The organism is Streptomyces sp. NPDC091289, from assembly GCF_044757365.1.
GTDB lineage: Bacteria > Actinomycetota > Actinomycetes > Streptomycetales > Streptomycetaceae > Streptomyces.
The window spans coordinates 55,977-113,276 of record NZ_JBIVUT010000026.1; the positions used below are offsets into that span (position 1 = coordinate 55,977).

Annotated in this window: 50 protein-coding genes (2 of these 50 running past the window's edge); 21 read left to right on the top strand and 29 right to left on the bottom strand. The window is 72.8% G+C overall.

The features are described 5' to 3' along the window. Positions 1–401: the beginning of an SDR family oxidoreductase gene (locus ACIQPT_RS30145; protein WP_401160413.1), read on the bottom strand. It extends 751 nt beyond the left edge of the window; 401 of the gene's 1,152 nt are visible here — the first part of the coding sequence; its start codon is at positions 399–401; its stop codon lies beyond the left edge, outside the window. A gap of 190 nt (positions 402–591) precedes the next feature. Here ACIQPT_RS30145 and ACIQPT_RS30150 point away from each other — a divergent pair, with 190 nt between their 5' ends. Together ACIQPT_RS30150 and ACIQPT_RS30155 are read left to right on the top strand one after the other, a co-directional pair. Beyond that, positions 592–2,058: a zinc-dependent metalloprotease gene (locus ACIQPT_RS30150; RefSeq protein ID WP_401160415.1), complete on the top strand. Its 1,467-nt coding sequence runs from the start codon at positions 592–594 to the stop codon at positions 2,056–2,058. Continuing rightward, positions 2,055–2,603, top strand: a complete 549-nt coding sequence (locus ACIQPT_RS30155; RefSeq protein ID WP_401160417.1) for an NUDIX hydrolase — start codon at positions 2,055–2,057, stop codon at positions 2,601–2,603. Before ACIQPT_RS30150 ends, ACIQPT_RS30155 begins: the two co-directional genes overlap by 4 nt. A gap of 97 nt (positions 2,604–2,700) precedes the next feature. Here the strand turns inward: ACIQPT_RS30155 and ACIQPT_RS30160 are convergent, their stop codons facing one another. The 4 genes from ACIQPT_RS30160 to ACIQPT_RS30175 form a co-directional block, all read right to left on the bottom strand. Next, entirely contained in the window at positions 2,701–3,456 is a 756-nt protein-coding gene (locus tag ACIQPT_RS30160; protein ID WP_401160419.1) for an AIM24 family protein, read from the bottom strand. Between the two features lie 19 nt (positions 3,457–3,475). Continuing rightward, complete coding sequence (locus ACIQPT_RS30165; protein WP_401160421.1) at positions 3,476–4,156, bottom strand: AIM24 family protein; 681 nt, start codon at positions 4,154–4,156, stop codon at positions 3,476–3,478. An 11-nt stretch (positions 4,157–4,167) separates the two neighbouring features. Further along, on the bottom strand, positions 4,168–5,805 hold the full coding sequence (locus ACIQPT_RS30170) for a TerD family protein (protein WP_401160423.1): 1,638 nt from the start codon (positions 5,803–5,805) through the stop codon (positions 4,168–4,170). A 120-nt stretch (positions 5,806–5,925) separates the two neighbouring features. Continuing rightward, the gene (locus tag ACIQPT_RS30175; protein WP_401160425.1) at positions 5,926–6,549 is read right to left on the bottom strand and encodes a M48 family metallopeptidase; all 624 of its coding nucleotides are present in this window, start codon (positions 6,547–6,549) and stop codon (positions 5,926–5,928) included. A gap of 218 nt (positions 6,550–6,767) precedes the next feature. On the opposite strand from ACIQPT_RS30175, the gene ACIQPT_RS30180 reads away from it, so the two are divergent. Then, positions 6,768–7,967, top strand: a complete 1,200-nt coding sequence (locus ACIQPT_RS30180; RefSeq protein WP_401160427.1) for a ThiF family adenylyltransferase — start codon at positions 6,768–6,770, stop codon at positions 7,965–7,967. 64 nt (positions 7,968–8,031) lie between these two features. Next, on the top strand, positions 8,032–9,411 hold the full coding sequence (locus tag ACIQPT_RS30185) for an ABC1 kinase family protein (RefSeq protein WP_401160429.1): 1,380 nt from the start codon (positions 8,032–8,034) through the stop codon (positions 9,409–9,411). 26 nt (positions 9,412–9,437) lie between these two features. Here the strand turns inward: ACIQPT_RS30185 and ACIQPT_RS30190 are convergent, their stop codons facing one another. From ACIQPT_RS30190 to ACIQPT_RS30210, 5 genes are all read right to left on the bottom strand, one after another. Then, complete coding sequence (locus ACIQPT_RS30190; protein WP_401160430.1) at positions 9,438–9,641, bottom strand: hypothetical protein; 204 nt, start codon at positions 9,639–9,641, stop codon at positions 9,438–9,440. A 98-nt stretch (positions 9,642–9,739) separates the two neighbouring features. Then, on the bottom strand, positions 9,740–10,099 hold the full coding sequence (locus ACIQPT_RS30195) for a hypothetical protein (protein WP_030580483.1): 360 nt from the start codon (positions 10,097–10,099) through the stop codon (positions 9,740–9,742). After that, positions 10,096–10,464 (bottom strand): WhiB family transcriptional regulator, encoded by a 369-nt coding sequence (locus ACIQPT_RS30200; RefSeq protein WP_103530816.1) that lies wholly within the window; start codon positions 10,462–10,464, stop codon positions 10,096–10,098. The genes ACIQPT_RS30195 and ACIQPT_RS30200 overlap by 4 nt, the downstream gene beginning before the upstream one ends. 176 nt (positions 10,465–10,640) lie before the next feature. After that, positions 10,641–10,976: a hypothetical protein gene (locus ACIQPT_RS30205; RefSeq protein ID WP_401160432.1), complete on the bottom strand. Its 336-nt coding sequence runs from the start codon at positions 10,974–10,976 to the stop codon at positions 10,641–10,643. 167 nt (positions 10,977–11,143) lie between these two features. Beyond that, positions 11,144–13,360: an ATP-dependent DNA helicase UvrD2 gene (locus tag ACIQPT_RS30210; protein ID WP_401160434.1), complete on the bottom strand. Its 2,217-nt coding sequence runs from the start codon at positions 13,358–13,360 to the stop codon at positions 11,144–11,146. 251 nt (positions 13,361–13,611) lie between these two features. Between ACIQPT_RS30210 and ACIQPT_RS30215 the strand changes: the two genes are divergently transcribed. Beyond that, positions 13,612–13,866 carry a glutaredoxin domain-containing protein gene (locus ACIQPT_RS30215; RefSeq protein WP_006127421.1) on the top strand — a complete coding sequence of 85 codons (255 nt, stop codon included), beginning with the start codon at positions 13,612–13,614 and terminating at the stop codon, positions 13,864–13,866. Between the two features lie 84 nt (positions 13,867–13,950). Here ACIQPT_RS30215 and nudC read toward each other — a convergent pair whose 3' ends face one another. The 5 genes from nudC to ACIQPT_RS30240 all read right to left on the bottom strand — a co-directional run bounded on the left by nudC (position 13,951) and on the right by ACIQPT_RS30240 (position 23,995). Continuing rightward, positions 13,951–14,907 carry an NAD(+) diphosphatase gene (gene nudC / locus ACIQPT_RS30220; protein ID WP_401160436.1) on the bottom strand — a complete coding sequence of 319 codons (957 nt, stop codon included), beginning with the start codon at positions 14,905–14,907 and terminating at the stop codon, positions 13,951–13,953. A 62-nt stretch (positions 14,908–14,969) separates the two neighbouring features. Next, a complete protein-coding gene (locus ACIQPT_RS30225; protein WP_401160438.1) occupies positions 14,970–16,367 on the bottom strand; it encodes a dipeptidase in 1,398 nt (465 codons plus the stop codon). Positions 16,368–16,377: 10 nt separating this feature from the next. After that, positions 16,378–19,902, bottom strand: coding sequence for a UvrD-helicase domain-containing protein (locus tag ACIQPT_RS30230; RefSeq protein ID WP_401160440.1), 3,525 nt, complete (start codon positions 19,900–19,902; stop codon positions 16,378–16,380). A 54-nt stretch (positions 19,903–19,956) separates the two neighbouring features. Beyond that, positions 19,957–23,310 carry an ATP-dependent helicase gene (locus tag ACIQPT_RS30235; RefSeq protein WP_401160442.1) on the bottom strand — a complete coding sequence of 1,118 codons (3,354 nt, stop codon included), beginning with the start codon at positions 23,308–23,310 and terminating at the stop codon, positions 19,957–19,959. Between the two features lie 211 nt (positions 23,311–23,521). Next, positions 23,522–23,995 (bottom strand): MGMT family protein, encoded by a 474-nt coding sequence (locus ACIQPT_RS30240; RefSeq protein ID WP_401160444.1) that lies wholly within the window; start codon positions 23,993–23,995, stop codon positions 23,522–23,524. A 221-nt stretch (positions 23,996–24,216) separates the two neighbouring features. Here ACIQPT_RS30240 and ACIQPT_RS30245 point away from each other — a divergent pair, with 221 nt between their 5' ends. The 3 genes from ACIQPT_RS30245 to ACIQPT_RS30255 all read left to right on the top strand — a co-directional run bounded on the left by ACIQPT_RS30245 (position 24,217) and on the right by ACIQPT_RS30255 (position 30,465). Next, a complete protein-coding gene (locus ACIQPT_RS30245; protein ID WP_401160446.1) occupies positions 24,217–27,009 on the top strand; it encodes a YbhN family protein in 2,793 nt (930 codons plus the stop codon). 152 nt (positions 27,010–27,161) lie between these two features. Continuing rightward, positions 27,162–28,754 carry an alpha/beta hydrolase gene (locus ACIQPT_RS30250; RefSeq protein WP_401160448.1) on the top strand — a complete coding sequence of 531 codons (1,593 nt, stop codon included), beginning with the start codon at positions 27,162–27,164 and terminating at the stop codon, positions 28,752–28,754. Positions 28,755–28,863: 109 nt separating this feature from the next. Continuing rightward, complete coding sequence (locus ACIQPT_RS30255; RefSeq protein WP_401160449.1) at positions 28,864–30,465, top strand: alpha/beta hydrolase; 1,602 nt, start codon at positions 28,864–28,866, stop codon at positions 30,463–30,465. Positions 30,466–30,535: 70 nt separating this feature from the next. Here ACIQPT_RS30255 and moeZ read toward each other — a convergent pair whose 3' ends face one another. From moeZ to ACIQPT_RS30290, 7 genes are all read right to left on the bottom strand, one after another. Beyond that, the gene (gene moeZ / locus ACIQPT_RS30260; protein WP_383267521.1) at positions 30,536–31,714 is read right to left on the bottom strand and encodes an adenylyltransferase/sulfurtransferase MoeZ; all 1,179 of its coding nucleotides are present in this window, start codon (positions 31,712–31,714) and stop codon (positions 30,536–30,538) included. 99 nt (positions 31,715–31,813) lie between these two features. Continuing rightward, positions 31,814–32,629: a spherulation-specific family 4 protein gene (locus tag ACIQPT_RS30265; protein WP_401160451.1), complete on the bottom strand. Its 816-nt coding sequence runs from the start codon at positions 32,627–32,629 to the stop codon at positions 31,814–31,816. After that, positions 32,617–33,582: an NAD(P)-dependent oxidoreductase gene (locus tag ACIQPT_RS30270; RefSeq protein ID WP_030580443.1), complete on the bottom strand. Its 966-nt coding sequence runs from the start codon at positions 33,580–33,582 to the stop codon at positions 32,617–32,619. The genes ACIQPT_RS30265 and ACIQPT_RS30270 overlap by 13 nt, the downstream gene beginning before the upstream one ends. 183 nt (positions 33,583–33,765) lie before the next feature. Then, complete coding sequence (locus tag ACIQPT_RS30275; protein ID WP_401160453.1) at positions 33,766–34,956, bottom strand: hypothetical protein; 1,191 nt, start codon at positions 34,954–34,956, stop codon at positions 33,766–33,768. Positions 34,957–35,038: 82 nt separating this feature from the next. Then, entirely contained in the window at positions 35,039–36,940 is a 1,902-nt protein-coding gene (locus tag ACIQPT_RS30280) for a DUF3492 domain-containing protein (protein ID WP_401160455.1), read from the bottom strand. 487 nt (positions 36,941–37,427) lie between these two features. Next, a complete protein-coding gene (locus ACIQPT_RS30285) occupies positions 37,428–38,873 on the bottom strand; it encodes a DUF3152 domain-containing protein (protein WP_401160457.1) in 1,446 nt (481 codons plus the stop codon). An 8-nt stretch (positions 38,874–38,881) separates the two neighbouring features. Next, positions 38,882–39,847: an alpha/beta fold hydrolase gene (locus ACIQPT_RS30290; RefSeq protein WP_401160459.1), complete on the bottom strand. Its 966-nt coding sequence runs from the start codon at positions 39,845–39,847 to the stop codon at positions 38,882–38,884. A gap of 113 nt (positions 39,848–39,960) precedes the next feature. On the opposite strand from ACIQPT_RS30290, the gene ACIQPT_RS30295 reads away from it, so the two are divergent. From ACIQPT_RS30295 to ACIQPT_RS30310, 4 genes are all read left to right on the top strand, one after another. Continuing rightward, complete coding sequence (locus tag ACIQPT_RS30295; protein ID WP_401160460.1) at positions 39,961–40,176, top strand: hypothetical protein; 216 nt, start codon at positions 39,961–39,963, stop codon at positions 40,174–40,176. 167 nt (positions 40,177–40,343) lie between these two features. Further along, a complete protein-coding gene (locus ACIQPT_RS30300) occupies positions 40,344–40,985 on the top strand; it encodes a TetR/AcrR family transcriptional regulator (RefSeq protein ID WP_010061601.1) in 642 nt (213 codons plus the stop codon). 140 nt (positions 40,986–41,125) lie between these two features. Next, positions 41,126–41,353, top strand: coding sequence for a DUF3107 domain-containing protein (locus tag ACIQPT_RS30305; protein ID WP_030580428.1), 228 nt, complete (start codon positions 41,126–41,128; stop codon positions 41,351–41,353). 244 nt (positions 41,354–41,597) lie between these two features. Further along, positions 41,598–41,873, top strand: a complete 276-nt coding sequence (locus tag ACIQPT_RS30310; RefSeq protein WP_401160462.1) for a hypothetical protein — start codon at positions 41,598–41,600, stop codon at positions 41,871–41,873. A gap of 25 nt (positions 41,874–41,898) precedes the next feature. Here the strand turns inward: ACIQPT_RS30310 and ACIQPT_RS30315 are convergent, their stop codons facing one another. Beyond that, positions 41,899–42,645 (bottom strand): ferritin-like fold-containing protein, encoded by a 747-nt coding sequence (locus ACIQPT_RS30315; protein WP_401160464.1) that lies wholly within the window; start codon positions 42,643–42,645, stop codon positions 41,899–41,901. Positions 42,646–43,096: 451 nt separating this feature from the next. Here ACIQPT_RS30315 and ACIQPT_RS30320 point away from each other — a divergent pair, with 451 nt between their 5' ends. Both ACIQPT_RS30320 and ACIQPT_RS30325 read left to right on the top strand, forming a co-directional pair. Next, positions 43,097–45,322 (top strand): DEAD/DEAH box helicase, encoded by a 2,226-nt coding sequence (locus ACIQPT_RS30320; RefSeq protein WP_401160465.1) that lies wholly within the window; start codon positions 43,097–43,099, stop codon positions 45,320–45,322. Between the two features lie 137 nt (positions 45,323–45,459). Next, positions 45,460–46,320, top strand: a complete 861-nt coding sequence (locus ACIQPT_RS30325) for an alpha/beta fold hydrolase (RefSeq protein ID WP_401160467.1) — start codon at positions 45,460–45,462, stop codon at positions 46,318–46,320. Positions 46,321–46,342: 22 nt separating this feature from the next. On the opposite strand, the gene ACIQPT_RS30330 is transcribed toward ACIQPT_RS30325, so the two are convergent. Further along, positions 46,343–47,254 (bottom strand): NYN domain-containing protein, encoded by a 912-nt coding sequence (locus ACIQPT_RS30330; protein WP_401160469.1) that lies wholly within the window; start codon positions 47,252–47,254, stop codon positions 46,343–46,345. Between the two features lie 208 nt (positions 47,255–47,462). Between ACIQPT_RS30330 and ACIQPT_RS30335 the strand changes: the two genes are divergently transcribed. After that, the gene (locus ACIQPT_RS30335; RefSeq protein ID WP_007446805.1) at positions 47,463–47,615 is read left to right on the top strand and encodes a hypothetical protein; all 153 of its coding nucleotides are present in this window, start codon (positions 47,463–47,465) and stop codon (positions 47,613–47,615) included. Between the two features lie 92 nt (positions 47,616–47,707). Here ACIQPT_RS30335 and ACIQPT_RS30340 read toward each other — a convergent pair whose 3' ends face one another. From ACIQPT_RS30340 to ACIQPT_RS30350, 3 genes are all read right to left on the bottom strand, one after another. Next, complete coding sequence (locus ACIQPT_RS30340; RefSeq protein ID WP_010061609.1) at positions 47,708–48,313, bottom strand: MarC family protein; 606 nt, start codon at positions 48,311–48,313, stop codon at positions 47,708–47,710. A gap of 143 nt (positions 48,314–48,456) precedes the next feature. Continuing rightward, a complete protein-coding gene (locus tag ACIQPT_RS30345) occupies positions 48,457–49,323 on the bottom strand; it encodes a PHP domain-containing protein (protein ID WP_401160472.1) in 867 nt (288 codons plus the stop codon). Positions 49,324–49,422: 99 nt separating this feature from the next. Continuing rightward, complete coding sequence (locus ACIQPT_RS30350; RefSeq protein ID WP_401160473.1) at positions 49,423–50,100, bottom strand: DUF6758 family protein; 678 nt, start codon at positions 50,098–50,100, stop codon at positions 49,423–49,425. 172 nt (positions 50,101–50,272) lie between these two features. Here ACIQPT_RS30350 and ACIQPT_RS30355 point away from each other — a divergent pair, with 172 nt between their 5' ends. Further along, entirely contained in the window at positions 50,273–51,511 is a 1,239-nt protein-coding gene (locus tag ACIQPT_RS30355) for an MFS transporter (RefSeq protein ID WP_401160475.1), read from the top strand. Between the two features lie 24 nt (positions 51,512–51,535). On the opposite strand, the gene ACIQPT_RS30360 is transcribed toward ACIQPT_RS30355, so the two are convergent. Further along, complete coding sequence (locus ACIQPT_RS30360) at positions 51,536–52,120, bottom strand: suppressor of fused domain protein (RefSeq protein WP_401160477.1); 585 nt, start codon at positions 52,118–52,120, stop codon at positions 51,536–51,538. Between the two features lie 445 nt (positions 52,121–52,565). Here ACIQPT_RS30360 and ACIQPT_RS30365 point away from each other — a divergent pair, with 445 nt between their 5' ends. Then, positions 52,566–53,693, top strand: a complete 1,128-nt coding sequence (locus ACIQPT_RS30365; RefSeq protein ID WP_401160478.1) for a magnesium and cobalt transport protein CorA — start codon at positions 52,566–52,568, stop codon at positions 53,691–53,693. A gap of 29 nt (positions 53,694–53,722) precedes the next feature. Further along, a complete protein-coding gene (locus ACIQPT_RS30370; RefSeq protein ID WP_401160480.1) occupies positions 53,723–54,259 on the top strand; it encodes a hypothetical protein in 537 nt (178 codons plus the stop codon). A 25-nt stretch (positions 54,260–54,284) separates the two neighbouring features. Here ACIQPT_RS30370 and ACIQPT_RS30375 read toward each other — a convergent pair whose 3' ends face one another. Next, positions 54,285–55,052 carry a hypothetical protein gene (locus ACIQPT_RS30375; protein WP_401160481.1) on the bottom strand — a complete coding sequence of 256 codons (768 nt, stop codon included), beginning with the start codon at positions 55,050–55,052 and terminating at the stop codon, positions 54,285–54,287. A gap of 213 nt (positions 55,053–55,265) precedes the next feature. Between ACIQPT_RS30375 and ACIQPT_RS30380 the strand changes: the two genes are divergently transcribed. The 3 genes in view from ACIQPT_RS30380 to ACIQPT_RS30390 are tightly spaced (at most 43 nt apart) and all read left to right on the top strand, a layout consistent with a single transcriptional unit that may run on beyond the window. Next, positions 55,266–56,540 carry a magnesium transporter MgtE N-terminal domain-containing protein gene (locus tag ACIQPT_RS30380; protein ID WP_401160483.1) on the top strand — a complete coding sequence of 425 codons (1,275 nt, stop codon included), beginning with the start codon at positions 55,266–55,268 and terminating at the stop codon, positions 56,538–56,540. Continuing rightward, positions 56,530–57,096: a DUF1003 domain-containing protein gene (locus tag ACIQPT_RS30385; RefSeq protein ID WP_401160485.1), complete on the top strand. Its 567-nt coding sequence runs from the start codon at positions 56,530–56,532 to the stop codon at positions 57,094–57,096. Before ACIQPT_RS30380 ends, ACIQPT_RS30385 begins: the two co-directional genes overlap by 11 nt. Positions 57,097–57,139: 43 nt before the next feature. Beyond that, positions 57,140–57,300 carry the 5' portion of an Mrp/NBP35 family ATP-binding protein gene (locus ACIQPT_RS30390; protein ID WP_030580385.1) on the top strand. It continues 973 nt past the right edge of the window, so 161 of the gene's 1,134 nt are visible here — the first part of the coding sequence; the start codon lies at positions 57,140–57,142; its stop codon lies off the right edge, out of view.

Consider the following 57,300-nt stretch of genomic DNA (forward strand, 5'->3'; position numbering starts at 1 on the left):
CCGACGGCGGCCGCGGCGGTGAGCACGGTCTGGGTGCCGCGTACGTTGTACGCGGTGCGGGCGGCGGGGTCGGTCTCCAGGTCGAGATCGAGGGCCAGGTGCACGACGACGTCCGCGCCGCGCAGCTTCTCGGCGATGGCCGGATCCCGTACGTCCAGGATGTGCCAGGTCGCCTCGGAGACCTCTCCACGGCGCTCGTCGATCGCGATGACCTGCTTGATCGCGTCGGAAGCGGCGAGATGGGCGGTCAGCAGTTCGCCGATGCCGGTGGCGGCGCCGGTGACCGCGACGACGGGGCCCCGATTTCTGGGGCTCCTGGGGCGTTTCTTTTCGGGCGTGCTCTCGGGCGACGGGTCGGTCAGGTTTCGCGCTGCGCGAACCTGCGGATCTGGGGAACTCACCGGGCGTCTCCAGCGGTTGTCTTCAGTACGTACCCGAATGACGCGTACGTACCAGGTGGCGTCCATCCTGCCGCAGGCCGGGAGTCGGCGGAGCACTGAGGCCCGAAGCGGGCGTGGTGTCTACGCTGGATGGTGATGTCGGGCAGTCGCCGTCGGTTCGAGCCGGCGGCCCTACGAGCCGAGGAAACCCGTGAGTGACACCCCATTCGGATTCGGCCTTCCGCCGGAGGAGCCGGAGAACGGCGACGAGGGCAAGAAGAAGGACCCCACCGAAGGTGGGCAGAGCGCGGGCGGGCCCGGAGGCCCGTTCGGATTCGGGCCGGGGGCGGGCGGGGACAACCCGTTCGCCGCAATGTTCGGCTCGATGAATCCGAACGATCTCGGCGCGGCCTTCCAGCAGCTCGGCCAGATGCTGAGCTACGAGGGCGGTCCCGTGAACTGGGACATGGCCAAGCAGATCGCCCGCCAGACGGTCTCGCAGGGCACTCCGGACGGCACCAAGGACGCCAGCGTCGGCCCGTCCGAGCGCACCTCGGTCGACGAGGCGCTGCGGCTCGCGGACCTCTGGCTGGACGGTGTCACGTCGATGCCCTCCGGTTCGGTCTCCACCGTGGCGTGGAGCCGCGCGGAGTGGGTCGAGGCCTCGCTGCCGGCCTGGCAGCAGCTGGTCGACCCGGTGGCCGAGCGGGTGGGCCTGGCGATGGGCGATGTGCTGCCCGAGGAGATGCAGGCCATGGCGGGCCCGCTGATCGGCATGATGCGCTCCATGGGCGGCGCCATGTTCGGCCAGCAGATCGGGCAGGCCGTGGGCACGCTGGCCGGTGAGGTGGTGGGTTCCACCGACATCGGGCTGCCGCTGGGGCCGGCGGGCAAGGCCGCGCTGCTCCCGCTGAACGTGGAGAAGTTCGGCAAGGACCTCAGCGTCCCGCAGGACGAGGTCCGGCTGTATCTGGCCCTGCGCGAGGCCGCCCACCAGCGGCTCTTCGCCCATGTGCCGTGGCTGCGGTCGCATCTGTTCGGCGCCGTCGAGGCGTACGCCCGCGGCATCAAGGTCGACACCAGCAAGCTGGAGGACGTCGTCGGCCAGTTCGACCCCTCCCAGCCGGAGCAGCTGCAGGACGCCCTTCAGCAGGGCATGTTCCAGCCGGAGGACACGCCCGAGCAGAAGGCGTCCCTGGCCCGTCTGGAGACGGCTCTCGCCCTGGTGGAGGGCTGGGTGGACGCGGTGGTCCACGAGGCCGCGAAGTCCCGGCTGACCTCGGCCGACGCGCTGCGCGAGACGATGCGTCGGCGCCGTGCCTCCGGCGGACCGGCCGAGCAGACGTTCGCCACGCTCATCGGGCTCCAGCTGCGCCCGCGCCGGCTGCGGGACGCCTCGCGCCTGTGGGCCTCGCTCACGGACGCCCGGGGTCTTGAAGGCCGGGACGCGCTCTGGTCCCACCCGGACATGCTGCCGACGGCCCACGACCTGGATGACCCGGACGGCTTCGTCCATCACGAGCAGGCCGACTTCTCCGAGCTGGACAAGATGCTCGGCGAGGCGGCGGAGGGGCGCTCCGGCAGGCCGAAGGCCCCCGAGGCCGACGCCGACACCGACGATCAGGGCGAGGGCAAGGGCAAGGGCGACGAGGACGGCAAGGACGGCCGCGACCAGTGACGCTGCACGACGACGCCACCCTCGTACTGAAGGGTTACGGCCCCGACGGCCCCGAGGACACGCACGGCGACCAGGCGGAGCTGCGCCGGATCTATCTGGATCACCTGGCCCGGCACGACGACGGCATGTGGAAGGCGTGCGGCGCCGGGCATGTGACGGCCAGCGCCCTGGTGATCGATCCGGAGCGGGGGAAGGTGCTGCTGACCCTGCACCGGAAGCTCCGGATGTGGCTCCAGATGGGCGGCCACTGCGAGCCGCAGGACGCCGGTCTGGAAGCGGCGGCGCTCCGTGAGGCGACGGAGGAGTCCGGCATCACGGGGCTCACCCTGCTGCGCGGCGGACCGGTCCGGCTGGACCGGCACGCGATTCCGGCCCCCTGCAACTGGCACCTCGATGTGCAGTACGCCGCCCTGGCTCCGGCCGGTGCGGTGGAGCGGATCAGCGAGGAGTCCCTGGAGCTGCGCTGGTTCGACTACGCGGACGTGCCCGGGGTGGCCGACACCTCCGTCGAGCGCCTGCTGGAAGCGACGCGGTCCCGGCTGTAGCGGCGGGCTGAACGGACATGCGTAAGGGGCGGCCTCCATGGAGGCCGCCCCTTACCGCTGCTTACCGCTGCTTACCGCTGTGCTCCGCGGGTGCCGGTCAGTTCCAGGCGTTGTTCTGGTTCTGGCCGTGCGCGCCCTGCTGGCCCATGCCGAACTGGGCGGCGACGCCCTGGCCGATCTGGGCGCTCTGCGGAGGCATGACCTCGCTCGGCTGGACCAGGGCGAAGCCCTGGCCGAGGAAGCTCAGCTCCCAGCCCTCGCCGGTGTTGCCGCGCCGCCGGAAGACACCGGAGGAGTGCGTCTGGGCCTGCATCTGCACGCGCAGGGAGCTGGACCAGGCGACGATCGCGTCGGCGTCGGCGTTGACGTACTTGTCGGGCGTGACCTGCATCATCAGCGGCTGGCCGGAGGTCATGAGGGCGACCTTGCCGGTGCCGGTGATGTTGAGCTGGTACTTGCCGCTGCCGGAGATCCCGTACTGGCTGTCCACCGCGATGACCTCGGTGTGCAGCGAGGAGTCGAGCGCGAGGACGTAGGAGCTGTCCACGGTCATCCCCTCGCGGTCGACGTCCACGACGTGGATGTACTGCGCGAGGTTGGCGAGGTAGACGGTGCCCTGGCCGGACACGCGCATCAGGTCGAGGCCCTCGCCGGTGTGCGCGCGGGCGCGCCGCTGGCCCTGGGACTGGTATTCCCCGTCGAAGTCCATCAGACCCTGGTAGGCGACCATCGCGCCCTTGCGGGCGAGGACGTCGTCCTGGCCGGTCAGCGAGACCCGCAGGAGCTGCGGGTTCTGGATCGCGTACCGGTCCTGGGTCTGCTGCTCGGTGTGGCTGAAAAGCGGACTCTGCATGATGTGTTCTCCCTCCCCGTCAGTTCCGGATCCGCAGGCGGTCCGTACTGTCCTCGCTCGGCTGGACGACGACGATGCCCTGGCCGGAGAAGGCCATCTGGTACGCCTCGCCGCTGCCGCGGCCGATGAGCGCGCCGGCCTTGAAGCTGCGCTTGCCCTTCACCTTGAGGTTCGGGGACCAGGCGACGAGCGCGTCCGGGTCGACGTACGTCTCGTCCTCGCCGCGTCCGCAGTCGACGACGATCGGGGTGCCCCGGGAGGTGATGGCGACCCATCCGGTGCCCTGGACGACGACGTTCCACAGGCCCTGTCCGGCGAACTTGGCCATCCCCTTGACCTTCTCGACGCCCCAGGTGAGGTGCGCGTCGAAGGCGAGGAGGTTGGTGCCGTTGACGGAGAGGGAGTCGTTGTTGAGGTTGATGACGACCACGTCGGCGCCGTAGTCGGCGAGATAGAGCAGTCCGTCGCCGGAGCACTTCATGACGGGTGCGCCCTCGCCGGTGATCCACTGGGAGGCGATCTGCCGGACGGCGGGCGGGTTGGGCTCGTACTGGATGAAGCCCTCGTACGCCACCATCGAGCCGGTGCGCGCGAAGAGGTCCTGCCCGGAGGCCATGGCGACCTTGAGCATGGTCTTGCCGTGGTTCTCCATACGGGCCGTGACAGGGGTCGGGGCGAAGCCCGCGAGTTGCTGGTTCATGACGGGCTCCCTCAGACCTCGTAGGGCTGGACGACGATGAAGTTGCCGGGGGCGCCCCGGAACTGGAGGTTCACGGTCTCCCCGCTGTGTCCGGGGTAGGCGTTGCGGCGCAGCCGAACCTGGCTGGAGACGATCACCTGGGAGGCGGCCGACCAGGCGACGACGGCGTTGCAGTCGGCGAACGTGGTGGGCGTGACCGGCAGGACGACCGGGGTGCCGTGGGTCTTCACGATCACGGTTCCGGTGCCCTGGAACAGCATGGTGAACAGGGCGCCGCCGGGGATGCCGTGGCCCTCGACCCTGCGGACCTCGTACTGGAGGGACTCGTCGAAGGCGAGGACGCTCTCGGCGGAGACGCAGATGCCGTCGCCCTGCAGTTCGATCGGGTGCAGGTGCGAGCCCTCCTCGGCGAGGAAGACCTGGCCGCGGCCGGTACAGCGCATCAGCTGCATTTCCTGGCCGGTGGCGTTGCCCACGGCACGGCCGACGAAGCCGGCGCTCTTGTAGCCGAAGTCCACCTTGCCCTGATACATCACCATGCTGCCCTGGCGGGCCAGGACCCCGGATCCGCCCATGGTCAGGTCGACCCGCATGAGCTGCTGGTTCTGCGGGGTCCACCGCTGCCCGGTCGCGGTCTCCTTGTACGGCTGCAGGGCCGCCTGAAGACCCGCGCCCGCGGCCGGCACGCCCTGGGGCACGCCCGGAGGCATTCCGCCGGGGGGCTGCTGACCGTACGGGGCCGGCGCGGGCTGACCGTAGGGCGCGGGGGCCTGCTGGCCGAAGGGCGCGGCGGGCGGGGCGCCCTGACCCGGGATCTGGCCGAACTGCGGCTGTTGGGGCTGTTGGGGCTGGCCGTACGGGGACGGGGCCTGGGGCGCCTGCGGAGCCGCGGGAGGAGCGTACGGCGCCTGGGGCGCCAGCGGGGCCGCGATCGTCGGCGCCGCGTGCATCGGCTGCTGCGGCGCGGGCGGCGGCGTGGGCGCGGACGGGGCGCCGAACGACGGTGCGGGCTGCGGTGCCTGGGGTGCGGGCGGGGCACCGAAGGCCGGGGGCGCGGCTGCCTGGGCCGGCGGGGCGAAGCCCGGGGCGGCGGCCGGTGCCGCGGCGGGCGGCGGCTCTTCCTCGGCGACCTCGCCGCCGAAGTTCTTCAGGAGCGCGTCGAGACCGCCGTCGAAGCCCTGGCCGACGGCGGCGAAGCGCCAGACGTCCTTCAGGTAGAAGTCGCCGAGCATCACCGCGCGCTCGGTGGTGAACTCCGAACCGGTGAAGGCGTACCTCACCACTTCCTCGCCGCCCGCGACGATCCGGATGTACCCCGGACCGATCTGGGACATCTGCCCGGAACCGTCGAGCGTCGCGGTGAAGGAGAGCTTCTGGATGGCTGCCGGAATGCGGTCGAGCGTGACGCGGAAGGACTCGGTGTCACCGGACTGCGCGCCGAGGAGCTGAATGGACTCCTCGGGCGATTTCGGCTGGTTGAAGAAGATGAAGTACCGGTCGTCGGAGAGCTGCTCGTTGGCGTCGAGGCCGAAGCAGCTGATGTCGAAAGTCAGCCCCGGAGCTGCGATCTGCACGCCTACGTACAGATCCGTCCCTGCCGTGAGATCACTGATCTTGGCCTTGTGGCCGCGTTGGAATTCCCTGGCCATGCGTAACGACCGTCCCCCATCCCGAAGGTAAATGCGTCGCGTCAGGCTAACCGCAATCAAGGACATCGGACCAAGCCGGTACACACCCGGTACAGAATCGGCGAACGCGGCGGAGCCCGGTCACTCCTCGCGGGCGGCGGGCAGGTGGGGCAGGTGATCGGCCGCCACCACGCCCTCCAGATACCCGCGGGCGCGCTCGGTGCGCGGGTACGCCTCCAGCAGCCGCCAGAACCCCGGACCGTGTCCGGGAACGAGCAGATGCGCCAGCTCGTGGAGGAGCACGTAGTCGACGACGTACTCCGGCATGCCGTTCAGCCGGTGCGACAGCCTGATGCTGCCCTCGGCCGGGGTGCACGAGCCCCAGCGGGTGTTCTGGTTGGTCACCCAGCGCACCGAGACGGGCCGGGCCCGACCGTCGAAGTACTGGGCGGACAGCCGCACGGCCCGCTCCGCGAGCTCGGTGTCGCCGAGGACGCGCTTGTTCTCCTGGGCGGCGAGCTTGTCGAGCATCACGCCGACCCAGCGCCGCTCCTCCGCCTCCGACATCCGGGCGGGGATGAGCACGATCGTGCGGTCGCCCTCCCGGTACGCGGAGACCGACTTCCTGCGCCGGGTGCTCCTGCGGACCTCGACCGCGCTCGTCGCCGAAGCGCGGGGCGGGTGGGCTGCCGCGCTGCGCTGATGGGTTCCGGCGCTGCGCGCGGGGGTCTCCCCGGCGAAGCCGGACGACGGGTCGGCGGGCACGCCACGACGTTACCCGCTGTCCGCGGGAGAAGTCCCGTCCCGGGAACGGTTCCGCGGCGATCCACCGATTACATGATGAACAGCCCGCGCCTGTGGACAACTCCGCGCACGGTTCGACGCGGCCCCGCATTCTGGCGGAGGTGCCGCGGAAAGAGCTCCGCGAATCACCTGGTCCGCGAGCGCGCCCGTGCCCGCGACACCGCTCGGGGGGAGAAGTCATGTATCCGATGTTGAAGCCCGCACTGCGTCGTGCCTGGCGCGGACGGAACACCGTGCAATTCGGTGTGACACCCGCGCATGCCGTGACGCTCGGACCGGTGGACCTCGCCACGGGGAGCTTTCTGGAACTGCTCGACGGCACACGTGGGCTGCCGCTCCTGCACGAGGAGGCACGCGCGTTGGACCTGTCGGAACGCCATGTGGACGTCCTGCTGGCGCGGTTGGCGGAGGCGGGACTCCTGGACGACCCGAGGTCGGCCGGTCCGGGAGCCGATGCGCTGCGCAGGCGCGTCGACGTGATGGACCGCCAACGCCCCGACGTGTCCTCGTTGTCGGTCGTCCGTCCCGAACCGGGCGGCGGCCTGCGCCGGATGGCGGCCCGGCGGGCGATGCGGGTCCAGGTGCGGGGAGCGGGGAGGGTCGGGGCGTCCATCGCCTCGGTGCTGTCCGGGGCGGGGGTGGGGCAGGTGGAAGTGCTCGACGGGGGCCGGGCCGAGCCCTGGGACGTGGCGCCCGGGGGCCTCCCGCCGGCGTCCGTGGGGGAACGGCGCGACGTGGCGGCCCGCCGGCTCGTCCGCCGGTCCGCCCCGGGGCCCGCTCCCCGGCATGCGAGAACGGACGAGACGGGTGCCGGCCCGTCGGGGCTCGCTCCTGTGGGAGCCGCGGGAGCCGCCGCGGCGGGGAGTGCCGGACAGCCCGGTCTGTCCCTGATCGTCGTCGCCCCCCGGGACGGCCTCGCGGTGTACGCGCCGGTCGTGGACACGGCCGGTCCCTGGATCGCGTCGGGCACTCCGCATCTCTACGCGGGGGTGATCGAGGCCACGGGAGTGGTCGGCCCTCTGGTCCTGCCCGGCGGCACCGGCTGTGCGGGCTGCCTGGAGCTGCACCGTGCGGACCGGGATCCGCAGTGGCCCCGGATGCTGGCGCAGTGGCGTTCCGGGCGGCGGGGAGCGGTGCCCGCCTGCGATCTGGCGCTCGCGACGGCGGTCGCCGGTCTCGCCGCGGCACACGCCCTCGCGTTCCTGGACGGGGACCTCCCGGCCAGTACCGGAACGCGGTGGGAGGCCGCGCTGCCCCTGCTGGACTGGCGTTCCGAGCCGATCGGCCCGCATGCGGACTGTTCCTGCGGGGCGACCGGGGGCGCTACGACGGAACGGGCCTCCGGTGGTGTTCCGGCACAGGACACAATGGCGGGGTGACCGCCGTCGCCGGAGTGACACCGGAGGCCCGAGCGGCACGGCAGTCTGGGAACTGGAGGGGCACATGTCTGATCTTCCCCGGAAGGCGGTTACGCGTACGGCCAAGCTGGCCGCGCTTCCGCTCGGCTTCGCCGGCCGTGCCACCTGGGGGCTGGGCAAGCGGATCGGCGGCAAGTCGGCCGAGCTGGTCGCCCGTGAGGTGCAGCAGCGCACGGCGGACCAGCTGTTCAAGACCCTGGGCGAGCTGAAGGGCGGGGCCATGAAGCTGGGCCAGGCCCTTTCCGTCTTCGAGTCGGCTCTGCCCGAGGAGGTCGCCGGCCCCTACCGGGCCGCGCTGACCAAGCTCCAGGAGGCCGCGCCGCCACTGCCCGCGCGCACGGTCCACGGGGTACTGGCCGAGCGAATCGGGGAGGACTGGCGGGAGTATTTCCTGGAGTTCGAGGACACACCGGCGGCCGCCGCCTCGATCGGGCAGGTGCACCGGGCGGTGTGGCACGACGGCCGCGAGGTCGCCGTGAAGGTGCAGTATCCCGGCGCGGGCGAGGCGTTGCTCTCCGACCTCGCCCAGCTCAGCCGTTTCGCCCGGCTCCTCGGCCCGCTGGTCCCGGGGGTGGACGTCAAGCCGCTGATCAAGGAGCTGCGCGACCGGGTGTCGGAGGAGCTGGACTACGCGCTGGAGGCGCAGGCGCAGCGGGAGCACGCGGCGGAGTTCGCGGACGACCCTGACGTGATGATCCCTCAGGTGGTGCACCAGTCCGACCAGGTGCTGGTGACGGAGTGGATCGACGGAATCCCGCTGTCCGAGATCATCGCGGAGGGTACGACGGAACAGCGGGACCGTGCGGGGCAGCTACTGGCCCGCTTCCTCTTCTCCGGTCCGGCACGCACCGGGCTGCTGCACGCCGACCCGCATCCGGGCAACTTCCGGCTGCTGCCGGCGGAGGAAGAGGAGGAGGGCGGCCCGGTCGGCTCGTGGCGGCTGGGGGTGCTGGACTTCGGCACGGTCGACCGGCTTCCGGGCGGCCTGCCGCGGAACATCGGCGATTCCCTGCGGCTGACGCTGGAGGGCGACGCGGCGGGGGTGTACGGGCTGCTGCGCGCGGAGGGCTTCGTGAAGGAGTCGATCGACCTGGATCCGGACGAGGTGCTCGACTATCTGCTCCCGATCATCGAGCCCACCCAGGTGGAGGAGTTCACCTTCGGCCGGGGCTGGATCCGTGAGCAGGCGGCCCGGATAGCCGATCCGCGCTCCCCCGCCCATCAGCTCGGCAGGCAGCTGAACCTCCCCCCGTCCTATGTCCTGATACACCGGGTGACGCTCAGCACGATCGGGGTGCTGTGCCAGCTCGGCGCGACGGTCCGGCTGCGCGAGGAGCTCGAAGCGTGGCTGCCGGGGTTCCTCGCGGAGGACCCGGAGCCGGAGGGCGAGACCGTCCAGGTGTAGGGCCGGGGCCTGGGCGGGGTGGGCGGTTACCACCAGAGTGAGTCGAGGCGGCTCTCGATCGCGCGGATGTGGAGGCGCGCGCAGCTCTCGCAGAAGTGGAGCCGGCGTCCGTCCTCCACGGCGCAGAGCCAGGTGGCGGGGGGCGTGTCGCCTTCGGCGGCGGTGCCGCAGCGGGCGCACACCACGCTTCCCGCGGCGGGTTGTTCGGGGGGATGCGTCTCCTCGTCCACCTCCTGAAGATATCCCCGTGACCGAACGGGCGGCGGCACAACGCACCGCGGGGCCGCCCGGATACGGACGGCCCCGCGGTGGGGTGATGGCTGCACGGTCAGTGCATGACCGCCATGGCCAGCGCGCGGCGGGCGCGCAGCGAGGCGCGCTCCGCCCGGCGCTGCATCCGGCGGGCGGCGATCAGGCGGACCGACTGGCGGTCCCCCTGGGCCTCCCGCAGGCGGTCGTGCATATGCGCACGAGCCAGGGCTTCTGGGATGAGTTGCATTTCGCGGGTCCTGTTCTGACGCGAGTCGTTCGCGCCGATGATGGTGACGTCGGGGGTGGCGGAGCCGACGGGCTCCTTCGTGGGGGTGATCATTGGTGCCTGATTCCGGGGGTCATGGGTGTAGGGGCGGTCAATCGTTCCGAGGCGCAGCCGGCGTGTGGGGGCGGGGACCCCACAGGTCGCGGTCACGCTGCGACCGGGTTCTTGCGCGGACGGCCACGCGGACGCTTGCGGGCCACGACGACGCCCTGGACGAAGAGCTCGCCGCCCCAGACGCCCCACGGCTCGCGGCGGTCCTTCGCCCCGGCGAGGCAGGCCTCGACCAGCGGGCAGGTACGGCAGAGGGACTTGGCGTACTCGACGTCGGCCGGCGACTCGGCGAAGAAGACCTCCGGGTCGTAGGAGCGGCACGGGACGGGCACGCCGAGGTTCTCGATGGCGTCGTCGAGCGCGGTGAGCGTGGTGAGCGGGGTCAAGGTGGAGTCCTCCGTGGAGCCGGGCGGCGAGATCGAGTCGGAAAGCGGTACTGACGGGGCGTGCGTTTCGATGTGCACGGTGGGTGGTGTCCTCGTCTGGTCGTGCCGGCCTGTTGGCCGGTTGGCGGCTGCTGGTACCAGGTCCTGCTTGTCCCGAGGCTCCTTCGTTCCGTCTCGTCCGTTCGGACAAAACAAAAGGGCCGCGGATCCCGAGTGGGGTTCCGCGGCCCTGAAGGCGCCGGCCTGATGCTGGATCAGGCTGGATCGCTCCAGGGTTCAGGCCCACGGAAGGCCCACATCGTGTGGTGCTGCTGCGTCTGCTTCTTGGCTCCGGCACCGGCTGCCGCAAAGGCATAGGCCTGAGCCTGTGCTGCCTTCGCTACTGCTGCCGCCGGTGCCTCGATCGGTCGCTCATTGCGCTCCCGCATCACGGGGAGGCTCGCCAGGGACAGCGGACGGGCGGCAGAGATGCCGGACAGACCGGTGGCGTGAAGCGAAGCAACCGAGGAGCGGGTGAGGCCGAGGCCGAGCGAGCAGGCGGAGACGACCGAGAGATCGGTCATTTTCTGGGTTTCGATGATGCTGATCACTTCAATCGCCTCCTCTCGGCGTCTCGGGGGGACCGGCCGGGACCGGTCCTGCGTATTCGGATAAGTACAGCACGGATTCAGGGCTTCAGAGAAGTCGCTGTTCCCGTGGTTAAGAACCTATGGTGACGACTGGGGCGGGCGCAAACTATTTTCTGGACGAGTTTTCCTCAGGTCTCGTCGACGCCCTCCTCGGGCTCGCCATCAACCGTCTCACCTGCGCAGATGGCAAGAACGTCGGCGCCGAAGCGGCTCAACTTCCGGTTGCCGACGCCGGGGATGACGACCAGCTCGCCCTCGGTGGACGGCACGGCCTCGGCGATCGCCATGAGGGTCTTCTCGGTGAACACGCAGAAGTCCGGCTGACTCAGCAGGGCCGCCTGGGCGGCGCGCCAGTCGTACAGCCGCCCGTACAGCGCCTCGTCCATGTCCGACGGGCACTCCTCGCAGCGCATCAGCTTCATCTCGCCCGCGTCGGTGAGCGTCCGTCCGCAGACCCGGCAGCGCACCGGGCTCCTGGGCTTGCGCTCGACGGCCGGGGTCCGCTCGACGGCGGCCCGGCCGGTGCCCCGGTCGATCCCTCCGCCGCCGCCGGCCCCGCTCCGCGCGCCCGAGGCCGTCGAGCCCGGACGGAGCCCGTTCAGGAAGCGGGTCGGCCGTCGGCTCGCCCGGCCGCCCGGTGACCGGGACAGGGCCCAGGAGAGCGAGAGGTGGGCGCGGGCGCGGGTGATCCCGACGTACATCAGGCGCCGCTCCTCCTCGACCTGCTCGTCGGTCTTGGCGTAGGCGATCGGCATCATGCCCTCGGTCAGGCCGACCAGGAACACGGCGTCCCATTCCAGGCCCTTCGCCGAGTGCAGCGACGCCAGGGTCACCCCCTGGACCGTCGGGGCGTGCTGGGCGGCCGCCCGCTCGTCCAGCTCACGGACCAGGTCGGTCAGGGTCGCCCCGGGTTTCGCCGTCTCGAAGTCCTCCGCGAGGCGCACCAGCGCGGCCAGCGACTCCCAGCGGTCCCGCACGGCCCCCGACCCGGCGGGCGGGCGGCTGGTCCAGCCCTTGGTGGAGAGCACCGCCCGCACCTGGGACGGCAGCCCCTCCGCCCCGTCGAGCAGGGAGTCGTTGCCCCCGGCGCGCGCCGCGCCGCGCAGGGCGGTGCCCGCCTCGCGGACCTCGGCCCGCTCGAAGAACCGCTCGGCGCCGCGCAGCTGGTAGGGCACCCCGGCGTCCGCGAGGGCCTGCTCATAGACCTCGGACTGGGAGTTGACGCGGTAGAGCACGGCGATCTCGCCGGCCGGCACGCCCGCGGCGATGAGGTCGCGGATGCGCCGGGCGGTGGACTCGGCCTCGTTGGGTTCGTCGGGATACTCCGCGTAGACCGGCTCGGGGCCCTTGTCGCGCTGGGAGACCAGCTCCAGGCGGTGGTCGGCGGCCTTGCCGTGGGCCTGGCTCAGCAGGCCGTTGGCGAGGTGCACGACCTGGGGGGTGGAGCGGTAGTCCCGCACCAGCTTGACCACGGTCGCCCCGGGGTGGCGGGTGCGGAAGTTCAGCAGGTGGTCGGGGGTGGCCCCGGTGAAGGAGTAGATCGTCTGGCTGGCGTCGCCGACGACGCAGAGATCGTCCCGGTCGCCGACCCAGAGGTCGAGCAGCCGCTGCTGGAGCGGGCTCACGTCCTGGTACTCGTCGACGACGAAGTGCTGGTACTGGCCGCGCACATGCTCGGCGATGTCGCCGCGGTCCTGGAGGATGCCGACGGTGAGCAGCAGCACGTCCTCGAAGTCGATCACCGAGCGGTCGCGCTTGAGCTGCTCGTACATGGAGTAGATCTGGGAGAGGACCGCCGGGTCGCGGGGTGCGTCCCGCTGGGTCTTGGCGACGGCGGCCGGATAGTCGGCGGGGACGGTCTGGGTGACCTTGGCCCACTCGATCTCGCTGGTGACGTCCCGCAGCTCGTTGCGGTCGAGCCGGAGCTCGCAGCGGGCGGCCGCCTCGGCGACCAGCTGCACCTTCCGCTCCAGCAGCCTGGGCAGCTCGCCACCGACTGCTTTCGGCCAGAAATACTGGAGCTGTCGGAGGGCGGCGGAGTGGAAGGTCCGCGCCTGGACGCCGGTCGCGCCGAGCTGCCTGAGACGGCCGCGCATCTCTCCGGCGGCCCGGTTGGTGAAGGTGACGGCGAGCACGGTGGCCGGCTGGATGATGCCCGCGCGCACCCCGTACGCGATGCGGTGGGTGATCGCGCGGGTCTTGCCCGTACCGGCTCCGGCCAGCACGCACACCGGTCCGTGCAGGGCGAGAGCCACCTCGCGCTGTTCGGGGTCGAGCCCGTCCAGCACGGCGTCCGGGGTCTCGGGAACCTGGGGGAAGAGAGTGGAGTGCGTTGCTGCTGTCACCCCGCCATGCTGCCAGGTCCCAGGGGGCGGATGCGGCGCCTGTCCACAGGGGTGAGGTATTCGTCGTACCGGGACATGCAGTGCGGGCCCGGGTGCGGAACCCGGGTGCGGGGCCCGTACCGGCGTGGTGGGAATGGTGGCGGCGTCCCGTACGTTCCTTATCGATGCGGGGCGGCCACGGACAGTGGCCGGACCGCGAGTGACGCTGCCGGCCGCGCAGCGGACGGACGAGACGAAGGAGCGCCAGCGACATGGCGGGCACTGTGACGATGTACAGCACCACCTGGTGCGGCTACTGCCGTCGGCTGAAGAGCCAGATGGACCGCGAGGGCATCGCGTACAACGAGGTCAACATCGAGCACGACCCGGAGTCGGCCGCGTTCGTCGAGAAGGCGAATGGCGGAAACCAGACGGTCCCGACGCTGCTGATCGTGGCCCCCTCGGGCACCGAGTCGGTCATGACGAACCCGTCGCTCGCCCAGGTGAAGCAGGCGCTCGCCGCCTGATCCGGCCGATGGAACGACCGCCCGTCGCGGACACAGGAATGCCCCCGGCATCGCCGGGGGCATTCCTGTGTCCGGGGGTGGCGCTCAGCCGGTCCGCTTCGCGCCGCCGGGCCTCGGGAGCGGCTTGCCGTACCAGAGCTCGATCAGCCGGGCCGCGATCGAGATGCCGAACGGGGGCATGACCTCGCCGGACTCGAAGGCGGCGGTGAGGTCCTCGCGGGAGAACCAGCGGGCCTCCTCGATCTCCTCGCCGTCGACGTTGATGTCGAAGGTGGTCGCCCGCGCCATGAAGCCGAGCATCAGGCTGGAGGGGAAGGGCCATGGCTGGCTGGCGATGTACTCGACCTCGCCGACGGTGATGCCGGCCTCCTCGTACACCTCGCGCGCCACGGACTGCTCGATCGACTCCCCCGGCTCGACGAACCCGGCGAGCGTGGAGAAGCGGCCCTCCGGCCAGTGCACCTGGCGGCCCAGCAGGGCCCGGTCCTGGTCGTCGGTGACCAGCATGATGACCGCCGGGTCGGTGCGCGGGTAGTGCTCGGCCCCGCAGGCCTGGCAGCGGCGGATGTGGCCGGCCGCCGCGATGACGGTGCGCTCGCCGCAGCGGGAGCAGAAGCGGTGCAGGCGCTGCCAGTTCTCCAGGGCGACGGCGTGCACCATCAGGCCCGCGTCGCGGGGGCCGAGGAGGAGACCCGCTTCGCGCAGTCCGGCCGGGCGGGCCGACTGGTCCATGCGGCCGGGCAGCGAGTCCTTCTGGAGCGCGAAGTAGCTGACGCCGTTCTCGTCGGTGCCGAGGAAGTACCGGTGGGTCTCGGTGACCGGGGCCTCGAAGGCCTGGGTCATGACGATCTCGGTGCCCCCGTCGGGGGTGTCGTCGATCAGCACCTGCCCGCCGGAGACGACGAAGACGCGGGTCGTCGGGTGGCTCCACGCCACGGCCAGCCACGCCTCGTCGAGGCGGTGGTGTGCCGCGCGGTCGATGCCGCTCGGCGCGGTGAGGCCGATCGGGCGGTCTGCGGTGGCGTTGTCGAAGGTGCTCACAGGTGCTTCCTACTCCCCCTGGGTGGATCGGGTGTGCGGAGGTACGTGGAGGTGCGGCGGGTTCATCGGCCCAGCGCCGAGGCCAGTTCGCCCCACAGGTGGGCGGTCGTCTCCACGCCCTTGAGGAGGAGGTCCAGTTCGACCTTCTCGTCGGGGGCGTGCCAGCCGTCGGAGGGTACGGAGATGCCGAGGAAGAGGACGGGGGCGCCGAGCACGTCCCTGAGGTCGGCGGCGGGGCCCGAGCCCCCTTCGCGGGTGAAGAGGATCTTCTTCCCGAAGGCCCGGCCCATCGCGCGGGCCACGGCCTGGAGGGCGGGGTGGTCCAGCGGGGTCAGGCAGGGGCGGGTGGCGGGCTGGAAGGCGATCCGGTGGCGGACGCCCGCCGGGATGCGGGCCTCGGCCCAGGCGTGGACCGCCCGCTGTACGTGGTCGGGGTCCTGGCCGTCGACCAGCCGGAAGCTGATCTTCACCAGGGCCGAGGAGGGGATGATCGTCTTGCTGCCGGCGCCCTGGTAGCCGCCGCCGATGCCGTTGACCTCGGCGGTGGGGCGGGCCCAGACGCGCTCCAGCGTGGAGTACCCGGCCTCGCCGGACGCGGCGCCCGACTTGGCGGTGCGCAGCCAGGTGGCCTCGTCGAAGGGCAGCTCGGCGAAGAGGGCCCGCTCGGTGTCGGTGAGGTCGGTGACCCCGTCGTAGAAGCCGGGGATCGCGACCTTGCCGTCCGTGTCGTGGAGGGCGGCGACCAGGCGGGCGATCTCGGTGGCGGGGTTGGGGACGGCTCCGCCGAACGATCCGGAGTGGATGTCCTGGGCCGGACCGAACAGCTCGATCTCGCACTCCGCGAGGCCGCGCATGCCGGTGCAGACGGTCGGGGTGTCCTCGTCCCACATGCCGGTGTCGGAGACGATCACCGCGTCGGCGGCGAGCCGGTCGGCGTGCTGCTCGGCCAGGGCGCGGAAGTTCGGCGAGCCGGACTCCTCCTCGCCCTCGATCAGCAGCTTGAGGTTGACGGCGGGGGTGGTGCGGCCGGTCGCGGCGAGGTGGGCGCGGACCCCGAGGGTGTGGAAGAACACCTGGCCCTTGTCGTCGGCCGCACCGCGTCCGTACATCCGGCCGTCCCGGATCACCGGCTCGAACGGGTCGGTCGCCCAACCGTCCTCACGGGCGGCGGGCTGCACGTCGTGGTGGCCGTAGACCAGGACCGTCGGGGCGGCCGGGTCCTCGCTGGGCCACTCGGCGAAGACCGCCGGGGCGCCGGGGGTCTCCCAGATCTCGGCGACCGGGAATCCGGTCTCCTTGAGCTTCGCGCTCAGCCATTCGGCGCTGCGCCGTACGTCCCCCGCGTGCTCCGGCTGCGCGGATACGGACGGGATGCGCAGCCACTCGGCGAGGTCGTCGAGGAAGGCTGCGCGGTGCTGTTCGGTGTACGTACGGACGGCGCTGTCCGGGGTCTCGCTCATGCTCTTGAGCCTATCCGCCCTCGGGGGCGGGCTCGTCCAGCAGGATCCGCTCCAGCTCGGCCCGGCCGGGCAGCCCCTGCGGATGGACGGTCTCCCCGCTGCGTACGTAGAGGAAGGTGGCGGTGACGGCGTCGAGCGGCAGATCGTGCAGTTCGGCCCAGGCGAGGCGGTAGACGGCGAGCTGGAGCGGGTCGGCGGTGCGGTGGCGGCTGGTCTTCCAGTCGACGATCTCGTAGGTGTCACCCGTGCGGTAGACGGCGTCGATCCGGCCCCGGATCACCCGGCCCGCCAGCGTGATCTGGAACGGGGTCTCCACCCGGTACGGCGTGCGCCGGGCGTACGCGGTGCGCTCGAACGCCTCCTTGAGCTCGGCGAGGTCCCGCTCGTCCGCGATGTCCGCGTCGTTCTCGTCGCCCCCGGGCAGCTCGTCGGGGCCGAGCATGGGCAGCGGCAGCTCCTCGTACCGCGACTCCACCCAGGCGTGGAAGCGGGTGCCCCGGCGGGCGGCGGCACCGGGCGGGCGGGGCATGGGGCGGGCCAGCTCCTGGGCGAAGGCGTCGGGGTCCTCGGCCAGCCGCAGCAGTTGGGTGGCGGAGAGCGACGCGGGGATGTGGACCTCGCGCACGGTGGCGCGGGCGCGACGCAGCTCCCCGGCCAGGGAGTCCAGATCGCGGTCCCAGGAGGCGAGGGTGCGGGCCTCCTCGGGGGTGAGCCGCCCGGCCGGGTCCCCGGCCGGGTCCTCCTGCGGGTGACGTGCGGCGGGGATGTGCGGGGCGGGCTCGCGTACGGGCTGCGGTGCGGGCTGCGGTCCCGCCTCCCGTACCGACTCCGGGGCGGGCTCGCGGGCCGTGTCCGGTTCGGCCTCCGACGTGTCCACGGGGCGTTCGGTGGGGAGCGCGTCCCAGTCCCACTCCTCGTCGGCCGGTGGCTCCTCGTCCCAGGGTTCGTACGCCGGTACGCGGTCGGGTTCGGGTTCGGGTTCGGGTTCGGGGGCGTACGACGGTGGCTGCTCGTCCCCCTGGACGGCCAGGCGTTCCAGGTGGGCCAGCACCGTGTCCCGGGCGGCGCGGCGGCGGGCGAGGGCGTCGGCGTCGAGCGGGAGCGGCCAGGCCAGGTCGGTGTCGGGCGCCGCGAGGGCCGGGTTCTCCTCGTCCTCGGCGGGCTCGTCCGCCCAGGCCTCGATCTCACCGTGGCCCGCCGCGCAGTGCTCGTACAGCGCGTCGAGGAAGGCGGACGGGCCGCGCGTCCGCTTCTGGGACGGGCCCCACCAGTGGCCGGAGCCGAGGAGCAGCGAGCGGGGGCGGGTGAAGGTGACGTAGCCGAGGCGCAGCTCCTCCGTGTGCTGGTGCTCCTTCATCTCCTCCTTGAACGCCTTCAGCCCCTTGGCGTCGAAGCTGTCGACGGCCGGGAGCGTCGCCGCGTCGCCGCGCAGGGCGTGCGGGAGCACCTTGGCCTGGGCGGTCCACGCGTCCCGGGACCGGTCGCTGGGGAACTGGCCGGTGACCAGTCCCGGCACGGCGACGACGTCCCACTCCAGGCCCTTGGACTTGTGGGCGGTGAGGACCTTCACGGTGTTCTCGCCGCCGGGCAGCGCGTTGTCGAGGCCCTTCTCGTACTGCGCGGCGGTGCGCAGGAAGCCGAGGAAGGCGAGCAGCGACGCCTCCCCGTCGAGGGAGGCGAACCGGGCCGCCGTGTCGAGGAAGTTGGCGAGGGTCTCGCGGCGGCGGGCGGCCAGTGCCTGCGGGGACGCCGACAGCTCGACCTCCAGGCCGGTGGTGGCCAGGACCCGGTGCAGGACGTCCATCAGGGGGTCCGCGAGCGAGCGGCGCAGGTCGCGCAGCTCCCGCGCGAGGCGGGCGAAGCGGACGCGGGCCTCGGCGGAGAACGGCAGTCCGTCGTCGGCCGCGTCCCCCGCGAGAAGGAAGGTGTCCAGCGCGTCCGCGAGCGATATCACCTCGGCCGGGTCCGTGCCCTCGACCGCGTCCGCGAGCCGCTGGTCCGCGTCGGCGTCGTCCGCGTGGCCCGCCCGGTGCACCAGGAGACGGGCGCGGCGGCCCAGCAGCGCCAGGTCACGGGGGCCGATGCGCCAGCGTGGTCCGGTGAGGAGGCGGACCAGCGATGCGTTGGCCCCCGGGTCCTGGAGGACTTCGCAGACGGCGACCAGGTCGGCCACCTCGGGCAGATGCAGCAGTCCGGCGAGGCCGACGACCTCGACCGGGATGTCGCGGGCGACCAGGGCCGCCTGGATCTGCCCGAAGTCCCCGGCGGTGCGGCACAGGACGGCGATCTCGCCGGGCGGAGTGCCGGTGCGCACGAGGTGGGCGAGGGAGTCGGCGAGCCAGTCGATCTCCTCGGTGTGCGTGTTCAGCAGGGCGCAGCGGACCATGCCGTCCCGCTCGGCGCCCGGGGCGGGCCGCAGCGCCTCGACGCCCTCGTGCATCGCGCGCAGCGGTTCGGCGAGGCCGTTGGCGAGCTGGAGGAGGCGGCCGCCGCTGCGGCGGTTCTCGCTGAGGCTGTAGCGGGTGGCGGGGGTGCCGTCGGCGTGCGGGAAGTGCTCGGGGAAGTCGTCGAGGTTGGCGACGGATGCGCCGCGCCAGCCGTAGATCGCCTGGCAGGGGTCGCCAACGGCGGTCACCGCGTGGCCGACCGCTCGCTCTTCCGTACCGCTGCCGAACAGCGCGGACAGCAGGAGCCGCTGGGCCACCGACGTGTCCTGGTACTCGTCCAGGAGCACCACCCGGAACTCGTCGCGCAGGATCTCCCCCACCTCCGGCCGGGTCAGGGCCAGCTCGGCGGAGAGGGCGATCTGGTCGCCGAAGTCCAGCAGGTCCCGGCTCCGCTTGGCGGCGCGGTAGCGCTCGGTGAGGCCGAGGAGGGAGCGGCGGGCCTCGGCGGTCTCGGGGATCTTGCGCAGATCGGCGTTGCTGAGCTTGGCGGTGGCCAGTTCGTGCAGCAGGTCGGTGTCGTACGTGTCCAGCCGCCCGGGCCGTACGAGGTGTTCGGACAGCTCTCCGTCGAGCGCCAGGAGATCGCTGACCAGGGTGGGGAAGGACCGGGTGAGCGCGGGATACGGGCCCGGGGCCTCGCGCAGCACCTTGGCCGCGAGCTGGTAGCGGGTGGCGTCGGCGAGGAGGCGGGTGGTGGGCTCCAGGCCGATGCGCAGGCCGTGCTCGGTGAGGAGGCGGCCGGCGAAGGCGTGGTAGGTGGAGATGGTGGGTTCGCCCGGGGGGTTGTCCGGGTCGATGACGTCGGGGTCGGTGACCCCGGCGGCGATCAGCGCCTTGCGGACCCGCTCGGCCAGCTCGCCCGCCGCCTTGTTGGTGAAGGTGAGGCCGAGGACCTGCTCGGGCGCGACCTGTCCGGTGCCCACCAGCCAGACCACGCGGGCGGCCATCACCGTGGTCTTGCCCGACCCGGCTCCGGCCACGATCACCTGCGGGGCGGGCGGCGCGGTGATGCAGGCCGTCTGCTCCGGGGTGAACGGGATCCCGAGGAGCTCCTTGAGCTGCTCGGGATCGGTGATGCGTGAGGACACCCGGTCAACGGTAACCGGCACCACCGACAACCCCGTACGAACGGGATACGGCGGCTACTCCACCACCTGCCGCCCCTCCGGCTGCGCGCTGCACGCCGCGCGGAACGTGCAGTGGGTGCAGTGGGTGCCGGTGGTGGGCGTGAAGCGTTCGTCCAGGACCTTCCCGGCGGCCGTCGCGAGCAGGTCGGAGACCCACTCCCCGGCCAGCGGTTCCTGGGCCTGGACCTTGGGGAAGGCGTCGCCGCCCTCCTTCTTGGGGGCGGGCTGACGGAGCTGGACCAGTTCGGCGCCGCCCGGTTCGGGGCGCTTTCCGTCGAAGACCTCGTCGACCGCGCCCTCCCGGACGGCGAGCTGGTAGACCGCGAGCTGGGGGTGGGCGGCGACCTCGTCCTTGGTGGGCGCGCCCTTGCCGGTCTTGAAGTCGACGACGTACGCCCGGCCCTCGGCGTCCTGTTCGACCCGGTCCATGGAGCCCCGGATGCGGACGGCGTACTCCCCCGCCTCCAGCGTCACGTCGAAGTCGTGCTCGCTCGCGGTGGGGGTGCGGCCGCCCCGGTCCAGGACATGCCAGTGCAGGAAGCGTTCCAGGGCGGCGCGGGCGTGGTCCTTCTCCTGTTCGGACTTCCATGGGGCGTCGAAGGCGAGGCCGTTCCACACGGAGTCCAGGCGCTCCATGAGGACGTCGAGATCGGCGGGCGTACGGCTGGAGGCGACCTCGTCGGCGAGGACGTGGACGACGTTGCCGAACCCCTGGGCGGCGGTGGCCGGGGCGTCGGCCTTCACCTCGCGGCCCAGGAACCACTGGAGGGCGCAGGTGTTGGCGAGCTGGTCCAGCGCACTGCCGGAGAGGGTGACGGGCTGGTCGCGGTCGCGCAGCGGGACGGCGGAGCGGGTCGGCTCGTCCAGACCCCACCAGCGGTACGGGTGGGCCGCGGGCACCAGCGGCTGCCCCTCGTCGTCGGTGAGCGCGGCGAGCCGGGCGAGCCGGTGGGCGGCGGCCTCGCGCAGGGCGTCGGATGCCGCCGGGTCGACCGTGGTGGCGCGCAGTTCGGCGACGAGCGCGGCGACGGCGAGGGGGCGGCGCGGGCGGCCGGTGACGTCGCGGGGTTCGACGCCCAGCTCGGTGAGGAAGCGGGAGGGCTGGTCGCCGTCGTCGGCGGGGGCCTTCACGGCGGTGACGATCAGGCGGTCGCGGGCGCGGGTGGCGGCGACGTAGAAGAGCCGGCGCTCCTCCGCGAGGAGGGCCCCGGGCGTGAGGGGTTCGGCGAGTCCGTCGCGGCCGATCCGGTCCGCCTCCAGGAGGGAGCCCCGGCGGCGCAGGTCGGGCCAGACGCCCTCCTGGACCCCGGCGACGACGACGAGCCGCCACTCCAGGCCCTTGGAGCGGTGGGCGGTCATCAGGCGTACGGCGTCGGGGCGGGCGGTCCGCCGGGAGAGGGTGTCGGCGGCGATGTCCTGGGCGTCGACCTCTTCCAGGAAGTTGAGGGCCCCGCGCCCGCCGGTGCGCTCCTCGGCGCGGGCGGCCGTGTCGAACAGGGCGCACACCGCGTCGAGATCGCGGTCGGCGTTGCGGCCGCCCGCCCCGCCGCGCAGCGCGGCCCGCTCCAGCCGGCCCGGCCAGGGGGTGCCGTTCCACAGGGTCCACAGGGCCTCCTCGGCGGTGCCGCCGCCTTCGAGGAGCTCGCGGGCCTTGCGCAGGAGCGCGCCGAGGCGCTGCGCGCCGTGGGCGTACGCCGGGTCGTGCGTGACGAGCCGTTCGGGCTCGGCCAGGGCACGGGCCAGCAGGTCGTCGGAGGCGGCGGGGACCCGGATCCCGGCGGCGCGTTCCTCGTCGCGCAGGGCCCGGCCGAGGCGGCGCAGGTCGGCGGCGTCCATGGAGCCGAGCGGGGACGTGAGGAGGGTGAGGGCGGTCTCGGTGTCGAGCCAGGACGGCGTCACGGCCTCACCCGGATCTCCCTCGGGGAGGTCGGGAAGGTCGGGGAGGCGTCGCAGCGCCGCCGTCGCCACCGTCCGCAGCGCCGTCAGCAGCGGGGCGACGGCCGGTTCGTGGCGCAGCGGCAGGTCGTCGCCGTCGACCTCCAGGGGCACGCCGGCGGAGGTGAGGGCGCGGCGGACGGCGGGCAGCGAGCGGCCCCCGGCCCGTACCAGCACGGCCATCTCCTGCCACGGCACCCCGTCCTCCAGGTGGGCGCGGCGCAGCAGGTCCGCGATGTTCTCCAGCTCCGTGGACGCGGTCGGGTAGGTGTACGTCTCGACGCGGCCGCCGTCCCGGACCGCGTGCGGCTCGCGGTGGGCGCGGATCCTGTCGCCGGGCAGCCGGGTCAGCGGCATGCGGCGGGTGAGCAGCCGGGTCGCCGCGAGCAGCTCGGCCCCGGAGCGGCGGGAGGTGGTGAGGACGCCCACGGGCGCGGAGCCCCCGTCCGCCCGGCGGAAGGTGTCCGGGAAGTCGAGGATGCCGTTCACGTCGGCGCCCCGGAAGGTGTAGATCGACTGGTCGGGGTCGCCGAAGGCGATCAGCGTCCGCCCGCCGCTAGGGCCCTCGCCACGCCCCCGGTTGCCCGCCAGCGCGTGCAGCAGGCGCACCTGGGCGGGGTCGGTGTCCTGGTACTCGTCGACGTACACCGCGTCGTAGCGCTCGGCCAGCTCCGCCGCCACCTCCGGGCGTTCGGCGAGCAGGACCGCGCGGTGCACCAGCTCCGCGTAGTCCAGGACGCCCTGGGCGTCGAGGATGTCGAGGTACTCGGCGAGGAACTGGGCCGCCGCTCCCCAGTCCGGGCGGCCGGTGCGCTGGGCGAAGGCGGCCAGCGCGTCCGGGCCGAGACCGAGCTCGCGGCTGCGGGCCAGCACCGCGCGCACCTCGTCGGCGAAGCCGCGCGTGGTCAGGCAGGACCGCAGTTCGTCCGGCCAGCGGACGTGGGCCAGGCCCTCCTTCTCCAGGTCGAGCTGGCCCGCGAGCAGTTCGCGGACGGTGACGTCCTGTTCGGGCCCGGACAGCAGGCGCAGCGGATCGGCGAACAGATCGGCGTCCTGGTGCGCCCTGACCAGGGCGTAGCAGTACGAGTGGAACGTGGTGGCCTGCGGGCCCCGCGCCGCGCCGAGGCGGGCGGCCATCCGGTCCCGCAGTTCGACGGCGGCCTTGCGGCTGAAGGTGAGGACGAGGATGCGGGCCGGGTCCGCGCCCCGGTTCACCCGTGCGGCGACGGACTCGACGAGGGTGGTGGTCTTGCCGGTGCCGGGCCCGGCGAGGACCAGCAGCGGGCCGCCGGGGTGGTCAACCACCGCGCGCTGGCCTGCGTCCAGGAGAGGAGGATCCACCGAACCCGGCGGAGTGCGCACCAGACGGTACGCACCCGTGGTCCGCGGCCGTGACTCACGGTGCGGACTGTGCCGGGTGGAGGAGGAACTCACGTGGATCGCCGGTCCTGGTGGAGGTGCGTGGGTGTACGGGTGATGAGGAAGCGGGTCGGTGCAGCCGAGGAAGAAGAGGAAGGGGCTGAGCGTGCCGCGCGATGACGACGCTACGCCAGCGACGGCGCGGGAGGCGGCGACCGCGCTGCGTCCCTCGTCACGTGCGCTGCCGCGTCGGGCCGCTCCTGCCGGAGGCCGATGGCGGAAGCTGTCAGGTGTGAGCTTCCTCGCCCGGACCGCCGGGACCGCCCCGACCACCCGGACCGCCCTCGTCACCTTCGGCTCCACCTGCGTGCCCGTGCCCGTCCCAGCGGGCGCACCGCATGTCGATCCGCGGGATGTGCCCCTCCGCCTGCCGCGACGCCTCGCGCAGCGGGGTGCCCTCGGCACGGTAGTGGTCCAGCGCCCGCAGCTCGTGGGCGGGGAGCAGCGTCCCGTCGGCGCGGACGACGCGCCACCACGGCACGGCCGATCCGTACAGCGCCATGATCCGGCCGACCTGGCGGGGTCCTCCCTCGCCCAGCCACTCCGCGATGTCGCCGTACGTCATCACCCGGCCGGGCGGGATGAGATCGGCCACGTCGAGGACGCGCTCCGCGTACTCCGGCAGCTCCGCGAACTCCGGCGGCTCGGCGCCGGCCGGGGCGGTGCCGGAGCCGCTCCGGTCCGTCTGGTCCTGGCTCATCCGCCCCATCCTGCCGTACGCCACCGACAGCCCGGCCGAAACGGTCTCCGTCCGGACACTCGGCGTGCACGCAGGTGCAAAGGGGCGTATGTTGCGCTTCCCGCGCCCGTGCAATGCACCCTGATGCCCTCGTCTGTCTACGGGCCGTGCCACCATCATGCGGGCGGTGACCGGTGATACCAGAACGCGAAGACGAACCAGAGGCGACGAAGGAGCAGGGCGTGCAGCCACCGAAGGCGGCGGACGCCTCCGATGCCGGGGAGCGCCCGCAGGGCGGTCCCGAGACCTCGGGAGCATCCCGCGCCTCCTCCGGTGCACCCCGCGCCGACGGTCCCACGACGTCCACCACCGGGCATCTGGCCGGCTCGACCCTGGCCTCCGCCGACGCCGCCCTGAGCGACCGCGTATCCGGGGACGAGCCGCTGCTCCCCGCCCGGGTGCACCGCCCCTCCGACCTGATGCGGCTGCTCATCGGGGTGCTCGCGATCGCGATCCTGTTCTCGATCGCCGCGTTCGCCCAGGGCACCACGACCGGCCTCGAGGACGACATCTCCAAGGGCACCGAGCAGGCGCCCGATCTGCTGATCAAGATCGCCGGTCTGGTGTCCAGCATCGCCGTGCTGCTGGTGCCGGTCGCCTTCGCCATCGAACGCCTCATCAAACGCGACGGGCTGCGCATCGCGGACGGGGTGCTCGCCGCCGTACTCGCCCACGGGGTGACGCTCGCCACCGATCTCTGGGTCTCGCGGACCGCTCCCGGCACCATCCAGGACGCGCTGACCCAGCCGCAGACGGCCGGCGGGCTCACCGACCCGGTGCACGGCTATCTGGCACCGGTGATCGCGTACATGACGGCGGTCGGGATGGCGCGGCGGCCGCGCTGGCGCGTGGTGCTGTGGGTGGTGCTGCTGCTCGACGCGTTCGCGATGCTCGTCGGCGGGTACACCACCCCGTTCTCGATCATCCTCACCGTGCTGATCGGCTGGACGGTGGCGTACGGGACGCTGTACGCGGTCGGCTCGCCGAACGTCCGCCCCACCGGCCAGCACCTGATGGCCGGTCTGCGGCACGTGGGCTTCCGGCCGGTCGCGGCGATGCGCACCGAGGACGTCCCGGACAAGGACAACGCCGACCAGAGCGACCGGGGACGGCGGTATCTGGTCACCCTGGAGGACGGGCCGCCGCTGGACGTCACCGTCGTCGACCGGGAACAGCAGGCACAGGGGTTCTTCTACCGGGCCTGGCGGCGGCTCACGCTGCGCACGCTCACCCAGCGGCGCTCCATCCAGTCGCTGCGCCAGGCGCTGGAGCAGGAGGCGCTGCTCGCGTACGCGGCCATCGCCGCCGGGGCGAACGCGCCCAAGCTGATCGCCACATCGGAGCTGGGCCCCGACGCGGTGATGCTCGTCTACGAGCACATCGGCGGCCGGTCGCTGGACGCGATGGAGGACGAGGAGATCACCGACGATCTGGTGCGCAGCGCCTGGCGTCAGGTGAAGGCCCTCCAGTCGCGGCGGATCGCGCACCGCAGACTGACCGGTGACGCCCTCCTGGTGGATCGTTCCGGCAAGGCGTTCGTGACGGATCTGCGCGGCGGCGAGATCGCCGCCGGTGATCTGGTGCTGCGGATGGACGTCGCCCAGTTGCTGACCACGCTGGGACTGCGGGTGGGCGCCGAGCGGTCGGTCGCCGGGGCGCTGGCCGTGCTCGGCCCGGACGCGGTGGCGGACTGTCTGCCGCTGCTCCAGCCGATCGCGCTGAGCCGTTCCACCCGGGCGACGCTGCGCCGGATCGCCCGCGAGCGTTCGCAGCGCGAGCGGGAGGCGGTGGTGGAGGCCTCGCAGGCGGCCAAGCAGGCGAAGGCCGGTATCGCGGCGGACCCCGGACCGGACGGCGGGGCGGGCTCCAGGACGGACCCCAAGGCGGAGCGCAAGTCGCTGCGCACCGAGAAGCAGGCCGAGAAGCGCGCCATCGACGAGGCGCTGGAGGAGGCCCGCGAGGAGGATCTGCTCGCCCAGATCCGCCGTCAGGTGCTGCTGATCCGCCCGCAGGCCCCGGTCGAACCGGTCCGGCTGGAGCGCATCAAGCCGCGCACCCTGTTCAGCTTCATCGCCGGGGCCATCGCCGCGTACTTCCTGATCTCGCAGGTCACCCAGGCCGACTTCGGGGCGGTCGTGGAGCAGGCGGAGTGGGGCTGGGTGGCGGCCGCCCTCGGCTTCTCGGCGCTGAGCTATGTGGCGGCGGCGATGAGCCTGCTGGGCTTCGTGCCGGAGCGGGTGCCGTTCCTGAAGACCGTGCAGGCGCAGGTGGCCGGCTCGTTCGTGAAGATCGTCGCGCCGGCCGCCGTCGGTGGTGTGGCACTGAACACCCGCTTCCTCCAGCGGGCCGGGGTGCGCCCCGGTCTCGCGGTGGCGAGCGTCGGGGCCTCGCAGCTCTTCGGGCTCGGCGCCCACATCCTGCTGCTGGCACTGTTCGGCTACCTCACGGGGACGGAGAAGACCCCGGACTCGCTGACCCCGTCCCGGACGGTGATCGCGGGTCTGCTCACGGTCGCGGTGCTGGTGCTGGTGGTGACGGCGATCCCGTTCCTGCGGAAGTTCGTGGTGACCCGGGTGCGCTCGCTGTTCGCCGGGGTCGTGCCGCGCATGCTGGACGTGGTGCAGCGGCCGCAGAAGCTGCTGACCGGCATCGGCGGCATGCTGCTGCTGACCGGCCTGTTCGTGCTCTGCCTGGACGCCTCGATCCGGGCGTTCAGCGGCCCGGACGTGCCCCAGCTGAGCTACGCGAGCATCGCGGTGGTCTTCCTCGCCGGGAACGCGCTCGGCTCGGCCGCCCCGACGCCGGGCGGTATGGGCGCGGTCGAGGGGGCCCTGACGCTGGGCCTGATCGCGGTCGGGCTGCCGAAGGAGGTCGCGGCGCCCGCGGTGCTGCTGTACCGCGTGATGACGCTGTGGCTGCCGGTGCTGCCGGGGTGGATCGCCTTCAACCAGCTGACCCGCAAGGGCGAGCTGTAGCCGGAGGCCGTCCCGCAAGGGCGAGCTGTCGCCGGAGGCCGTCCCGCAGGGTCGAGCTGTCGCCGGAGGTCCGGGCGCGGCAGGCGGGCCCCCGCCACCCGCATGGACCGCGCCCGGCCGCGCTCCCCGGCGCCCCGCCGCACGATGGGGGCATGAGGACTTCCCCCGCCCTGCGCGCCGCCGCCCTCGCCGCCACCGCCACCGTGCTGCTGCCGCTCGCCGCCTGTTCGGACGACGGCGACGGGGACGGATCCTCGACACCCACCGGGGCCTCGACCGCCTCGCCGACCGCCACCGCCGAGGACCTGGCCTCGCAGCAGCTGGAGTGGTCCCCCTGTCCGCCGCCGAACGCGGCCCAGGGCGGCGGCGAGTCGCCGTCCCCGCTGCCCGGCGGCGTGGTGTGGGAGTGCTCCTTCATGGACGTACCGCTCGACTACGCGAAGCCGGACGGCCGCACGATCGAGCTGGCGCTGGTGCGGGGGAAGGCCAAGGACCAGAAGCGGCGGATCGGCTCGCTGGTGTTCAACTTCGGCGGGCCCGGCGCGTCCGGCGTCGCGACGCTGCCCGCGTTCGGCACCGAGTACGACGCGCTCCGCACCCGCTACGACCTGGTGAGCTTCGACCCGCGCGGGGTGGGCCGCAGCGAGGGCGTCCAGTGCGCGGACGACGCCCAGCTGGACGCCTTCTACCAGGAGGACGCCACCCCGGACGACGCGGCCGAGGAGAAGGAGTTCGTCCAGGGGCAGAAGGACTTCATCGCGGACTGCGAGGAGAACTCCGGCTCCGAACTCCCCTTCGTGGGCACGACGAACGCCGCCCGCGACATGGACCTGATGCGCACGGTCCTCGGCGACGACAAGCTGCACTACTTCGGCATCTCGTACGGCACCGAACTGGGCGGTGTGTACGCCCACCTCTTCCCGGACAAGGTCGGGCGGGCCGTCTTCGACGCGGTGGTCGACCCCACGAAGGACGCCGAGCAGTCCTCCCTCGGCCAGGCCGAGGGGTTCCAGCTCGCCCTGGACAACTTCACGAAGGACTGCGCGGAGCGCGACGACTGCGCGCTGCCCGGGGCCACCCCGCAGGAGGTCGAGCAGGGCATCGCCGATCTGCTGGCCGAGCTGGAGGAGGAGCCCATCGACGGGCTCGGCGACCGGACGCTGACCCAGACGCTGGCCACCACCGGGATCGCGTCCGCGCTCTACTCCAAGGAGACCTGGCCGCTGCTGGAGCAAGGTCTGGACGAGGCGGGCGGCGGGAACGGCGGGCTGCTGCTCGCGCTGGCCGACTCGCTCAACGGCCGCTCGGAGGACGGGCGGTACGACAACTCCAACGCCGCCAACATCTCCATCAACTGCGCCGACAACAAGCAGCGGTTCTCCCTGGAGCAGACGAAGGCGGCACTGCCCGCGTTCCGCAAGGCGTCCCCGCTGTTCGGGGACTATCTGGGCTGGGGGCTGATGAGCTGCACCGGCTGGCCGGTCGCGGGCGCCTGGCAGACCCCGGACGTCAGCGCCCCGGGCGCCGCCCCGATCCTGGTCATCGGCAACACCGGCGACCCGGCGACCCCGTACGCGGGTGCGAAGGCGATGGTGGAGAAGCTGGGCAAGGGCGTCGGCGTCGAGCTCACCTACAAGGGCGAGGGACACGGGGCGTACAACAGCAAGGACGCGTGCGTGCAACGGACGGTGGACGGCTATCTGCTGAACGGAAAGGTGCCCGAGTCCGGCACGGTCTGCGGCTGACCCGGGCCCCGGATCCCCTGCCGCACACGGCGGTTAGCATGTCCGCACACCACAGCCGCCCGACGCGTCGCCACCGGCTTCGGCGGGCCTCGGGGAGGGAAGCCGGATCATGCGTGCGCACGGGCGTGCCCAGCGGGCCGCGTTACGGACAGGAGCGGCCCTTCTCGCGGCGGGACTGCTCGCCGGCTGTGGGCTGTTGAGCTCGGAGCCGGATATCGACAAGCCGGCCGACGGCCGCCCCGGCGACGTCTCCGCCGCGCCCACACCGACGCCGACGCACATCGAGGACTCCCCCAAGGCGCCGGAACTGCCCTCCGACCTCACCTCGCAGCGCCTCGACTGGAAGCGCTGCACGGCCCCGCGCGGCGGCAACGCCCCCGGTTCCGCGTGGCGTTGCGCGAACGTGGACGTACCGCTGGACTACGCGGAGCCGTCCGGGGAGACGCTCTCCATCGCGCTGGTCCGCAAGGAGGCCCGCGACAAGGGGCGGCGGCTCGGCTCGCTGCTGTTCAACTTCGGCGGGCCCGGCGGATCCGGCGTCGGGATACTGCCGCGCTCGGCCGATGCCTACGCGACGCTCAACACCCGCTACGACCTGGTGAGTTTCGATCCGCGCGGGGTCGCGGCCAGCTCCGGGGTGCGCTGCCGCACCGACAAGGAGCAGGAGCAGGCCCACCGCAACATCGACATGACTCCGGACACGGCGGCGGAGGAGGCCGCGTTCATCAAGGACGCCGCGGACTTCGGCGCCGGCTGCGAACGCCGCTCGGGCACGGTCCTGCCGCACGTCGGCACGAGCAACGCCGCCCGCGACCTGGACCTGATCCGCCAGGTCCTGGGCGACGAGAAGCTGTCCTACTTCGGCTTCTCCTACGGTACGGAGCTGGGCGGGACGTACGCGCATCTCTTCCCGCACAAGGTGGGACGCACCGTGCTGGACGCGGTCGTCGACCCGACGGCCGACGGCATCGGGCACGCGCGCAACCAGACCACGGGCTTCCAGCGCGCCCTGGAGAACTACCTCAAGGACCGCGGCCAGGACCCGAAGGCGGGCTCCGAGCGCATCGCCCGGCTGCTGGACCGGATCGACCGGAGCCCGCTGCCGACCGACTCGGGGCGTGAGCTGAGCGAGTCGCTCGCCATCACCGGCATCGTCACCCCGCTGTACTCCGCGTCGAGCTGGCCCGCCCTGACGGCCGCGCTCGACGAGGCGGAGAACAACGGCACGGGCAACGGGCTGCTCCGGCTCGCCGACTCGTACAACGGCCGTGACGAGCGGGGCCGTTACGACACCCAGAACCACTCCCAGCGGGCGATCTCCTGCGCCGACTCCCGGGCCCGGCCCACCGTGGACGAGGCCCGTGCGCTGCTGCCGGAGTTCCGGGAGCTGTCACCGGTCTTCGGCCCGTTCCTGGCCTGGGACACCGCGGGCTGGTGCGCTCAGTGGCCGGTCGAGGGCGAGCACGAGACGCCGGAGACCAGTGCGCCGGGCGCGGGGCCGGTCCTGGTCGTCGGGACGACCGGCGACCCGGCGACCCCGTACGAGGGGGCGCGGCGGATGGCGGACGAGCTGGGCAAGGGCGTCGGCATCCTGCTGACCAACAAGGGCGAGGGGCACGGGGCCTACGGCTCCAGCGACTGTGTGACCTCGACGATCGACGCCTATTTCCTGGACGGGAAGGTCCCGGCGGACGGGAAGACCTGCGGGTGACCCGACGCACGTACGGGAAGGGGCCCGGTCCGCGCGCTGCGGACCGGGCCCCTTCCCGTACGGAAATGCTCTAGTACACCGGCTTCTCGGGCTCGATCTGGTTGACCCAGCCGATCACGCCGCCGCCCACGTGCACCGCGTCGGCGAAGCCCGCCGACTTGAGGACCGCGAGGACCTCGGCGCTGCGGACGCCCGTCTTGCAGTGCAGGACGATGCGCTTGTCCTGCGGGAGGTCCTGGAGGGCGGTGCCCATGAGGAACTCGTTCTTCGGGATCAGCTTCGCGCCGGGGATCGAGACGATCTCGTACTCGTTCGGCTCGCGGACGTCGATGATCTCGATCTTCTCGTCGCCGTCGATCCACTCCTTGAGCTGCTTGGGAGTGATCGTCGCGCCGAGCGCCGCCTCCTGCGCCTCCTCGGACACGACGCCGCAGAAGGCCTCGTAGTCGATGAGCTCGGTGACGGTGGGGTTCTCGCCGCAGACCGCGCAGTCGGGGTCCTTGCGGACCTTGACCTGGCGGTACTGCATCTCCAGGGCGTCGTAGATCATCAGCCGGCCGACCAGCGGGTCGCCCACGCCGGCGAGCAGCTTGATGGCCTCGGTGACCTGGATGGAGCCCACGGACGCGCAGAGCACGCCCAGCACGCCGCCCTCGGCGCAGGAGGGGACCATGCCCGGCGGCGGGGGCTCCGGGTAGAGGCAGCGGTAGCAGGGCCCGTGCTCGGACCAGAACACGGAGGCCTGGCCGTCGAAGCGGTAGATCGAGCCCCACACGTACGGCTTGTTCAGCAGCACCGCGGCGTCGTTGACGAGATAGCGGGTGGCGAAGTTGTCCGTGCCGTCCACGATCAGGTCGTACTGCGCGAAGATCTCCATCACGTTCTCGGCTTCGAGCCGCTCTTCGTGAAGGACCACGTTGACGTACGGGTTGATGCCCAGCACCGAGTCCTTGGCGGACTCGGCCTTGGAGCGGCCGATGTCGGCCTGGCTGTGGATGATCTGGCGCTGCAGGTTCGACTCGTCGACCTCGTCGAACTCCACGATGCCGAGCGTGCCGACACCGGCCGCGGCCAGGTACATCAGGGCCGGCGAGCCGAGGCCGCCGGCGCCGACACACAGCACCTTGGCGTTCTTCAGGCGCTTCTGTCCGTCCATCCCGACATCCGGGATGATCAGGTGGCGGGAGTACCTGCGGACCTCGTCGACGGTGAGCTCAGCAGCTGGCTCGACCAGGGGTGGCAGCGACACAGGAACCTCAACAATGCAGGTGGTCGGATTCTACGTAGACCGGCTTCTTACGGTCGACTACGTACGGTTGTTCTCCCCGTAACACTGCCACGCCCCTTCTCATTCCGAGATACCGGGTCCGATCCGCGAGACGATTTCGTCCCAGTACCTGGGCAGCGCCGCGAATGGATCGGTTTGTCCACTCCGGTCGGTGAAGAAGATCGTCCCGGCGCCCTGCCAGCGGGCGATGCGCATGGCCTCCTCCAGATGGGTGCGCGGGACCCCGTGGACGAAGTGGGCGAACCGCTCCGGTGGATAGTCGGCCGTCCACTCGGCCACCTGGGACCAGCGGTAGTCGGTCCAGGGGCCCTGGAAGGTGACCAGCTGGTCGGCCGCCTCCGCGTACCCGGGATACGGATGGGTGCCGTGCCCCAGCACCAGGCGGCCCCCGCCGTCCTCGCTGTCGCTCTCCGCGAGCAGGGCGTGGAGCGTGCCGGTGAGACGGCGGACGGCGGGCAGGGCGGCCCGCTCGGCGGGGCAGCGGGCGAGGTAGAAGCCGCCGATGCGGTACCAGTCGATGAAGGACCGGGCGTCCGCGATCAGCTCGTCGAACGGCCGCTCGCCGTGGGCCAGGTCGAGGTGGCCGAGCAGCCGGCCGCCGGAGGCCCGGACGGTGTCGTCCGGCGCCTCGCCGTGCAGGGCGCGTTCGCGGGCGTTGCGCAGCCGGCCCGCCGCCTCCAGGCAGTGCGGATCGGGCCGGGAGCCGGGGCCCTCGGCGATGTTGAGGACGGCCCAGTGCAGCGGGGTGCCGGGGCGGGCCAGCTCGGCCCATTCGGCGGGGGCCAGCAGCGGGTGGGCGTAGCCCGGGACGCCGAAGCCGAGCTGCTCGCCGCCCGCGGTCCTGCGGGCGTCGGCGGGAGCGGTCAGATACGGCACGCCGCCTCCATCCAGATGTCCGCGAGGGACTCCTCCAGATTGATCCGGGGCCGCCAGCCCAGCCGGTCCCGCGCGGTGCGGACGTCGGCCTGCTGCCAGGCCCCGCAGCCGTCCGGATACGGGGACGGGGTGGCCGAGAGGTGTTCCATCACGGACTCGGCGGAGGTGCGCGGGGCGCCGATGGGCAGGCGCGCGGGGGGCGTGTCCAGCTCGTGGAGTGCGCCCGCGTACCCGGCGACCCTCGCCAGGACGGCGGCGGCGTCACGGAGGCGGACGGCCCGCCCGGTGCCGATGTTGACGACGCCCTGGGCGGCGGAGAGCGAGGCGGCGTGGACGGCCCGCGCCACGTCCCGTACGTCGACGAAGTCGCGCTGCACGCCGAGGCCGCTGAGCTTCAGCTCGCCGTCGCCTGACTGCATGGCCCGGCGCATCGCCTCGGCGAGCCGGCCGAGCGGGGAGCCGGCCGGGGTGCCGGGGCCGACGGGCGAGAAGACCCGCAGGACGACGGCGTCGAGGCCGGAGCCGAGGACCAGTTCGGTGGCGGCGAGCTTGCTGACGCCGTACGGGCCGCCGGGGCGCGGCACCGCGTCCTCCGCCGTGGAGGACCCGGGCTGCGAGGGCCCGTACTCCGATGCGCAGCCGACCTGGACGAGCCGGGCCCCGCAGCCGCTGCGGCGCAGCGCCTCGCAGACGGTGGCGACGGCGACGGTGTTGTGGCGGGTGAGGTCCCGGGCGCCGCCGCGGGTCGCGCCCGCGCAGTTGACGACGACGCCGGGGTGGACGGCGTCCAGGAAGCGGGTGAGCGCCCCGGGGCTGCCGCCCGCGAGGTCGAACCGGACGTCGGCGTCGTCGCCGCGCCCGAGGGCCGTGAGGTGGACGGCGGGGTCGGCCAGCAGACGGTCGGCGACGAAGCGGCCGAGGAATCCGTTGGCTCCGAGCAGCAGCACCCTCATCGCGCACCGCCTCGGTGCCGACGGCGGGCTGCCGGTGCGGGGGATTGGGGGGTCATGGCGGGTTTCTCCTAGGTCAGTCAGTCGTTCGTACGGTGCTGGGCGGGGCCCGCGGCGTCGGCTCCGCGGGAGTGGGTCGGTGGTGCGGTGGTACGTCGGTGGGGGCGGCCCGGGTCCTCGGGTCCCTCAGGTCCGGGTGTGAGCGGAGGCCCGGGAGAGCGCGAGGGCCGCGTGCAGCAGCAGCCCGAGGGCGGCCCCGCCGCAGGCGAGGGCGGACACGGCTCCCGTCCCGCCTGCCGAGACGAGGGCGTCCACGGGCCGGGCAAGGGGTTCGAGCCCGGGGAGCCGGGAGGCGAGGACGAGGGCCGGGGCACCGGCCTCCACGGCGCACGCGCCGGCCAGCGCGACGGTGCCCGGCTCGGGCAGTCCGTGGGCGGCGAGCAGCCGGGCCACGAAGAACAGGACCCCGAGGGCGACCGCCGCGACCGGTGTGCCGCCCCCGCCGAGGCCGAGATCGGCCAGGTACAGCAAGGGCAGCAACGCGGCGAGGAAAAGGGTGACGGCGGCCAGGAGCAGGGGGCGCACGCCCGCGCCGAACTCCTCCAGGGCGCGGCTTCCGGACAGTTTGCGGTGGGCCTGGACGGTGAAGAGGTGGGCGCACCAGGCGGCCGGGGCGATGGCGGCGGCGAGGCCGAGCAGCGGGGCGGGGGTGCCGTCCCACGGGCCGTCCGGACCGCCGGTCATGACCTGGGCGAGCAGCTCCTCGCCGTACACCGCGTAGCTCAGCAGCCAGCAGCCGTACATCCCGGCGCGGCCCGCTCCTTCGGGGGCGCGCAGGGGCCCGCGGCCCAGGCACGCCCGGAGCGCCAGGCAGGCCAGGAGGGCGCCGACGACGGTGATCAGGGCGCGCGTCCCGTCGCCGAGGACGCCCTCGGTGCCCCGGAGCACCCCGGCGGTCGCCAGGCAGGCGGCCCCGGGGAGCAGGGCGAGCAGCGTCCAGGCGGCGCGCGCCTCGGTGTCGGGACCGGGGCCGGGCGGGCGTCCGCCGACGGGCTCCCGCGTACGGGGCGGCATGCGGGCGTACAGCTCCTCGGCGAGGGCGAAGACGTCCCGGTGGCGGTAGCGGGCGGCGGTGCGGTCGGTGAGGCCGTGCGCCTCCAGGCCGGCGGCGATCTCCAGGGGGTCCACGGCCCGTTCGCACAGGTCGCGGTGGTGGTGCATGAGGGATTTCACCGGGTCGGCCGGGCCCCGCCGGGCGGTGCCGGACGGAGCCCGGCGCGCCGTGGTGCGGGGCGGGATCTCGGCGGGGCGTTCCGCGGCGAACGCGGGGCGTTCCGGGGCGGCAGCGGGGGTCGCCGGGTCGTCCGGACGGGTCATCGGGTGGTCTCCGTGGTCGTGGAGGGGGGTCGGGGTCGGGTGGACGTGCGTCGCCGTGTCCCGCCGGGCGGAGGTCGCGTGATCACGCATCGCCGTCCCCCGCCGGTCCTGCCGCGACCGCGCAGACGCCCTCGGGCTCCGGCTCCCGCGCGTGCTGCGGCTCGGGCTCGCCGGGCCGGTCCGGCAGCCGGGCCCCGGGCACGGCGGCCCAGCTCGGCACGGCGGCGACGCCCACCGGCGCATCCGGGTCGGGCGGCGGCAGCAGGTGCGCCCCGGGCTGGGTCCAGTGGCCGAGGAGGCGCGCTTCCGGCGGGGTGGCGAAGGGCAGGGGGGCGCCGTGGGCGTCCACCGTGTCGGCCTCCCGGCGCACCGGGGTGTGCGACATCAGCTCCAGGTAAATGCCGCGAAATGCCGCGAGGTTCTGTTCGACGGTGAAGAGTTCGAGCGCGCGGGCCCGCGCGGCGGCTCCCAGGCGGGCCCGGCGCGCGGGGTCGCGCAGCAGCGCGACGCAGGCGTCGGCGAGCGCCTTGGGGTTGCGCGGGGGCACCACCAGGCCGGTGCCGCCGATGACTTCGACGACCGCGCCCACGTCGGTGGAGACGGTGGCCCGGCCGCAGAACATGGCTTCGACGAGGCTGACCGGGAAGCCCTCGACGACGCTGGACAGCACGATCACGCCGCCCGCGCCGTAGGCCTCGGCGAGGTCGGGGATCTCGGGGCCGCCGATCTCCTCGAAGGTGACCGGGCTGACGCCCTCGGTGTGCGCGCCGGTGGCCTCGTCCGGGAAGAGCTGGGCGGCCAGGGCCTTGCAGTGGGCGAGATGGGTGGCCCCCTCCTCGCCCGGGGCCGGGGCGCCGAAGATGCGCAGCCGGGCGCCGGGCTCGGCGCGGCGGACCTCGGCGAAGGCGTGGAGGAGGGCGATCAGGTCCTTGGCGGGCTCGATCCGGCCGACCCAGACCAGCGTGTCGGGGCCGCCCGCCCCGTCGGCCTCGCCCGCCGTGCCGAAGCGTTCGGCGTCCTCCCCGACCGGGCCGAAGCGCTCGGCGGCCATGCCCGGGTAGACCGTGCGCTGCTTGGCGGGGTCGGCTCCGCAGCGCTGCTGCCAGCGGCGGACGTGGGTGTTGCCGGGGGTGACGATCGCGGCCTGCCGGTAGACCTCGGTGGCGAGGCGGCCGTGGAATCCGGCGAGGAGGGCGCGCACCGGGGCGCCGTACGGGGTGGGGGCGTCGGAGGCGGCCAGGAAGTGCGCGCGCAGCGGAACACCGTGCTCGGTGACCAGCAGCGGCACCCCGAAGAAGCGTTTGGCCAGGAGTCCCGGGAGGGCGGCCGCCCCGCCGGAGGCCGCGTGGCAGAGGTCGACCGCGCCGAGGCTCTCCTGGTCGTACCAGTCCAGCGAGAGCGGGCGCAGCGCGCGTTCCAGCTCGGCGGCGAAGGCGAGGTGGTCGGGGACGGTGGCGCTCTGCACGGTGCGGCCGGTGCCGTGGGCGCGGCAGGCGGCCTCCAGGATCCGTACGGTCGTCTCGGAGCGCAGGGCGAGGTGGAGTCCGCCGCATTCGCGGGCGAGCTCGGCGAGGCCGTAGAGCCCTTCGGCGAAGAGCTCGGCGCCGGGGCCCGTGCCCGCTTCCGTACCGGCCTCGTCGGGGGTGCAGATCGCGGTGGCCAGGGCGGTGAGGCACGCGGAGAAGCGTCTGCGCTCGCGCCGCCCGTAGGACTGTTCGCCGCCGGTCACCAGCCGGGCCAGCAGGCCGCGTTCGCCGCTGCCGCGCAGGGTGCCGTCCTCGGGGGTCCACAGCGGCGCGGTGCGCACCCGGCTGACCTGGTGGGGCAGCCGGACCCAGCCCTGGTCCTCCTGGTGGGCGGAGCGGCTCAGGGCGAACAGGTCGAACTCGTGCTGCGGCAGCCCGCGCACCAGTCGGTCGCACCAGAGTCTGGACTCACCGGTCGCATACGGATAACCACCGTCGGTGAGCAGTCCGATCCGCACGAGTACACCCCCGATCTCCCTTGTGGGCGGCCGCCGTTGAAACGGCGACTCGCAGCGGGACGACCGTAAGCGGATACGCCGGTGGTGGGGGGGGGGGGGGGGGGGGGGGGCCCCCCCCCCGGGGGGGCCCCCCCGCCGGGGGCCCCCCCGGCGCGGGGGGGGCGGGGCCGGGGGGGGGGGGGGGGGGGGGGGGGGGCCGGGCGCCCCCCCCCCCCCCCCGGCCCGCCCCCCCCCGCCCCCGGGGGGGCCCCCCCCCCCCCCCCCCCCCCCGCGCGGGGCCCCCCCCGCCGCGGCCCCGGGGGGGGGGGGGCGGGGGGGTGGCCCCCCCCACCACCGAAAGGGGTGAACCGTCGTAACTTTCCCGCCCCGGTCGCGTTCCGTCGCGATACAGCGGTCGGTTGTTACGGAGCGTCAGGCCCGGGCCAGCCCCTTGCGGGCCGGCGCACGAAGGGGCCGAGCGGGGCCGAGCGGGGTCATCCGGTGAAGATCAACCGGTGGGGTGCACCCAGGGGTTGGCCTTGCACTTGATGCCTTCCAGCTCAAGCGTCTTGGTCTGCTGCTGCATGACCGGAGCCAGGGCGCCGGGGGTGCGGCAGCTCACGTGGTTGTGGCCGAGACGGTGGCCGACCTCGTGGTTGATGAGCATCTGACGGTAGGGCAGCAGTTGGTCCGGGCCGAAGGTGGCGGCGCCCTGCGCCCAGCGATAGGCGTTGATCATGACGCGGTTCGTCGCGGCGGAATCGCAGGAGACATTGTCGATCGTGGTGTCCAGACCGGACTTGGCGCACCAGTCGCCGGTGGTCCCGGGGCTGGCGAGCGTGATCACGAAGTCCGGGGTCCCCGACGAGATGCGCTCGAAGGTCATCGCGCCGTTGTGCGCCCAGCTCCGGTCGTCGTTGAGGGTCTTCTGCACGGCTTCGGCGAACAGGCCGGCGTCGAGGCCGAGGCCCTTCTCGACATCGATCCGGTAGCGGTGCTTCTGCCCCTTCCCGGGGGCCTTCGCCAGCCCGGGCACCGCCTCGAACGTGCCGCTCGCCTTCAGGTCCGCGGCGAGCGGATACGGCCGCGCCATCCTGTCCGCGTACGAGAGAGGTTTGACCTCGGGCTCGGCCGAGGGCTGCTGCGGGGTCGGGCGGGCATCGGAGCGGGAGGCCTCCTCGCCCGGGCCCTGCCGCTCCACCTCGGCGGCGCGCGCGGCGGCGGCACGGTCACCGGAGTCCTCGGCGACCTGTCCGGCCACCACGACCGCGAGCACGGTGGTCACCGCGGCGGCGGCGATCCCGGTGAACGTCCGGCCCTTGGAGCCCCGGGGCGCGGGGCGTTCGTCCGGCTCACCGGCCTCGGCGTCGTCCGCGCCGTCGGAGGGCCCGGCCGGCAGCGCGACGGGGGCGGCTTCCGGGGCCTCGGCGCCGAAGGCGTCCACGAACTCCCGGCGCGGGCCCGGCACCGGGGGGCCGTCGAACGTCGGCTGCTGGGCCGCCCGGCCGTCCGCGGCGCGCTGGGCCGCGCGCTGGGCGGACACCTGACGGGCCACGGCCTGCTGCCGGGCGGCGGTGTCCTGGGGCCCGGCGGGTCCGCCCGGCCCGGCGGCATACGGCCGGGCGTCGGCGGGGCGGCCGCCCGGACCGGGGTACTGGTGGGGCGGATACGGCTGAGGGGCGCTGTGGGGTGCGGGTGCGCCGTACCCCTGGTCGTAACGGGGCACGGGTCCGGTCCCCCAGCCGCCGCCCTGCTCACGCTGTTCGGGGTGGCCGCCGCGCACCTGCGGTGCGTCGGGGGAGAACGGGCCGCGCCCGTCACCGGTCGGCGCGGGCCCGGTCCGCCTGCGCCGGCCGCCGCCGGACGCGGGCCTCGCCGCGGCGCGTTCGCCGCCCGGTTCCGCCGCCGCGTCCGGGCGGATCGCGCCGGAGCCCTTTCGACTGTGTCGTCCCACGCCCCGGATCAGCTCCCGCCGCTATCGTCCAGCAGTTCCCGGAACGCCTGGGCGACCGCCTCCGGGTACTCCATCATCGCCACGTGCCCCGCGTCGGGCAGGGTCAGCAGCCGGGCGTCGCGGAAGGCCACGGACGCCCTGCGTGCCATCCGGTACGAGACGAGCCGGTCCCGTCCGCCGTACACGAGCTGGGTCGGTGCGAGCACCCGCTCGGCCTGGCGCCACAGTCCGTGCTGGCCGCCCAGGGTGTACGCGTCGACGATGCCCCGGGCCGAACGCGTCATCGCGTCCCAGAAGTACGGCAGCTCCAGCCGTCGCTCCATCTCGGCCACCGCGTGGCGGAAGGCTTCGTCGGAGATCCGTGCCGGATCGCCGTAACAGAGTGCCATGACTCCGCGCGTCCGCTGCTCCGCCGTCCAGTCCTTCGTGAGCCGGGCGAACAGGGAAGCGACCCCCGGCACCGCGAGAAGGCCGGTCGGGACGGCGGGCCGCTGCACCCGCCACTCCGGCAGTGCGGGCGAGATCAGGGTGAGGGTGCGCACCAGGTCGGGGCGGACGGCGGCGACCCGGGTGGCGACCGCGCCGCCCAGGGAATTGCCGAACAGGTGAACGGGCCCCCGCTCCTCCGCGTCCAGCAGCCGGATCACCGCACGGGCGTGTCCGGTCACCGAGTAATTACCGTCGTCCGGCGGCGGCGAGTCCCCGAATCCGGGCAGGTCGACCGCCTCGCCGTCGACCAGGTCGGACAGCAGCGGCATCAGCGCGGACCAGTTCTGCGACGATCCGCCGAGCCCATGCACATACAGCGCGGGGGGCAGTCCGGTCCGGTCGCCCGGCCGGCAGCGGACGTTCAGGCCGATCCCCGGCAATGACACGGAGCGCAGCCGTTCGCCGTCGGCGACCCGGACGGCACTGACCGTGGGGGCCACCGCGGCAGCGGCGGCCCGGACACCCGGCAGCTCGGTCGAAGACATGCGGGCAATGTTACGAGACGATCACGCACTCATTCATGTGTTCGCCATCACAGGCCGCATCGCGGGGCGGACGGGTAGCTCCTACGCTTCAGGGGAAGGAAGGGAGCTGCACCATGACGGTCGACCCGAGCGACCCGGACACCTTCGAGAACGACGGACCGGAGGAGACGGGGCCCGAGGCCCCCGAGGCGGACGCCGCCGAGCAGCGGGCGGACATCCGGCCCGAGGACGACGATCGGGCGGAGAACGTCGACCCGGCCACCGCCAATGAGGCCGATGTGGCGGAACAGCGCCGGGTGATTCCCTTGGATGAGGACGATTACCGGTAATACGCCCCGGTTTGCTCGCGACCAGGAAGAACTGTGGCTTCCACAGCCGTCCGGTCCGTGAAATTCTGCGTCCGCGCCGCGCACGCCACGGTTACCCAAAAGTACGATGGCTGTACGGCGCAGCGTGCACGGACCGGCTGTGCTGGAACACATATTTGGGAGGCGGCGTGACAGCCATCGAGCAGACAGAGGCGGCGCGCCCGCGGGGCACACGGCTGCCCCGCCGCGCCCGACGCAATCAGCTGCTGGGCGCCGCACAGGAGGTCTTCGTCGCGCAGGGCTACCACTCCGCAGCGATGGACGACATCGCCGAGCGGGCCGGGGTCAGCAAGCCGGTGCTCTACCAGCACTTCCCCGGAAAGCTGGAGCTCTACCTGGCCCTTCTCGACCAGCACTGCGAGTCGCTGCTCCAGGCCGTGCGCACGGCGCTGGCCTCGACGACGGACAACAAGCTGCGCGTCGAGGCGACGATGGACGCCTACTTCGCGTACGTGGAGGACGAGGGCGGCGCCTTCCGGCTGGTCTTCGAGTCCGACCTGACCAACGAGCCCGCCGTGCGCGAGCGGGTCGACCGGGTGTCCCTCCAGTGCGCCGAGGCCATCTCCGACGTGATCGCCGGGGACACGGGCCTGTCCAAGGACGAGTCCATGCTGCTGGCGGTGGGGCTCGGCGGCGTCTCCCAGGTGGTGGCGCGCTACTGGCTCTCCAGCCGGTCCGCCATCCCCCGCGACACCGCCGTGCAGCTCCTCACGTCGCTGGCCTGGCGGGGCATCGCGGGCTTCCCGCTGCACGGCGTCGAGCAGCACTGAGCCCTCCGTGACGGGACGTGTGGGGCCGTGTTCGCTGCGGGCGTTGCCGGTCGGGCCCTGAGCGCCGCTCCCGCCGGGCTAATGTGGCTGCGTACGGCGCGGTTCGCCGCGCAAGGACTGACCGTCGGAGGGACATAGCCGTGGAGGTCAAGATCGGGGTACAGCACACGCCCCGCGAGATCGTTCTGGAGAGCGGGCTTTCCGCCGAGGACGTCGAGAGCGCGGTCGCCGCGGCACTGGGCGGCAAGGCGGAGCTGCTCAGCCTCACGGACGAAAAGGGCCGCAAGGTTCTGGTGCCGGCCGACCGGATCGCGTATGTGGAGATCGGTGAGCCGACCACCCGGCGGGTGGGGTTCGGGACGCTGTAGTCCACCGGACGCGTTGAGCACAGGAGCGGCCCGGCGGGGTTTTTCCCCGCAGGGCCGCTCCTGCGTTGTGTACGGGGCCGGGCCCCGCGGCGTGAAGTGGACGGGTGCGGCGTGAAGTGGTGGACGGGCGCCGGATCCCGTACGGGTCGGAGCGGGCCGCCGGAGGGTTGTTCTCCGCAGGCGGGGGGTAGTACCGCCTACGACCGATTTGCCCGCCCCGCACACCCCCGCGAGGTGATCCTCTGTGATCTGGGAATCCTTCGGCGCCGCCGTGCTCGGACTCGCCCTGTCCTGGGCGGCGATCCGATCACTGGCCGACCGCCTGCCGTCCGGCCGTGCGGTTTATCTCACCGGCTCCCTGGGCGCCCTGTTCGGCGCGTATCTGACGCATGCCGCGCTGGGCCCGGGCCATGTCCTGGCGACGCTGATCGGAGCCGTGTCCGTCGGGGCGGTGACGCTGTCGCTCCTGATCCGTCCACCCGGCCGCCGCCTCGGCCGGTCGGCGGCGGCGGCCCAGTAGCACGGCACCGGGCGGCGGCGCGGTGTTACGCGGCCAGCCCCAGGGCGGCCATCCGCTTGGTGTGGGCCTCGGTGATCCGGGAGAACATCCGGCCCACCTCGGCCAGGTCGAAGCCGTCCGCGACGCCGCCCACCAGCATGGTCGAGAGGGCGTCGCGGTCGGCGACCACCCGCTGGGCCTGCGACAGCGCCTCGCCCATCAGCCGGCGCGCCCACAGCGCGAGCCGCCCGCCGAGCCGCGGGTCGGCCTCGATCGCGGCGCGCACCTTCTCCACGGCGAAGTTCCCGTGGCCCGTGTCGTCGAGCACGGACAGGACCAGGGACCGGGTGTCGGTGTCCAGCCGGGCCGCGACCTCGCGGTAGAAGTCGCTCGCGATCGAGTCACCGACGTACGCCTTGACCAGGCCCTCCAGCCAGTCGGACGGCGCCGTCTGGCGGTGGAAGTCGTCGAGCGCCTTGGCGAACGGCTCCATCGCCGCGGTCGGGTCCTCGTCCACGGCGGTGAGCCGCTGGTTCAGCTGCTCGAAGTGGTGGAACTCGGCGGCGGCCATCTTCGCCAGCTCCGCCTTGTCCCCGAGGGTCGGCGCGAGCTTCGCGTCCTCGGCCAGCCGCTCGAAGGCCGCCAGCTCTCCGTAGGCGAGGGCGCCGAGCAGGTCCACGACCGCGGCGCGGTACTGCGGGTCGGCGGCCGCGGTGGCCCAGTCCTGGGCGGCGATCCCGGTGGCTCCGGTGGCTTCGGCGGGGGTCTCAGTGGCGTGGTCAGGCGTCTCCATGAACCGAACGATAGCCCGCTCCTCACAGGGCGGAAGGGCCTGGTCAGCCCGGGACCTCATACCGTTCCGATGAATTCGTCCAACACACATGCGCGAATCCGGGGTACAGTGGTAATGCGCCTACTGAGCACTGTGCTGTGCCAGAGGCGCGCCCTTTGAATGAGGATGCCCGGTCGGTGGCCCGATCGGCTCCGAACCGACAGCCCTCCACGCGGTGCGTACGACACGTACGACTGCAGATGAGGGGCCCCCTCAGCGGCACGAGCGCTCGAGCGACGGCAGTGGTCCCGCGCCACCCGGCCCATCCACGGCCGGATGACCAACCCCGGCACGGTACGACCCCCAGCGTTCGCCTCGGACCGCGTCTCACAGAAGAGGCAGCACCCTGACTACGTTCCGCGACCTCGGTATTCTTTCCGAGACGGCCGAAGCCCTCGAGGCAGTCGGCATCATGTCCCCCTTCCCCATCCAGGAGCTGACGCTCCCCGTAGCCCTCTCCGGCTCCGACGTCATCGGCCAGGCCAAGACCGGCACCGGCAAGACGCTCGGCTTCGGTCTTCCGCTCCTGGAGCGCGTGACCGTCCCCGCCGACGTCGAGGCGGGCCGCGCCACGCCCGAGCAGCTGACCGACGCGCCGCAGGCGCTCGTCGTCGTCCCCACCCGCGAGCTGTGCCAGCAGGTCACCAACGACCTGCTCACGGCCGGCAAGGTCCGGAACGTCCGCGTTCTCGCGATCTACGGCGGCCGGGCGTACGAGCCCCAGGTCGAGGCCCTCAAGAAGGGCGTCGACGTGATCGTCGGCACCCCGGGCCGTCTCCTGGACCTGGCGGGCCAGCGCAAGCTCGACCTCTCCCACATCCGCGGGCTCGTCCTCGACGAGGCCGACGAGATGCTGGACCTGGGCTTCCTGCCCGACGTCGAGCGCATCATCACGATGCTGCCGCCCAAGCGCCAGACCATGCTGTTCTCGGCCACCATGCCCGGTGCCGTCATCAGCCTCGCGCGCCGCTACATGTCGCAGCCGACGCACATCAACGCCACGTCGCCCGACGACGAGGGCACGACCGTCAAGAACACGGTCCAGCACGTCTACCGCGCCCACAACATGGACAAGCCGGAGATGCTCTCCCGCATCCTCCAGGCCAACGGCCGCGGGCTCGCGATGATCTTCTGCCGGACCAAGCGCACCGCAGCCGACATCGCCGAGCAGCTGGAGAAGCGCGGTTTCGCCTCCGGCGCGGTCCACGGCGACCTCGGCCAGGGCGCCCGCGAGCAGGCGCTGCGCGCCTTCCGCAACGGCAAGGTCGACGTCCTGGTCTGCACCGACGTCGCCGCGCGCGGTATCGACGTCGAGGGTGTGACTCACGTCGTCAACTACCAGTCGCCGGAGGACGAGAAGACCTACCTCCACCGCATCGGCCGCACCGGCCGCGCGGGCGCCAAGGGCATCGCGATCACGCTGGTCGACTGGGACGACATCCCGCGCTGGCAGCTGATCAACAAGGCCCTGGATCTGAAGTTCCCGGACCCGCCGGAGACGTACTCCACCTCGCCGCACCTCTTCGAGGAGCTCGGCATCCCGGCGGGCACCAAGGGTGTGCTGCCGCGCGCCGAGCGGACCCGTGCCGGTCTGCGCGCGGAGGAGGTCGAGGACCTCGGCGAGACCGGCGGCCGCGGCCGCAAGGCCGCCGCCCCGGCCCCCGCCCGTGAGGAGCGCGAGCCGCGCACCCGGACGCCGCGTCAGCGCCGCCGCACCCGTGGCGGTTCCGCCGCGGAGGAGGGCGCCGCGACGGTGCCCGCCCCCGCCAAGGAGGCTGCCCCGGTCGCTCCGGTCACTTCGGCCGGTGACGAGGCCCCCGACGCGCCGCGTACGCCGCGCCGTCGCCGCCGTACGCGTGTCAGCGCCACCGAGGCCGTCGCCGAGGCGGCCGTGGCGGTCGCCGAGGCCCCGGTGGTTCCCGCCCCGGTGGCCGAGGCCGCTCCCGTGGTCGAGGCCGCACCCATGGCCGAGCCGGTCGCGGAGACCGTGGCGGCCGTGGCGGAGACCAAGCCGCGTCGTCGTCGCAGCCGCGCCGCGGTGAAGCCGGTGGCCGAGGAGACGGCTGCGCCCGTCGCCGCCGCACCGGCCGCGCCGGCCCCGGCCGAGTTCCAGACCGTGGCCGTCGCCGCGGGCGTCGCGGAGCCGGTCGCCGAGCCGAAGGCCGTCAAGCCGCGCCGCCGCACCCGGATCGTGAAGCCGGCCGACGAGGTCGACTTCCAGATCGCCCCGGCCGCCGAGCCGGAGCCCGAGACGAAGACGCGTCGTCGTCCGGCCCGTGCCACGAGCCGGCCGAAGGCTGAGTCGAAGCCCAGGGCAGCGGCCAAGGCGAAGGCCGAAGCCGGTACGGAGGCCGAGTCGACGCCCAAGGCGGAGACGAAGCCCAAGAGGGCGTCGAGGGCGAAGGCCGCGGCCCCCGTCGAGGCCGCCGCGCCGGAGGCTCCGGCCGCCGCCGAGGCGGAGGCCAAGCCGCGTCGCCGCCGCGCCACGCGCGCCGTCACCTCGACCACCGCCCAGGAGGCCGCCGTGGTCTCCGAGGCCGAGGCCGTGGTGAGCGAGGCCGCCGCCGAGACGAAGCCGCGCCGCCGTCGCGCCACCCGCCCGGCGGGCAAGGCGTCGGCGACGACGACCGAGAGCTGACGCTCCCGGCGACACCGCAGCACGAACGGCCCCGGCCCCCGCACTCGCGGGGGCCGGGGCCGTTTCCGTATGCCCGATGTTGCTGGGAGGGTCGCCCGGTGACGTCGGGACAGGGGCGGCGGGGATAGCCTCGCCGTATGAGCCGCCCGCCCACCTTCGCCCCGCCGCCCTGTGCCACCTCCCGCGTCCTGCGTACCGAGCGCGGCGACTTCGCCGTCCTCGACGCCGTACCGCGTACCCCGGCCCGGGCCACCGCCCTGCTGCTGCCCGGATACACCGGCAGCAAGGAGGACTTCATCGCCCTGCTGGAACCGCTGTGCGCGGCGGGCTATCGGGTGGTCGCCGTGGACGGCCGGGGGCAGTACGAGTCGCAGGGGACGGACCGTCAGGAGTCTTACGCACAGGGGGAGTTGGCGCGTGATGTGCTGGCGCAGGCAGCGGCTCTGGACGATGTCGGCGACGGGGAGCTGCATCTGCTCGGGCACTCGCTCGGCGGCCAGATCGCCCGCGCCGCCGTCCTGCTGGACGCCACCCCGTTCCGCTCGCTGACGCTGATGTCCTCGGGCCCCGCCGAGGTCGTCGCGGCCCAGCGGGACAAGGTGAAGATGCTGAGCGACGCGCTGGCCGTGCTGTCCATGGACGAGGTGTGGCAGGCGATGCAGGCACTGGACCCGCCGCAGGACGCGGACACCGGCGACGGTGCGGACATGCGCCGGCGCTGGCTCGCCCATAACCCGGCCCAGTTGATCGCCACCGGGGCCCAGCTGGCCGCCGAACCGGACCGGGTGGACGAGCTGGCCGCCGTCGGGCTGCCCGTCCACGTCCTGTCCGGGGAGCGCGACGACGTCTGGCCGGTGGAGCGGTTCGACTCCATGGCGCGGCGTCTCGGCGCCCGCCGCACCACGATCGCCGGCGCCGAGCACTCCCCCAACACCGCCCGCCCGCAGGAGACCGCCGAGGCGCTGGCCGCGTTCTGGGACGGCCTGCGGACCGTCTGACGCGCCGTCGGCGGCCGGTCCGTCAGTACTGCGACTGCAGGTGCTGCCAGAAGCCGTCGCGGAGCGCCCGCCGCAGGTGCGCGTGGCCGCGCAGCGAGTGCTGGAGCAGGCGTTCCGCCTCCACCAGCAGGTCCTGGTCGACGGAGCCCGGCAGATAGGGATGGCCCGGCAGCAGGTCGGCGAGGGATTCCCGGCCCCGGGCGGCGAGCCAGGCGGCCGCGATCTGTGCGCCGACGAAGCGGACGTCCTCCCGGGAGGGGGCCGGGGAGTCGTCCTCGTACGTGGTGACGGGCCGCCGGGTGACGTAGGGGCGGCAGAAGTCGAGCTCGAAGGTGCGCTGACTGTCGACCTCCCACAGCAGCGGTTCGGCCTGGTTGCGGCCTTCACCGGCCTCGATGCCCCAGAGGTGCACACGGGCCCCGTAGCCCTGGGCCGCCTCGACCGCCGAGACCAGGTCCTCGTCGCCGCCGACGAGCGCCGCGTCGCTGATGGCGCGGTGCCGGGCGAGGGATTCGAGGTCGGTGCGGATGAGCGAGTCGACGCCCTTCTGCTGGTTGTTGGCGTTGAGGTTGCCGAGCCGCACCTTGACGTCGGGGAGTTCGGCGATGGCCTGCTGCTCGGTGGTGTGGATGCGGCGGCGGGCCCCGTCGTACCAGTAGACCCGCAGCAGCCTGCTGTCCGCGAAGATCGTGCGGGCCTTGTCGATGAAGGCCTCGATCAGCCCTTCGGCGTCGAGGTCGAAGGAGCGCCGGTCCTCGGTACCGGTGACGAGCAGCCCGGCCGCGGCGTACACATAGCCGGCGTCCACGAAGATGGCATGCGTCGACGGGGTCTTGGAGACCTCGATGAGCATGCGCTGGAGCAGCTCGTTGGTGCGGTCCAGGCGGGCGGCGAGGCCGGCTCCGCCGATGATCTGTGAGTCCGCCTCGTTCACGCGGACCTCATGGTCTGTGGTGGTGTGACTACCGACGGGTACTTAGACATCCAAAAAATTTCCTTAGCGTAGGGAATGTTTGCAGGGGGCAACTCGTTATCACCCACGTGGAACGCGAGGGAAACCTCGCGTTCCCCAGTCTTGCCGGTGGGACGCCCCACCGGCGCCAGTAGTTCTCCAGCAGGAGGATCAGACGAAGGGAAGCCCTGTGCGCTTCGAGATCATGCGACTCGACGACGTCGACGGTACCGCCGTGGACAGCACCGTCGTGGACGCCGCCTCCGTCAACCGGATCGTGCAGCAGGCCGCAGCGATGGGCCAGCGCATCTACATCCGGCCGGCCGACAGTTCGGCCTCGTAACACCTGACGTTGTGAAGACGAAGCGCCCCCGCACGGAACGTCCGTGCGGGGGCGCTGTGGTGCGCGGGGGGTCTCAGAAGCGTTCGGAGGCCTCAGGAGTTCTGGATGACCTGGGTGACGCCGTTGATGATCTGCTGGACGGCGATGGCGGAGAGCATCATGCCGGCGAGCCGGGTCACCAGCACCACGCCGCCGTCCTTGATCACGCGGATGATGACGAGCGAATAGCGCATGGTCAGCCAGAGCACCACGTGCATGGCGACGATCGCGGACCAGACGGAGAGCTGACCGCCCACGCCGTCGGCGTGCTGCACCGCGAGGATGACCGAGACGATCGCGCCCGGCCCGGCCAGCAGCGGCATCCCCAGCGGTACGAGCGCCACGTTGACGTCCTTGGTCTGCGTCGGCTCGTCCGTCTTGCCGGTCAGCAGGTCGAGCGCGATGAGCAGCAGCAGGAGCCCGCCCGCGATCATCAGCGCGGGCACGGAGACATGCAGATAGTCGAGGATCTGCTGACCGAGCAGACCGAAGACGGCGATCACACCGAACGCGACCGTGACCGCCTGGAGCGCCATCTTCCGCTGCACCTTGGCGGGGCGGCCCGCGGTGAGGGCGAGGAAGATCGGCGTGATCCCGGGCGGGTCCATGATGACAAATAGGGTGAGAAAAAGGGATCCGAAGACAGCGACGTCGAACACAGTGAGCCTTGCGAGAGAAGAGCGGGCGTTACGGGGGTGGCGCGGGTCCGGGCAGCGGCCGTCGCGGTGCGTCGAGCACGGCGGCGGCACGCACGGGGGCGCGCGGGGAGAAAGAAACAGGTGCGGCGGAGAGGGAGGAGGCGCTAGCCGCGGCCGGCTCCACCGGCGCCCGGCACCGGGAAGGCTCCCGTGGCGCGCCGGGTGATCTCACCGTAGATCTCGGGGTCGGTGGTGCACGCGCCGAGTTCGACGGACTTGCGGCTGCCGTGGTAGTCGCTGGAGCCGGTCGTGAGCAGCCCCAGTTCGCGGGCGAGGCCGCGCAGTCGGGCCCGGGCGGGTCCGTCGTGGTCCATGTGGTCGACCTCGACGCCGTCGAGGCCGGCGTCGGCGAGCGCGGCGATCGTGGACTCGGGGACCACCGCGCCGCGTTTCACGGCGGCCGGGTGGGCGAAGACGGTGACCCCGCCCGCCGACTTCACCAGGCGGACGGCCTCGAAGGGGTCGAACTCGTGCTTCTCGGCGTACGCCCGGCCGCCGTTGCCCAGCCAGTCGGGCGTGAAGGCGTCGGAGACGGTGGGCACGACGCCGAGTTCGACGAGGGCGGCGGCGATGTGCGGGCGGCCGACCGAGCCGTCCCCGGCGATGCGGGCGACCTGCTCCCAGGTGATGGGGACGTCGAGGGCGCGCAGCTTGCGGACCATCTCCTGGGCGCGCGGCACCCGGTCGTCGCGGACGAGCTCCCGGACGCGCTCCAGCTCGGCGTCGGCCGGGTCGAAGAGGTACGCCAGCAGGTGCATGCCCACGCCGTCGACGCGGCAGGAGAGTTCGGCGCCGGTGACGAGGGTGATCCCCTCGGGCAGCGCGTCGATGGCCTGCTGGTGGCCGCCCACGGTGTCGTGGTCGGTGAGCGCGACGACGTCCAGGCCCGCGGCGGCGGCGTTCGCGACCAGCTCGGCGGGGGTGTCCGTGCCGTCCGATGCGGTGGAGTGGGTGTGCAGGTCGATACGCACGACGCGTGACTCCGGGGCTCGCGGGCGGACGGGGGACCGCTCAAGGATAACCGCCGCGCACCAGGCCTCAGGCCGTGGAAGCCGCCGGCCCCACGTGATCTAGCGCTCGCCCGATCCCTGCCGGGGAGGTGCGTCCGGGGCGGTGAGCAGGCGGGGGGTGAGCGCGCCGCAGGGGACGAGGTCCACCTCTCCCCCGGCGTCCCGCAGGTCGGTCAGCACCAGCTCGTCGTACATCAGGAGCCCCGACTGCTCGGGCCACAGGATCGCCCAGAGCCACAGCCCCCGGGCCTCGCCCGCGAAGACGGCACGGTCCTCCGGGGCGTTCTTGACGTGCCAGAGCGGGGTGGGGCGGCCGGCGGCGTGGACCTTGGCGTCGGGGGCGGAGTCGACGTTCAGATGGTGGCCGGGGTCCGGGCCCTCGATGCCGGCGTACCGGGCGCCGAGTCCGACGCCGAGCTCCTCGGCGACGAGCAGCAGCTCGCCCATCCCGCCCAGCGGGCCGGGTCCGGAGCAGGCCACGGCGCTCGCGCGTCCTCCGCTGCGGTCGTCCCCCACGCTGGCGACGCCGGTGAACAGCCAGCCCACGGGGAGCGGCCAGGGCATCCAGACGGGGACCTGCGCGCGGTGCACCACGACGCCGAGCCCTTCGACGCTCGGCGGGATGACCGGCTGCATCGGGTGGACCTGGCCGTGCACGGAGCACTGCCAGGCGTCGGCGAAGAGGCCGGGCGCCCTGACCCGGCCACCGCACTTCGGGCAACTGGGTTCGCCCCTCATAAGGACCAACCGTCCTCCCCGCCGGTCCTCGCGTCAAGGACGATCACCCGTCCGGAGCGTGGCCCTGACCGGGAAGAATAGATGTAGCTTGCACTTATTAGCTTGCCTAACTTATTCTGTGTATAACGCATCGATCCGGAGGGTGCTCCGGAGGAAGTCAGGGAGAGAGTCCATGCACGGTGAGGATCCGTTCGACGAAGGAGCGACGGGGGCCGGCCTCCTGCGCCAGCCGAAGGCCGTCTGGGCCACGGCGGGCGCCTCGGTGGTGGCCTTCATGGGGATCGGTCTGGTGGACCCGATCCTGCCGTCCATCGCCCAGGGGCTGGACGCCTCGGCGAGCCAGGTGTCGCTGCTGTTCACCTCGTACTTCTTGATCACCGCCTTCGCGATGCTGGTCACCGGCTTCGTCTCCAGTCGCGTCGGCGGCCGCAGGACCCTGCTGGCCGGCCTCGCGCTCGTCGTCGTCTTCGCCGCGCTCTCCGGCACCTCGTCCTCCGTCGCCGAACTGGTCGGCTTCCGGGCCGGCTGGGGCCTGGGCAACGCCCTCTTCGTCTCCACCGCCCTCGCGGTGATCGTCGGAGCGGCGGCGGGCGGCAGCGCGGCGGCGATCCTGCTGTACGAGTCGGCGCTCGGCCTCGGCATGGCGTGCGGGCCGCTGCTCGGCGCGCTGCTCGGGGACGCCAGCTGGCGCTACCCGTTCTTCGGCACCGCGGCGCTGATGGCGATCGGCTTCCTCTGTATCGCCGCGTTCCTCAAGGAGCAGCCGAAGCCCGCCCGCAAGACATCACTGCTCGACCCGGTCAAGGCGCTGGGGCACGGCGGACTGGCCTCGGTCGCGGCCTCGGCGTTCTTCTACAACTACGCCTTCTTCACGATCCTGGCCTTCACACCGTTCGTGCTGGACATGACCCCGTACAAGTCCGGCGCGGTCTTCTTCGCCTGGGGCCTGCTGCTGGCCGTCTTCTCGGTGCTCGTCGCCCCGCGCCTCCAGCGCCGCTTCGGCTCGCTCAAGGTGCTCGGGGCCTCGCTGGTGCTGCTCGCCGTCGACCTGCTGGTCCTGGGCTACGGCGACCACACCACCGCCGTCGTCGCCACGATCGTCTCCGGCGCGTTCATCGGCATGAACAACACCGTCTTCACCGAGCTGGCCCTCGGGGTCTCGGACGCGCCGCGCCCGGTGGCGAGCGCCGGATACAACTTCGTCCGCTGGTTCGCCGCGGCGGCCGCCCCCTTCCTCGCCCCGAAGATCGAGGAGTGGACCGACGTCCACATCCCGTTCGTGGTCGCGGCGCTCGCCGCCCTCGTGGGAGCGGCCGTCGTGGGCGTACGGCGTACGGCCCTGACCGCCGAGGCCGAGGAACTGGAGCCGGTCCACGCGCGGGAGGACGGCGTGGCGGTCTTCGCCGAATAGCCGACCAGGGGGTGTCCTGGCAGGTCAGTCCAGCGGTACGGACGTGCGCAGCGGGTCGCGCAGGTCCGTACCGTGCGTCAGCCACCGCTCCTGGAGCTCCTGCGCCCCGCGCACCCGCTTCCAGGCGGCCTCGTTGTGCGTCATCGGCAGCAGCGGCAGGAAGCGCACCGGGTCCATCGGCTCGTCCAGTTCCAGGTCCTCCACCAGACCCCCGGACTCCGCGACCAGCACCGAGGTGAACGGAGCGCCGGTCCACAGCGGATCGCCCAGGTCCAGGGACGCGCCGGCGGCCACGATCAACCCCTCGACCTGCGGGGACGCGGCCAGCACGGCGAGCGGGCGCAGCACCTGGTCGGTGTCGGCGAGTCCGCCCCGTACGGAGAGGATCAGCTCGGCGCGGGGGCCCTTCACCGGGTCGGCGAGCGGGGAGGTGGGGTCGGCCATCGGCTGACCGGACATGCCGAGCGTCGCGTAGCGCACCACGTCGCCGTCGAGGAAGCGGAGCACCTCGATGCGGTCCGTGCCGAGGAACGTCACATCGGCGCGGGCGTCCGGTTCCCCGAGGGCGGAACGGAGCCGTGCCTCGACCAGAGCGAGAATTTCTGCCATGCCGCGAGCATAGATCGCGTAGGGAATGGGCAAAGTACGGGATTGGGCCTTGGGCGGCTGATAGCCTGGCCGCCGGTCGGGACAGCACGCAGAAGCGTTGCTCTTCTTCGTCCCGACGACACGTCGTCCCCCACGGGGGACCGGCCGGAGGAGGTGGGGACTGCCATGGATCCAAGTCGACCGTGCAGTACCAACCGCTCTTCCGCGCCTCGCATGTCCCGTTGATCCGACGCTTCGTCGGTCGCCCGGTGCCGACACCGCCGTCGTGTCCGGACGACTCCCCGACAGCAGTGCGCGCGACGGAAGAGCCCTTCGTTTTTGCCTGTCTGTAGCGAACGCCGTCATCGCGCCCGCGCGGTGCCGCCCGCTTTGCGGACGTGAGCACACGTCCCCATTCCGGGCTGTTCCACGCCCTCGCCGACGGCCCTCCGTGAAGGAGCCAGCCATGTCGATGATCCGTGACCTGCGCGCCGCCGTGCGCCCGTCCCTGCGCCCGTCCCTCCGTAAGAACAGCGCCCCCTACAGCGCGTACGACACCACCCGCGACCCGTCCGCCTCCAGCGCCGTCGTCGACTGCGCCGTCTACCGCGACGGCCGCCGGGTGGTGACGCCCGCCACCCCGACGCCGCACGAGGCGATGCTCCAGGTGCGGGAGGAGGGCGGCTTCGCATGGATCGGCCTGCATGAGCCGACCGAGGCCGAATTCGCGGGTATCGCCCGGGAGTTCGGGCTGCACCCGCTGGCCGTCGAGGACGCCGTCCACGCCCACCAGCGGCCCAAGCTGGAGCGTTACGACGACACGCTGTTCACCGTCTTCAAGACGATCCACTACGTGGAGCACGCCGAACTGACCGCGACCAGCGAGGTCGTGGAGACCGGCGAGGTGATGTGCTTCACCGGCCGGGACTTCGTCATCACCGTCCGGCACGGTGGCCAGGGCTCCCTGCGCGCCCTGCGCCACCGCCTCCAGGACGACCCGGAGCTGCTCTCCAAGGGCCCCTCCGCCGTGCTGCACGCCATCGCCGACCATGTGGTCGACGGGTACATCGCGGTGGCCGAGGCGGTGCAGGACGATATCGACGAGGTGGAGATCGATGTCTTCTCCACGCCGGCCAAGGGCAGCCCGCGCGGTTCGGACGCGGGCCGGATCTACCAGCTCAAGCGCGAGGTGCTGGAGTTCAAGCGGGCCGTCTCGCCGCTGCTGCGCCCCATGCAGCTGCTGAGCGAGCGTCCGATGCGGCTGATCGACCCCGACATCCAGAAGTACTTCCGTGACGTCGCCGACCACCTCGCCCGGGTCCAGGAGGAGGTCCTCGGCTTCGACGAGCTGCTGAACTCGATCCTCCAGGCGAACCTGGCGCAGGCGACCGTCACGCAGAACGAGGACATGCGCAAGATCACCTCCTGGGCGGCGATCATCGCCGTGCCCACGATGATCTGCGGTGTCTACGGCATGAACTTCGACTACATGCCCGAGACGCACTGGAAGTACGGCTATCCGATCGTGCTGGGCGTCATCGGGGCGGTCTGTTTCTCCATCCACCGCATCCTCAAGCGCAACGGCTGGCTCTGAGCACCACCGGTCCGTCTAAGCTCGCGCCCATGACTGACGCCGCCGCGCCCGATGCCGCCGCCGACCTGCTGGAGAGGGCCCTCGTTGAGGAGTCCACGAAGAAGTCCGGGCTCGTCTGGGTGCGGGGCACCGGGCCGGCCCGTGCCGTCTGGCACATCTGGCACGAGGGCGCGGCGCTGCTGGTCGGCGGCGGCCCCGGCGAGCAGCCGCTGCCCGAGGGGCTGGCCGACGGCGGCCGCGCCGAGGTGACCGTACGGAGCAAGGACAAGGGCGGCCGGATCGTCGCCTGGACCGCGGCCGTACGTCTTCTCCCGCCGCACTCCGAGGAGTGGGAGGCGGCGGTCGCCGAGCTGAAGGGCAAGCGGCTGAACGCGCCGGACGCCGAGTCGATGACGGAGCGGTGGGCGAGGGAGTGCACGGTGGTGCGGCTGACGCCCGGCACCGTGAGCACCGCGCTGCCGGACACCTCGCTGGCGGCCGTCCCGCTGCCGACCGGCGCCACCACCCGGCAGCCGGCCCCGGCGGCGCTGCCCCGGCTGCTGCTGAAGCGGCGCGGGAAGCGCTGAGCCGGATACGGAACGGGCCTTCGGGTCAGCCGGAGGACTTGGGGAGCTGGCCGCCGTAGTCGACGGTGTCGTCCTCGTCGGGGGCCTCCAGCGGGAAGGCCTGCCCCCAGTCGGCCAGCGTGACCGTGCCCCCGCCGCCGCCCCGGGCCACCCGTACCGGATACGGCCGGCCCTCCAGGGAGACGTCGAACGCCCCGCCCTCGCCCTTGCCGCCCAGGATCTGAATGGTTCGGTGCCCGGCGACCGTGTCCCGGCCGCCCTTGTTGATCTTTCCGTGCAGCGCGAGCACCCCGTCGAGCAGGACCTCCTTGTCGGTGAAGCCGCGCAGCTGGCGGTAGCTGGGGTCGTCCTCGGGGACCTTCACGTACTTGCCGCCCAGCTTGTCCGCGGCCGCCACGTCGGCGGACTCGCCCCCGCCGCCACTCCCCTCGTGCGTCCAGAAGTCGGCGGGCGCCTTGAGGAAGAGCTCGTCCTCGACCCGCAGCAGCGCGAAGCTCTGCTTCTTCGAGGTCACCGAGCCCATGCCGCCCTTCGCGTTGAGCTTCATCTCCAGCCGGTAGGTGCCACCCTTGCTGACGAGCGTGCCCGACAGGCGCACCGCGCTCGCCGCGTCGGCCGCCGCCCTGGCCTTCTTGTCGATCTCGGCGGCGGTGAGTTTGGCGACGCCGTTGGTCCCCTGGTCCGGGTCCTCCTCCGTGCCGCAGGCGGCCAGGGCCGCGGTGAGCCCTCCGCACAGCACGAGAGCGAGGGCGGTCCGGCGATGGTTCCGCACGGCCGGGGCAAAAGAGGTCACGGGCGCACTGCCTCTCAACGGCGATCGGGGGGTGGCAGACGGCAGCGTACCCGGGAGCCGGGCGCCGTCCGGCAGCCAGCCGTACGGACGGGTCCGCCGGGGCGCCGGGCGGCGGCACGGGCTAGCCTGATCCCGCGTACGGCTGTCCGCGTACGGCGAAACGCGCTGGTCGCGGAGGCTGGTCACGGAGAAGCACGGAGAAGGAGGCGGCGCATGGCGGCAGGAGCCCCCAGGGTCTTCGTCTCGCACCTGTCCGGGGTGCCCGTGTTCGATCCGAACGGCGACCAGGTCGGCCGGGTCCGCGACCTGGTGGCGATGTTGCGGGTCGGCGGACGGCCGCCGCGCATCCTGGGGCTGGTCGTCGAGGTGGTCAGCCGGCGGCGGATCTTCCTGCCGATGACCCGGGTGACGGGCGTCGAGTCCGGCCAGGTCATCACCACCGGTGTGGTCAACATGCGCCGCTTCGAGCAGCGGCCCACCGAACGGCTCGTTCTCGGCGAGTTCCTCGACCGCCGGGTGACGCTGGTGGAGACCGACGAGGAGGTCACCGTCCTGGACGTGGCGATCCAGCAGCTGCCGGCCCGCCGGGACTGGGAGATCGACAAGTACTTCGTCCGCAAGGGGCGCGGCGGGGCGCTGCGCCGCAAGGGCGAGACGCTGACGGTGGAGTGGTCGGCGGTCAGCGGCTTCTCGCTGGAGGAGCACGGGCAGGGCGCCGAGAGCCTGGTCGCCACGTTCGAACGGCTGCGCCCCGCCGATGTGGCCAACGCCCTGCACCACCTCTCCCCCAAGCGCCGGGTCGAGGTGGCCGCCGCGCTGGACGACGACCGGCTGGCCGACGTCCTGGAGGAGCTGCCCGAGGACGACCAGGTGGAGATCCTCGGCAAGCTCAAGGAGGAGCGGGCCGCCGACGTCCTGGAGGCGATGGACCCGGACGACGCGGCCGACCTGCTCTCGGAGCTGCCCGAGGAGGACAAGGAGCGGCTGCTGACCCTGATGCGCCCGGACGACGCCGCCGATGTGCGCCGTCTGATGGCGTACGAGGAGCGGACGGCGGGCGGTCTGATGACGACCGAGCCGATCGTGCTGCGCCCGGACGCCACGGTGGCCGACGCGCTCGCCCGGGTCCGTCAGCAGGACCTGTCCCCCGCGCTCGCCGCACAGGTGTACGTGTGCCGCTCCCCCGACGAGACGCCGACCGGCAAGTACCTGGGCACCGTGCACTTCCAGCGGCTGCTGCGCGACCCGCCGTTCACCCTGGTCAGCTCGATCGTCGACAGCGACCTGGTGCCGCTGCCCCCGGACACCCCGCTGCCGACGGTGACCAGCTATCTGGCCGCGTACAACCTGGTCTCGGCGCCCGTCGTGGACGAGAGCGGTTCGCTGCTGGGCGCGGTGACCGTGGACGACGTCCTGGACCACCTGCTCCCCGAGGACTGGCGCGAGACCGACTTCCACGGCGAGGGGGGTATCCGCCATGGCAGGTGACCGGGAGGAACGGGCGAAGGCCGCCTCGACGGGCTCCTCCGGCCTGATGCGCCCGCCGCGGCCCCGGCTCGACCAGCCGAAGTCGCCGCGGCGCAGGCTGCTGCCGGAGTACGACCCGGAGGCGTTCGGCCGGCTCTCGGAGCGGATCGCACGCTTCCTGGGGACCGGACGGTTCATCGTCTGGATGACGCTGATCATCATCGTCTGGCTGGCGTGGAACATCCTCGCGCCCGAGAACCTGCGGTGGGACGAGTACCCGTTCATCTTCCTGACCCTGATGCTCTCGCTCCAGGCCTCGTACGCGGCCCCGCTGATCCTGCTCGCGCAGAACCGGCAGGACGACCGGGACCGGGTCACCCACGAGCAGGACCGCAAGCAGAACGAGCGCTCCATCGCCGACACCGAGTACCTCAGCCGGGAGATCGCGGCGCTGCGGATGGGCCTCGGCGAGGTCGCCACCCGCGACTGGATCCGCTCGGAACTCCAGGACGTGGTGAGGGACATGGAGGACCGGCAGATCCGCCTCGGATCCGAGAGTGACGAAGGCGACCGCTGACGGGCTACCCGCCCGTAGGCCCCAGCGCCGTAACATCGTCGGTATGGCTACGGAAGACGCGGTGCTTGAGGCACTGTCGACAGTGAACGACCCGGAGATCCACCGCCCGATCACCGAGCTGGGCATGGTGAAATCGGTCGAGATCGATCCTGACGGTGTAGTCGCTGTCACGGTGTATCTCACGGTCTCCGGTTGTCCTATGCG

Coding starts and splice junctions, on each gene's coding strand:
- ACIQPT_RS30360 (WP_401160477.1), bottom strand. CDS start 52,120: ATGGCAGAAATTCTCGCTCTGGTCGAGGCACGGCTCCGTTCCGCCCTC.
- ACIQPT_RS30165 (WP_401160421.1), bottom strand. CDS start 4,156: ATGAACCAGCAACTCGCGGGCTTCGCCCCGACCCCTGTCACGGCCCGT.
- ACIQPT_RS30215 (WP_006127421.1), top strand. CDS start 13,612: ATGGCGGGCACTGTGACGATGTACAGCACCACCTGGTGCGGCTACTGC.
- ACIQPT_RS30315 (WP_401160464.1), bottom strand. CDS start 42,645: ATGGAGACGCCTGACCACGCCACTGAGACCCCCGCCGAAGCCACCGGA.
- ACIQPT_RS30225 (WP_401160438.1), bottom strand. CDS start 16,367: ATGAGCGAGACCCCGGACAGCGCCGTCCGTACGTACACCGAACAGCAC.
- ACIQPT_RS30240 (WP_401160444.1), bottom strand. CDS start 23,995: ATGAGCCAGGACCAGACGGACCGGAGCGGCTCCGGCACCGCCCCGGCC.
- ACIQPT_RS30160 (WP_401160419.1), bottom strand. CDS start 3,456: ATGCAGAGTCCGCTTTTCAGCCACACCGAGCAGCAGACCCAGGACCGG.
- ACIQPT_RS30385 (WP_401160485.1), top strand. CDS start 56,530: ATGGCAGGTGACCGGGAGGAACGGGCGAAGGCCGCCTCGACGGGCTCC.
- ACIQPT_RS30170 (WP_401160423.1), bottom strand. CDS start 5,805: ATGGCCAGGGAATTCCAACGCGGCCACAAGGCCAAGATCAGTGATCTC.
- ACIQPT_RS30270 (WP_030580443.1), bottom strand. CDS start 33,582: ATGAGGGTGCTGCTGCTCGGAGCCAACGGATTCCTCGGCCGCTTCGTC.
- ACIQPT_RS30320 (WP_401160465.1), top strand. CDS start 43,097: ATGTCCCCCTTCCCCATCCAGGAGCTGACGCTCCCCGTAGCCCTCTCC.
- ACIQPT_RS30325 (WP_401160467.1), top strand. CDS start 45,460: ATGAGCCGCCCGCCCACCTTCGCCCCGCCGCCCTGTGCCACCTCCCGC.
- ACIQPT_RS30290 (WP_401160459.1), bottom strand. CDS start 39,847: ATGTCTTCGACCGAGCTGCCGGGTGTCCGGGCCGCCGCTGCCGCGGTG.
- ACIQPT_RS30350 (WP_401160473.1), bottom strand. CDS start 50,100: ATGAGGGGCGAACCCAGTTGCCCGAAGTGCGGTGGCCGGGTCAGGGCG.
- ACIQPT_RS30380 (WP_401160483.1), top strand. CDS start 55,266: ATGGCGGCAGGAGCCCCCAGGGTCTTCGTCTCGCACCTGTCCGGGGTG.
- ACIQPT_RS30180 (WP_401160427.1), top strand. CDS start 6,768: ATGTATCCGATGTTGAAGCCCGCACTGCGTCGTGCCTGGCGCGGACGG.
- ACIQPT_RS30365 (WP_401160478.1), top strand. CDS start 52,566: ATGTCGATGATCCGTGACCTGCGCGCCGCCGTGCGCCCGTCCCTGCGC.
- ACIQPT_RS30255 (WP_401160449.1), top strand. CDS start 28,864: ATGCGTGCGCACGGGCGTGCCCAGCGGGCCGCGTTACGGACAGGAGCG.
- ACIQPT_RS30275 (WP_401160453.1), bottom strand. CDS start 34,956: ATGACCCGTCCGGACGACCCGGCGACCCCCGCTGCCGCCCCGGAACGC.
- ACIQPT_RS30370 (WP_401160480.1), top strand. CDS start 53,723: ATGACTGACGCCGCCGCGCCCGATGCCGCCGCCGACCTGCTGGAGAGG.
- ACIQPT_RS30355 (WP_401160475.1), top strand. CDS start 50,273: ATGCACGGTGAGGATCCGTTCGACGAAGGAGCGACGGGGGCCGGCCTC.
- ACIQPT_RS30185 (WP_401160429.1), top strand. CDS start 8,032: ATGTCTGATCTTCCCCGGAAGGCGGTTACGCGTACGGCCAAGCTGGCC.
- ACIQPT_RS30295 (WP_401160460.1), top strand. CDS start 39,961: ATGACGGTCGACCCGAGCGACCCGGACACCTTCGAGAACGACGGACCG.
- ACIQPT_RS30250 (WP_401160448.1), top strand. CDS start 27,162: ATGAGGACTTCCCCCGCCCTGCGCGCCGCCGCCCTCGCCGCCACCGCC.